A 57,495-nucleotide genomic window follows, 5' to 3' on the forward strand; every position below is an offset into this window, starting at 1 on the left:
AACGGCCGCCCGGGCTACGCGGGTCCGGCGCATCTTGTCCCGAAAGAAGGAGGAAACGATCCCTATGAAACGAATGCTCAGCATACTTCTGGCCGGCGCCCTGCTGACCGGCCTTCTGGCGGGCTGCGGCGGAACCAGCGCCCCCAGCGCCGCCCCTTCGGCCGACCCCACCGCCACCCCCAGCGCGGAGGCGGGGACCTACGCCACCGCCACCACCGCCGACGTGCAGGCCGCGCTGGAGGATGAGAACAGCGTGGTGGTGGACGCCCGCATCAACAGCGCCTACATCGGCTGGACCCTGGAGGGCGTGGCCCGCGGCGGCCACATCCCCGGCGCCACCGACTTCTCCGCCCGCTGGCTCACCAGCACCTACAGCGACACCGAGAACCTGGAGGGCGAGACCCGGGAGCAGGTCCTTGCCCAGTACCTGGTGGACAAGGGCATCGACAGCTCCAAGAAGGTGATCGTCTATGACGCCAACGGCACCGACGCCCAGGCGGTGGCCGACTACTTCGCCAGCCAGGGCGTGACCGACCTTTCCCTGTACGACGTGAACGAGTGGGCCAACGACGAGAGCCTGGAGATGGAGTCCTATCCCAACTACTCCCTGCTGGTCCCCGCCGAGAACGTGAAGGCCCTCATCGACGGCGAGACCCCCGAGACCTTCGAGTCCGGCGTGGAGTACAAGTTCTTTGACGTGGCCTGGGGCGAGGTGGACCAGTCCGGCTATCTGGACGGCCATGTGCCCGGCGCGGTCCATGTGAACACCGACTGGTTCGAGCCGGAGGAGACCCTGTGGATGCTGGCCGACGACGACGCCCTCCTGGCCCTGATGCTCAAGCTGGGCATCACCGCGGAGGACCACATCGTGGTCACCGGTCCCGAGCCCATGGCCGCCTGCCGCTTCGCCGTGATCCTGAAGTACATGGGCGTGGAGGACGTGCGGGTCATGACCGGCGGCCTGGTGGAATGGTCCGACCTGGGCTATGAGCTGGCCACCGACAACGTGGAGGCCGTGCCCGTGGACAGCTTCGGCGTGGACACCCCCGCCAACCCCGACTGGATCGACACCATCGAGGAGGTCCAGGAGATGCTGGGCCAGCCTGGCTTCACCCTGGTGGACAACCGCACCTGGCAGGAGTTCATCGGTGAGACCACCGGCTACTCCTACCACGACAAGGCCGGCCGCATCCCCGGCGCCCTCTTCGGCTATGCCGGCAAGGTCAGCTCCAGCTCGGTGAGCTACTACCGCAACATCGACAAGACCATGCGCAACGCCGATGAGATCCTCGCCATGTGGGAGAGCTGCCTCATCGACCCGGAGAACAACCACCTCTCCTTCATGTGCGGCTCCGGCTGGCGCGCCGCCGAGATCCTGTGGTACGCCCGGGTGATGGGCTATGAGAACACCTCCCTGTACAGCGACGGCTGGATCGGCTGGTCCAACGCGGGTCTGCCCACCGAGACCGGCGACCCCACCGCCCACTAAGCCATGAAACGACGGGTCTTTTATGGAATCTGGGCCGTAGTCACCCTCCTCCAGGCCGCTCTGGTGGCCGGAGGGTGGGTGTTGGCGCGGCTGGCCTATTGGAAGGCCGGGGTCAACCACCATGTGGCCTTCCGCAAGCGGCAGTACAACCAGCTCCTCTTCAGCGGCACGCCGCTGCTCCTGCTCCAGATCGCCGCGGCGGTGCTGGCGGTGATCCTGCTGGTGCTGCTGGTGCGGGCCATCCGCCGGCGGGGCGGCTTCCGCGCCGTGCTGGCGCTGGAGTCCCTGGCCGCGGCGGGCATGGTGCTGGCCTATCTGACCGCGCCCGCACTGAAGGCGGTGCGCATCTACCCCTATGCCGTGCTCATCGCCTCCCTGATCCTGCTGCTGGCCCTGCTGGCGCAGTTTCTGGGCAGCCGGGTCCGATAACGAACAACAAGGGCGTACCGCCATGGCGGTACGCCCTTGTTCTGTTTCCGGAAACGTTTACTGGATGCCCAGCATGTCGCACAGGGACAGCACATAGATCTGGCCGGCGTTGACCACGTCCTGGATATCCACATTTTCGTTGTAGGAGTGGATACCGGCGGTGTTGGCCGGGCCGTACTGGATGGTGGGGATGCCCACGCGGCGGTAGTCCCGGGCGTCGGAGGAGGCCCACTGATAGGCGGGGATGACCTCCATCTTCCAGATGGCCTCCGCGTTGCGCTTGACGGTCTGGACGATGACCTCGTCCTCCTCGGTGTAGTTGCCCTCGCTCTTCCACTGCAGCTCGTAGCTCACGCCCTCCACGCCGCTGTCGTGGACGATGGAGGCCAGCATGTCCTCGATCTCCTTGTGGTCCACGCCGATGGGCAGGCGGACGTCCACGATGGCCTCGCAGTAGTCGGGCACCATGTTGGGCCGGGTGCCGCCCTGGATGAGGCCCACGTTGGCGGACACATGGCGGATGACCTCGCCCACGCCGGGCTCGTCCAGCAGGGTCTGGGCCCGCATGATGGAGTTCTGCAGGGCACGCTGCTGGCTGGGCTTGTAGTGGCCCTCGATGGTGGTCAGGCGGGGCAGCTCCTCCAGCACCTTGGCCAGGCGCAGGATGGCGTTCTCGCCCTTGAAGCCGCCCAGGCTGCCGTGAGCGGACTTGCCGGTGGCCTTGAGGATGACGGTGAGGCCGCCCTTCTGGCCGATCTCGATGTCGTTGGCGGAGGTGGGCTCGGCGATGAGGCAGGCGTTGGCTCCGTCGGCGTAGCCGTGGTCGCACAGCCAGGCGGAGCCGAACTCGCCGCCGCTCTCCTCGTCGGAGACCAGGTGGAGGCGGATGTTGCCCTTGAGCGGGGCGCCGGACTCCTTGAGGAGCTTCATGGCGAACAGCAGGCCCGCCACGCCGGCCTTCATGTCGGAGGTCCCGCGGCCCAGGATCTGCGTGTCGGTGACGGTGCCGGCGAAGGGATCAAAGTCCCACTGGCTGCGGTCGCCGGCGGGGACCACGTCCAGATGGCCGTTGAGGATGACGCTGAAGCCGTCGTCGGTGCCCATCTTGGCCACGATGCAGGGGAAGTCGGGGTTTTCGCCCACCTCTTCATAGTCGATCCCGGCCTGGCGCAGATAGTTCTCCACGAAATCCACGACCTCCCGCTGGGTACCGGTGGGGTTCTCGCTGGGGATGCGGATCAGGTCGGAGACCAGCTGGACCAGCTCCCCGCTCCGCTCCACGGCGAGGCGGTGCAGCATTTCACGCGAAACTTGTTCCATGGATAAAGACCTCTTTTCAAACGATCAATGGTAGAGGAAACAGGCCACCTGATGGCCGTCTCCGGTGTCTTTCAGTTCGGGGATCTCCTTGGTGCAGCGCTCGGTGCAGTGGGGGCAGCGCCCGGCCAGGGGGCAGCCCACCTGGTCGCCGATGGGGCTGGGGATCTCGCCCTTGAGGACGATGCGCTCCTTCTTCTCGAAGGGAGACTCCGGCGGGATGGCGGAGAGCAGCGCCTGGGTGTAGGGGTGCAGGGGGTTGGTGTAGATCTGGGAGGCCTCGCACAGCTCCACCACACGGCCCAGATACATGATGGCGATGCGGTCGCTGACGTGCTTGATGACGCCCAGATCGTGGGAGATGAAGATGTAGGTCAGGTTGTGCTCCCGCTGCAGGCGGTTGAAGAGGTTGAGCACCTGGGCCTGGATGGACACGTCCAGCGCGGAGACCGGCTCGTCACAGATGATGATCTTCGGGTTCAGGGACAGGGCCCGGGCCACGTTGATGCGCTGGCGCTGGCCGCCGGAGAACTCGTGGGGATAGCGGTTCATGTGCTGGATGTCCAGACCCACCTCCCGCATGAGCTGGAGGACCCGGTCCTGGCGCTCCTTTTTGTCGGTGATGATCTGGTGGATCTTCAGCGGCTCGGCGATGATGGTCTCGCAGGTGTTGCGGGGGTCCAGGGAGGAGTAGGGGTCCTGGAACACCATCTGGATGTCCCGCTTCATGGCCTGGCGCTCCGGCCCGGCCAGGGTGAAGAGGTCCTTGCCCTGGTACTCCACGCTGCCGGAGGTGGCCTTGTGGAGCTGGATGATGGTGCGGCCCAGGGTGGACTTGCCGCAGCCGGACTCGCCGATGATGCCCAGGGTCTCGCCCTCATACACGTCCAGGGACACATCGCTCAGGGCGTGGAGGATCTGGGGCTTGGCGCCCAGCTTTTTGCTCTTGATCTTGAATTCCTTGGTCAGGTGACGGATCTTCATGATGGGCTCACGGGTCTCATTCTGCGTCATGTGTCACCTCTCCTCTCACCAGACGTTCCTCGCCGTTCTGACGGTGGCAGGCCACGAAATGGCCGGGCTCCACCTCCACCAGCGGGGGCACCGATTCACAGCATTTATCGGTCACATAGGGGCAGCGGTTATAGAAATTACAGCACTTGCCGGTGAGGCGCAGATCGGGAGGCGTACCGGGGATGGTGCGCAGCTCGCCCTTGGTCTCGTCGGACAGGCGGGGGATGGAGTCCAGCAGGCCCCAGGTGTAGGGGTGCAGGGGGTTGGAGTAGAGGGTCTTGGTGTCGGCGCTCTCCACGGTGTTGCCGGCGTACATGACCATCACCTTGTCGCACATCTCCCACACCACGCCCAGGTTGTGGGTGATGAGGAGGATGGAGGTGTTCATCTCCTTCTGAAGGTCCTTCAGAAGGTCCAGCACCTGGGCCTGGACGGTCACGTCCAGCGCGGTGGTGGGCTCGTCGGCGATGATGAACTTGGGCTTACAGCACACCGCCATGGCGATGATGACGCGCTGGCACATGCCGCCGGAGAGCTCGTAGGGATAGGCCTCCATGCGCTTCTCCGGCTCCGGGATGCCCACGCGCTTGAGGGCGTGGATGGCCATTTCCCGGGCCTCTTTCTTGCTCACCTTCTGGTGGGCGCAGATCATCTCCACCATCTGCTTGCCGATCTTGAAGACCGGGTCCAGGGACGTCATGGGGTCCTGGAAGATGGTGGCGATCTCCTTGCCGCGGAACTCCAGCAACTCCTTGTGGCTCATGGTCAGGATGTTGCGGCCCTCAAAGAGGATCTCGCCGTCCACGATGCGCCCGGTGCGGGGGGGCAGCAGGCGGATGAGGGAGTTGGAGGTGACGCTCTTACCCGAGCCCGACTCGCCCACGATGCCCAGGACCTCGCCGCGGTTGAGCTCAAAGCTGACGCCGTCCACCGCCTTGGACACGCCGCTGGCGGTATAGAAATAGGTCTTGAGTCCGCTGACTCTCAGCAAAGTTTCACTCATAGCTACCTCCTTATCCCTCGTACCGGGCCTTCATCTCCGCGAAAGCAGCGCGGATCTGGTCCAGCAGCGACGGATCGGTGAGAATGTCCACCGCCGTCATGGCCATGGCGCAGGAGCCGACGGAGATGGTCTTGTGCCCGGCCGGGCCGCCCACCGCCGCCTCGAACTCCGGGGTGTGGCCCCGGGTCTCGGGTACCACCAGCACATAGGACTGCAGGCCCGGCACCTCGTGGGTGACATTGCCCATGTCGGTGCAGCCGATGCCCAGCGCCCGCTCCCGGGGCTTGACGGTCTCGCCCAGGGCGGTAAAGTTCTTCTCCAGCAGCTCCTCCAGCACGGGGTTGTTGCGGATGTCCTCGTAGGGCAGGCCCACGGGCTCGTAGGAGAAGCGGGTGTTGGTGATGTCGGCCAGGTGCTGGCAGATCTTCAAAAAGCGGTCCAGCAGCTCCAGCTTGTTCTTCATGGAGAAGGAGCGGATGGTGAATTCCGCCGAGCAGTGGTCGGGAATGTAGATGGGCTCCTCGCCGCCGTCCCGGATGACGCCCAGGATCTTGCCCCGGTCGGCGATCTCCAGACGCAGGGCGTTGATGGTGTTGAACAGCTCCAGCACCGGGGTCAGGGCGCTGACGCCCTCCTCCGGCCAGGTGGCCGCGTGGGACTTTTTGCCGTAGAAGTGGACCAGCACATCGGTCTTGGAGTAGGAGATGTCCTGCACCACCGTGTCGTTGGCCGAGTGGAGGAGCATGGCCACGTCCAGATCGGCAAAGGCGCCGTTCTGGAGCATGATGATCTTGCCGCCGCCGCCCTCTTCCGCCGGGCAGCCGAACACCGTCACGGTGCCGCCCAGCTCGTCGATGACGCTGCGCAGGGCCTCGCCGGCGCCCACGGCCATGGCGCACATCAGGTTGTGGCCGCAGGCGTGGCCCATGCCGGGCACGGCGTCGAACTCGCCGAAGATGCCGATGTTGGGGCCGGGCTTGCCGCTCTGGTACACGCCCTTGACGCTGGTCTCGATGCCGCCCACGCCGGTCTCCACCTGGAAGCCGAAGCGGCGCAGCTGCTCGCTCATGGCGGCGCAGGCGTGGCGCTCCTCAAAATTGTACTCCGGGTGGGCCCAGATGGTGTCCGAGAGGGCGATCAGCTCGGGGAGGATCTCCTCCACCCGCTGACGCACTTTTTCTTTGTAATCGTTCATGCTATGCCTCCCGTTACTTCTTCATCTTGGGATCCAGCACGTCCCGGACGCCGTCGCCCAGCAGGTTGAAGCCCAGCACGGTGATGAGGATGAAGATGCCGGAATAGGTGGCGATGTGGGGGCTGGTGTTCAGCCAGAATTTACCGGTCTGGAGGATGCTGCCCCAGGAGGCGGTGGGCTCGCTGATGCCCAGGCCCAGGAAGCTCAGGGCGGCCTCGGAGATGATGGCGCCGGCGATGCCCAGGGTGGCGTAGACGATCAGGGGAGAGATGGTATTGGGCAGGATGTGGGTGAAGAGCAGGCGGAGTCTGGACACGCCGATGACCTTGGCGGCGTTGCAGTACTCCTCATTCTTGACGATGTACACCTCGCCGCGGACCACGCGGGCGAAGCTGGGGATGTTGCCGATGCCCACGGCCAGGATCACGTTGAAGATGCCGGAGCCCAGCACCGTCATCAGCACCATGGCCAGCAGGATGTAGGGGAAGGACAGCATGCCGTCCATGATACGCATGATGATGCTGTCGATGATGCCGCCGAAGTAGCCGGCGATCAGGCCCAGCAGCACGCCGATGAGGCCGGCCACCACGGTGCCGCCGAAGGCCACCAGCAGGGAGACCCGGGAGCCGTAGATGATGCGGGACAGCAGGTCGCGGCCCACGTTGTCGCAGCCCAGGATGTGGCCGTTCTCGCCCGGCAGGGCAAAGGCCTCGATGGGGTTGAGGGCGGTGGGGTCATAGGGGGCCAGCAGCGGCGCGAACACCGCGATGAAGATCATGATGCTGACGATGACCAGACCCACCATGGCGGTCTTGTTGCGCTTGAGCTTGCTCCAGGCGCTGTTGGCCCGGCGCTCCCGCCGCAGCAGCTCCTCGTTGGAAGCGGTGCCGAGCACATCGGTGATGGTCTCGGCGTTTTTCTTCTTTTTCATCAGGCGCCGCCTCCTTCATAGCTGACTCTGGGATTGATGAGCATGTAGGCCAGATCCACCAGCAGGTTGATCACCACGAAGATCACCGCAAAGAAGAGCACCATGCCCTGGATGAGCATGTAATCCCGGTTGTTGATGGCGTTGACGATCATGGTGCCCAGGCCCGGCCAGGAGAAGATGCTCTCGGTGAGGATGGCGCCGGTGAAGCAGCTGGCCAGCTGCAGGCCGAGGACCGTGATGATGGGGGGCAGGGCGTTCTTCAGGGCGTGCTTGAAGATGACGCTGCGCTCGCTGATGCCGCGGGCCCGCAGGGCCTTGATGGAGTCGCTGCCGATAACCTCCAGCATGCTGGAGCGGGTGATCCGGGCGAAGGTGGCCATGGGGATGGTACACAGACACAGGCAGGGCAGGATCATGTGGGAGATCACGTCCCACAGGCCGTTTGCGATGTCTCCGCGTCCCATGACGGGTAGGATGCCCAGGTTCACCGAGAAGAAGCTGACCAGCATCATGCCCAGCCAGAAGATTGGCATGGACACGCCGACGAGGGCCAGCACCATGAACACATAGTCAAAGGCTGAGTATTGGTGCAGGGCAGAGAACATGCCGATGCCCACACCCACGATCAGCGCGATGATCAGGGAGGTGAGGGTGATCTGCAGGGTGCTGGGGATGCGCTGCAGGATCAGGTCCACCACCGGCTGGTTGTACATGTAGGATGTGCCGAAATCGCCGTGGAGCACATCGCCCATATAGTCGATGTACTGCTTCCACTTAGGCTGGTCCAGGCCCAGCTTGACCTCCATCGCCGCGATATCCTCGGCCGTGGCCTGGGGACCCAGCAGGGTCTGGGCCGGGTTGCCCGGGATGGCGCGGGTCAGGATGAACGTGAAGGTGACCACAATGAACAGCGTGGGGATACACTGCACAATGCGTTTCAGGATCGTTTTTAACACTCACATCACCGCCATATCAATACATGTCTTAGTTTTCTTACTTCTTGTGGATACAGCCGAACGCCGCGGTCCCGCCGTGCGGCCGTCCGGCTCTCCGGGAGTCGGGGGCTTCAGCCGCAGGGAAATCGCCCATTGTACCATATGGCGAACAGAGATCAGCACGGATGTATGGCTTTGCCGGGGGCGCGGCCGCGCCCAGAACGGCAACCGAATGGGGCGCGCGTGTGCGCGCCCCATAGGTGACAGTGGTTGTCAGACGGTCGGTCAGTCGGCAACGGAGGTGTTGCGGATGACCTTCTCGCCGTCAGAGACGATGAAGCGCAGGGTACCGTCGGCACGGGCGGTGAAGTCCTGCACGCGGCTGTTGATGCCGTAGCAGTTGTAAGGCACGGCGTAGTAGATGCCGGTGTAGTCCTCCATGGCGTGGCGCATGACCTCGCTGTAGTAGCCGGCGCGCTCCTCCTGGTCGTTGGTCTCCACGGCCTTCTGCAGCAGCTCGTCCACCTCTTCATTGACGTACAGAGCGCCGTTGCCGTTGGAGCTGGTCTGGCTGGAGGAGAAGAGGTTGTTCAGGAAGAAGTAGGGGTCGGGATACCAAGACCAGCTCATGGCGTAGGTGTCGGCGTTGCCGGAGGCGGCCATGTCGGAGAAGGTGCCCCACTCGTTGGAGTGGATGTTCAGCTTCACGCCGATCTGGGACCAGTAGCCCTGGAGCAGGGTGCACAGGGTCACGCGCTCCTGGGTGTTGGAGACATAGATGTCCATCTCAAAGCCGTTGGGGTAGCTGGACTGGGACAGCTTCTCCTTGGCGGCCTCCACGTCGTAGGGCAGAGCCAGGGACTCGAGGGACTCGTCATAGCCCCAGGAGCCGTAGGGCAGGGGCAGCACGGCGGCCTTGACCTCGTCGTACTGGTACAGGGCGCTGCGCACGGCGTCCAGATCCACGGACTGGATCAGAGCCTGACGGACCAGGGGATCGGCGGTGGGGCCGTTCTGCATGTTGAAGCGGACGTAGTTGATCTGCAGGGCCTCGACCTTCTGCAGGCTGATGTCGCCGCCGGCCTTGTCCACGGTGTTGATGGACTCGCCGGACAGCTGGGTGGCCAGGTCGATCTCACCGGCCAGCAGAGCGTTGGCAGTCTGGGTGGGATCGGAGATGAACTTGAAGACCAGCTTCTGCACGTTGGGCACGCCCATCCAGTAGTTCTCGTTGGCCACCAGGACGGCCTGCTCGTCCAGCTGGAAGTCCTCCATGACGAAGGCGCCGGTGCCGGTCAGGTTGTAGCCGAAGTTATCACCCCAGCCCTCCACCTCTTCCTGGGCGACGATGGAGTTACCGGCGTCGGTCAGGGCGGTGAGGAAGGCGGCGTTGGCGCTCTTCAGGGTACAGGTGACCTCCCAGTCGCCGGTGACCTCGGCCTTGTCCAGCATGGACAGGCGGGCCATGTCGGAGTACTGGGCAGAGCGGTTCAGAGACCAGGCCACGTCCTCGGCGGTCATCTCACGGCCCTTGCAGTACTCGCCGTTCTGGAACTTCACGCCCTGGCGGATCTGGAAGACATAGGTCAGGCCGTCCTCGGAGACCTCCCAGCTGGTGGCCAGGGAGGGCACGTAGGTGTCCAGAGCGTCGTTGTACTCGATCAGGCGGTCGCAGACCTGGCCGATGATCTGGCCCTCATAGGTGCCGGTGTAGTGGATGGGGTCCAGCTTGCTGGGAGAGGAGGCGAGGGAGACGGTCAGGGTTCCGCTCTCGGGGGTGACGCTGCCGGTGGTGGCGCCCTGCTGGGGGTCGCCGCTGGTGGTGGCCTTACCGCCGCCGCAGCCGGCCAGCAGGCTCAGGGACAGTGCCCCGGCCAGAGCCAATGCAAGGATCTTTTTCATCTTCATTCCACTCCTGTTCTTAAATAGTCTTTGCTGTTTATGACCGATGGTGAGCCTCCAGCCAGCGGGCGGCGGCGTTTGCGTAGAGAGCCGCCATACCGGGAAGCGCGCGCTCATTGAACGTCACCCGCGGGTCGTGGACACCATAAGCATACCCTTCTTCTGCGCTGCCGGTACCGTACCAGTACAGTGCGCAGGGAACATGGGGAGAGAAAACGGAGAAATCTTCCGAACCGGTCATGCGCTCGATCTCACGCACCACGCCGGGGCCCAGCAGAGCCTCGGTGTAGCCGTTGAGCTCGTCGGTCAGAGCCGGATCGTTGATCATGGGGGGGATGCCCGGGCCGGAGAAGGCCACATCGCAGGAGGCCCGGAAGGTCTGGCACACGCCCTGGCAGATCTCGGTAAAGCGCTGCCGGGCGAACTCCTTGACGCCCAGGTCCATGGTGCGGATGGTTCCCCGGAGCACCGCCGATTCGGGCATTACGTTGGCCGCGCTCCCCGCCTGCACGGCGCAGACGGTGAGGACGATCATCTCGTTGGGGTTGACCTCCCGGCTGTTGATGGTCTGGAGGGCCACAATGATGTGGGCCGCCACGTTCACCGGGTCGATGTTCCGGTGGGGGGCGGCGCCGTGGCCGCCCTTGCCGTGGACGGTCACGGTAAAGACATCGCTGGAGCCGCAGGCGTGGCCGGGGGTGTAGTTCACGGTGCCCAGAGGGGCCTGGACCACGTGGAGGGCCATGGCGGCGTCCACATGGGGGTTCTCCAGGATACCGGCGTCGTAGACGTCCTGAGCGCCGTCCATGGTCTCCTCCGCGGGCTGGAACAGGAGCTTCACGGTGCCGCGAAGCTCCCCCTCCCGCTCCTTGAGGAGTCTGGCCGCACCCAGCAGCGCGGTGGTGTGGAAGTCATGCCCACAGGCGTGCATGCATCCGTTGTCTGAGGCAAAGGGCAGTCCCGTCTCCTCCCGCATGGGCAGGGCGTCCATGTCGCCCCGCAGCAGAAAGACCGGTCCGCCCTGTCCCACGGTGCAGGTGATGCCGCCCCGTCCCACCGGCTGGGGGTCCAGGCCGAATTCCTGCAGTTTTTGTGTCACAAAGGCCCGGGTCATGGGCAGGTCGAAGCTCAGCTCCGGATGGCGATGCAGCTGGCGCCGCCACGCGGTCAGGTCCTCGGCCATGGCCTGGGCACGGGTATAAAATTCCTGTTCCATGTTCATCCGATCCGGGATGGCGTGCCGTCCCTAAATATTTATTAGATGCGAAATTTAAAAGCTGGATAAAAATTCTCGGACGTTTCATACTTTAATGTGTGTATGATACTACATATAGGGGTGGTTTTCAAGTCTGAATCAAAACTTGCAAAAAATTTCTTCTATAATGCCCAGAGAATTTTTTGGAAAATTTGATTTTGTTTCATGAATTGGGTTTAATTAACAAAAAGTAAGGAAGAAACGAAATAATGCGCGTACGCGCAAAGGTGAATTTAAATGCAAGAATGCAGACAAGAGTCGCTTATTTTACCTTTTTTCCGAAGAGGTAATAGCGGTTGTGGACGGTGCGGCCGTCAAACTCCATCCAGGAGCGGAATTCGCCCTCGGGATAGCACTCCATGGGGCGAAACTTGCAATCCTCCGCCAGAATGGACAGGGTGGTGTGGAGGCAGTAGCCGTTCTCCACCACTTTGCCCCGGCGTCCCTCCTCCAGGAACTTGTCGGGGAGCTGGGAGGGGTCCAGGACGGTGATGTGCTCACCGTCCTCCTCAATGGCCACCACGGCCACATAGTGGCCGCCGTGGGAGAAGAGGCCCACATACCCGTCCTCCGGCCGGTCGCCGGTGACGTTGGCGATGGCCATGCCGCCCCGCAGCAGGTGCTGGCGCAGGCGCTCCGGGTCGTCGGTCATCTCCAGGTCCAGGTCGAAGCGCTCGGCCACATAGGGTGCGAAGAGGTCCATGTCGGTGCCGGGGCTATGGTTGGCGTTCACCGACATGGAGAGCTCCAGGCTGTCGATGAGGGGGAACTCCACCCCGGTCAGGTTGGTCACCACCATGGATGCCGAGCACAGGCCGCACCCGGCGGAGCGGACGGTGGTGTCGTTCCGGGTCAGGGCGGGGATGGCGGTCATGGTGGGGTAGGGGACGTGGGGATAGCGGGTCTGATTGACATAATAGTACATATGCACACCTCAATCCGTCACACTGTGAATGGAGTAGGAGCCCTGGCCCTCGTCCTGGACCAGGGAGCGGAAGAACACCGTCATGGCGCGGACCAGGTACTCGGTGTCCCGGGTGCCCGCCGTCTCATAGGGGGAGTGCATGGCCAGCTGGGGCAGGCCGATGTCCACCATGTTGAGGGAGACCTGGGCGTTGGAGAGGTTGCCCAGGGTGCTGCCGCCCAGGATGTCCGAGTGGTTGTGGAACACCTGGGTAGGGGCGTCGGCCCGGCGGCAGATCTCCCGGAAGAGGGCGGCGGAGACCGAGTCGGTGCAGTACTTCTGATTGGCGCTGAACTTGATGACGATGCCCTGGTTCATGTGGGGATGGTTGGTGAGGTCCGCCTTGTCCAGATGGTTGGGGTGGGCGGCGTGGGCGTTGTCCGCCGAGACCATGAAGCCGTTGGCCAGCATGCGCAGGTAGTCCTGGCGGCTGCGGCCCAGGCACTCGTTGATGCGGGTGAGGGTGTCCAGCAGCACGGTGGAGGCGGCGCCCTGCTTGGTGGAGCTGCCCACTTCCTCGTTGTCGAACACCGCGTACACCGACAGGGCGTTGGGGTGCCCGCCGGCCAGGAAGCCCTTCAGGTTGGCAAAGGTACACTGGAGGTCGTCCAGCTTGGGGGAGGAGAGGTACTCGCCGTTGAGGCCCCACACGGTGCCCTCGCTGCGGCAGTAGAGGAACAGGTCATGGCCCAGAATGTCCTCCTCCGCCACGCCGGCGGCCTGGGCCACCAGGGGCATCAGCCCGCCCTTGGCGGTCTCGTCGCCCAGCAGGGGGAGCATGTCCTTCTGGATGCTGTACTGGTAGCCGTCGTTGACGCTCCGGTTCATGTGGATGGCCAGGTTGGGGATCATCAGCAGATCCCGGTCCAGGTCCACCAGACGGGACTCCATCCGGCCGTCCTGGCGCACCACCACCTTGCCGGCCACCGACAGGGGCCGGTCGAACCAGGGGGCGCAGAGCATGCCGCCGTACTTCTCCACGTTCAGCTCGGTGTAGGCGCCGTCCCGCACCACGTCCATGTTCTCCTTCAGTTTGAAGGTGGGGGAGTCGCTGTGGGAGGCGGCGATCTGCACCCCCTTCAGCTCGCCCTCCGGCACCCGGAAGGCCAGGATGCTGGACAGGTTCCGGCGGATGAAGTACCGTCCGCCCTTCTCCAGCTTCCACTCGGCGCCCTCGCTCAGCTCGGTGAAGCCGTGCGCGGTCAGCTCGGCGGCCAGGTTGGCCACCGCGTGGTAGCAGCTGGGGCTGCGTCGGATAAAGGACAAGAGTTCCTGATTGATCTCGCTCATCAGATCTGCCTCCTTACAATCAAATAGAGAAACAGGCGGCGGGAAGGCCCCGCCGCCTGGGATAACCGCTTTACACCAGCAGCTCGCTGAGGACCCGGATGACCAGGGTGCGCGGGAGGATCACCGGCAGCCCGGTCTCCTGCCGGATGGCCTCTTTCATGGCCACGGTATAGCCCATGCAGTCGGTGCAGAGGAAGGCCAGATCCTGGCCGCGGAACTGGGCCGCGGCGGCGCGGACGCCGTCAAAGCCCAGGTAGGGCGAGGCGTGGACCACGGTGATGTCGATGCCGTGTCCGCCCCAGAAGCGGTAGGCCTGTTCGATCTGGTCCTCCATGGGGACCAGAAGGCCCACCCGCCGTCCGTCGGCCAGGCGGCGGACCACCGCGTGGAGCATGGACTGGGGCTCCAGCAGGATAGTCCGGTGCTCAAAACGGGGGAAGGCGCCGGTGCACAGCAGCAGCACCGCGTCGGCCCCCTCCTCCTCGGCCTGGTGGATCTTAGCCTGGACCAGGGGCAGCACGTAGCCCTCGGTCATACGGGCCTGACGGCCGTCCCGCATCCGGGAGACCAGCACCTGCTCCCCCGGCCGGGGGTGGAAGGCGGCCATGACCTGTTCATAGCTCCGCTCATCCAGCGCGCCGTACTCCCGCAGCTCCACATGCTCCGGCAGGAGGGGGAGGATATCCCCCGTGACGTCGGTGCGGGGAGCCTGGCCGATGGTCACTGCCGCCAGGATTTTCCGCCGCTCCACGGCTCAGTTCTGGCCGAAGGTCTGGAAGCGGTTCATGGGGCCGTAGAGCTCCAGCAGGTGGGCGAACTCCTTCTCATTGTAGAAGGACACCTTGCCCTCGCCGTAGCCCTTGGCGATCTCCACCGCGAAGCGGGCGGCGGTCTCCACATCCTCGGGGTGGCTGGCGCCGGTGGCGCAGCCGGCCACGGCCTGCTCGGTGGTGATGGCCACGCCCACCACGGGGGCGTTGGTGGCGGTGGCGGGCTGGAGGATGCTGTTCAGGTGGTGCAGGTCATTGCCGTAAGGGGTGATGTCCTGCTGGGCGCAGGGGAAGATGGCGGGCAGCTTGCCAGTGACCCGGGTCATGACGTCCATAATGTCGTTGCTGACCTCCAGGATGTAGCCCTCCTTGATGGTGTTGGAGATGGCGATGCCGTTGAGGTTGATGACCCGGTTGCCCTTGGTGGTGTCGATGGACAGGATGGCGTCCATGCGCTCATCCACTTCCTTGCGGTTGCACAGCTGCATGTCGATGGGGGAGTCCATGAAGGGCACGGGGAAGTGGTCCTGGGTGGGGGCGTGGGGGCAGATGTGGGTGGCCACCAGCACGTCGCCGGCCAGGACATCGCCGTTCTTGTGCATCTGGGCCAGCTTCAGACCGGCGGACAGAGCGGCCAGCGCGCCGTCGCCGTCGGAGACGAAGCCGATGACCTCGGGACGGGCGCCCAGCCCGCCCAGGCGGCCGATGATGCCCAGAGTGGGGGCGGTGCCGCCGCTGGACTTGCCGTTGCTGCCCTTGATCAGGATCTTGATGGAGTCGGTGGAGCCTTTCTCGCCGGTGACGGTCTCCACGGTGACCTCATCGGCACCGTTGGCCAGCATCAGTTCCTTGATGGTCTCACCGTTGGCCTTGGGGGTATCCAGAAGTTCAAACAGATCCAGCACTTGCTTCAGCAACATAATTGATCGTTCCTCCTCATCAGTTGCGGTCGGACCGCTGCGTTCCTTACAGTTTAGACCAATCGTCCAATTCCGTCAATAGGGACAAAAAACATGTTAAAATACACAAAATATTGGTAATATCAGGTATCGGAAGGGGCGCGGCCCAGGCGGCTGAGCGCGGCGTTGGTGAATTCCGGGCGGCAGGTGACCTCCTTACCGAACCAGGCGGGGGGCTGGAACGCGGCGGCCTCCTCCTCGCTGGGGAACTCCACCTCGGCCAGGACCAGGGGGGCGAAGGGGGGTGCGAACACGTCCAGCTCGATGGTGTACGGGCCCAGCGGGATGCAGTAGCGGTCCTTGGAGATGACCGCGCCGTCGGCCTTGGCGAGCAGGTGGCGGTAGGCCTCCTCCTCCAGGGGGAATTCATGCTCCTCCCGGGCCAGCAGGCCCTCACTTTTATAGGTAAAAAAGTACCGCTCTCCGCTGCGCCTCACCCGCAGCACCGGCCGGGTGCAGAGATAGGCCTGCTCGATGCGCCGCACCGGCCAGGCCTCCAGGTCCGCGGGGAGCTGCTTCACCAGAAATTTTCGCTCGATCTCCATGGCTGCCGCCTCCTTTTTGTCTTTGCCCTATGGTATCACATCCGTCCGCCGCTGTCAGCACGCTCCACAAAATGAAAGTGAAACAGCCAGTCCATGCATCCTGGGCGGGCGGGAGCGGCCGCGCTCTGCCGTTGCTAAAAAAATAATTTCAAATTTATTTCAGGTACAATCAAGTATAGAAAAAATCAATTTTGTGTGCTAAAGCGGAAAATTGAGCATAAAATACCTGGAAAGACTTGTGAGACGGAAAGCATGAAGGAGAAGAAACAGTTGCAAAATAAAAACGCGGGGCGTATAATCTGTGTTATAAACACATTTGTGTTTGACTGAGAGACAGATTGGATTTTTTTGACTATGAGGAGGAAACAGGTATGAAATGGAACAAGATGCTGGCTCTTGCACTTTCCGGCGCCCTTTCCCTGAGCCTGTTGACCGCCTGCGGCGGCGGCACCAGCTCGGACCCGGGCAGCGGAAGCAGCAGCGGCGACAAGGTCATCAAGATCGGCGTGTTTGAGCCCTCCACCGGCGACTCCGCCTCCGGCGGCAAGAAGGAAATGCTGGGCATGCAGTACGCCAACTATGAGACTCCCACCGTGGAGGTGGGCGGCGAGACCTACACCGTGGAGCTGGTCACCGCCGACAACGCCTCCTCCACCGATAAGGCCCTGACCGCGGCCTCCAGCCTGGTGTCCGCCGGCGTGAGCCTGGTGCTGGGCTCCTACGGCTCCGGCGTGTCCATCGCCGCCGGCCCCACCTTCCAGCAGGCCGGCATCCCCGCCATCGGCGTCACCTGCACCAACCCCAACGTGACCATTGATAACGACTACTACTTCCGCATCTGCTTCCTGGATCCCTTCCAGGGCACCGTCCTGGCCAACTTCGCCGCCGAGAAGTTCGGCGCCAAGAAGGCTTACCTCCTGGGCGAGCTGGGCAACGAGTATGACCAGGGCCTCATCACCTTCTTTGAGCAGGCCTTCACCGCCGCCGGCGGCACCGTCATCAAGGACTCCTATCCCACCAACAACTCCGACTTCACCACCTATCTGACCAAGGCCAAGAACGAGAACGTGGACGTCATCTTCACCCCCGTCTCCATCGCCTACGCCACTCAGATCATCTCCCAGGCCTCCACGCTGGGTCTGGAGATCCCCATCCTGGGCTCTGACACCCTGGACGACAACAAGGTCCTGGAGGCCGCCAGCGGCACCAATGTCCCCCTGTATGTCTCCACCTTCTACCAGGAGGGCGGCGCCCCTGAGTTCGATACCGGCATCAAGGAGTACATCAACAACAACGCCGACGCCAAGACCGCCAACGGCGGCGACGACACCATCGCCGCTGTGACCGCCATGGGTTACGACGCCTACTATGTGGCCCTGGAGGCCATCAAGGCCGCCGGTTCCACCGATCCCGGCGCCATCCAGCAGGCCCTGTGGAATGTGACCTATGAGGGTGTGTCCGGCGCCATCGCCTTCGACGACGAGAACGGCGACGCCATCCGCGACACCGCCTACATCAAGGTGTCCGACAACAACGGCGCCTGGAACCTGGAGACCGTCCAGACCGTCCAGTAATCCGCAGATAAGGAATGAGGTTTGGCGGGGGGTTGTATCCTCCCGCCAAACTTCTGCCAGTCGTGTAAGGAGGAGGTTCTCCTATGGACCCTGTTAAATTTTTGCCCTTCCTGCTCTCGGGCATCTCGGTGGGCGGTCAGTATGCCCTCATCGCCGTGGGCTACACCATGGTGTACGGCATTCTGCGCCTCATCAACTTCGCCCACGGCGACGTGTTTATGGTGGCCGGCCTGATGATGATCTACATCAGCGCCTCCCTGCCCCTCTATGTGGCCATCCCCCTGGTGCTGGTCCTCACGGTGGGCCTGGGCTTCCTCATCGAGCGGGTGGCCTACAAGCCCCTGCGCACCGCACCCCGTATGAGCGTCATGATCTCCGCCATCGGCGTGAGCTACCTGCTGCAGAACACCGCCACCTATGTCACTGGCGGTCAGCCCATGAACTACCCCACCCTGCCCTTCATCTCCCAGTCGGTCTCCGTGGCCGGGTCCCAGGTGACCTGGGTGACCATCCTCACCCCCTTCCTGGTGCTGGCGCTGGTGGTGCTGCTGGTCATGCTCATCAACAAGACCAAGGTGGGCATGGCCATGCGGGCCGTGGCCAAGGATTTTGAGACCAGCCAGCTCATGGGTATCAAGATCAACTCGGTCATCTCCATGACCTTCATCATCGGCTCCGCCCTGGCGGCGGTGGGCTCCATGCTCTACTTCACCAACTATCCCTATATCACCCCCACCGCCGGCGCCATGCCCGGCCTGAAGGCCTTCGTGGCCGCCGTGTTCGGCGGCATCGGCTCCATCCCCGGCGCGGTGATCGGCGCGTTCATCATCGGCATCTGCGAGAACATCATCAAGGGACTGCCCTTCGCGGGGGCCACCACCTTCGTGGACGCCTTCAGCTTCGCCCTGCTCATCATCATCCTGGTGGTCAAGCCCACCGGCCTGTTTGGTGAGAAGGCCACCGACAAAGTATAAGGGGGGCTGTCACAATGCTATCGCAGAAGAAAAACAAAAAAGGGCTTTTCATTGCCCTGGCCGCCTGCGTCGCCGTGCTGGCCCTGGTGGTCGTTCTGGAGAACACCCTCACCCCTACCGGGATGCTCTTCACCGTGCTGCGCAAGAGCGCGGTATACGCCCTGGTGGTGGTGTCCATGAACCTGCTCAACGGCTTCACCGGCCTCTTCTCTCTGGGCCAGGCCGGCTTCATGCTGCTGGGCGCCTACACCTACGCCATCCTCACCGTGCCGGTGGATAAGAAGGCCACCGTCTACTACCTCTACGGCGGTACGGCGGTGAAATTCTCCCTCACCGATGTCTTTCAGGGCATCTTCGGCAGCACCGGCGTGGGCGGCGGCATCGCCCTGATCCTCACCGTGCTGGTGGCCCTCATCCTGGCCGGGTGCGTGGCCGCCCTGTTCGCCTGGCTCATCGGCCTGCCCGTGCTGCGCCTGAAGAGCGACTACCTGGCCATCGCCACCCTGGGCTTTGCCGAGATCATCCGGGCCATCTTCCAGTGGGACGCCCTGGGCCCCATCACCAACGGCGCCAACATGATCAAGAGCTTCCCCGGCTACTCCGACTTCAACATCGACCTGGGCGGCGGAAACACCTTCTACCTGTCCACCTTCGTGCCCTTCCTCCTCTCCATGGTGTGCATCGGCATCATCGTGCTGCTCATCAACTCCTCCTACGGCCGGGCCTTCAAGTCCATCCGGGAGGATGAGATCGCCGCCGAGGCCATGGGCGTCAACCTCTCCAAGCACAAGATGCTCTCCTTCTGCATCTCCTCCTTCTTTGCCGGCGTGGGCGGCGCCATGTTCGCCATGCTCACCAACATGGCCCAGGCCCGCGTGTACACTTCGGTGATGACCTACGAGCTGCTCCTCATCGTGGTGCTGGGCGGCATCGGCTCCATCTCCGGCTCCTGTATCGCCACCTTCCTCTATGTGGCGGCCAGCGAGTGGTGGCTGCGCGGTCTGGATGCGGGCGAATTCCTGGGTATCAAGTCCCCCCTGTTCCGCACCGGCTTCCGCATGGTGGTCTTTTCGGTCATCATCATGGTGGTAGTCCTCTTCTTCCGTCAGGGCCTGATGGGCGATAAGGAGCTGCCCGACCTCTTCAAGCGCCGCAAGAAACAGGAGGTGGCGAAATGAGCGAGAACATTCTGCGTCTGGAAAACGTCACCATGCAGTTCGGCGGCGTGGTGGCGGTGAACGACCTCTCCCTGGAGGTCAACAAGGGGGAGATCGTGGCCCTCATCGGCCCCAACGGCGCCGGTAAGACCACCGCCTTCAACTGCATCACCGGGGTGTACCAGCCCACCAACGGCCGCGTCTCCTTCCTGGAGCAGACCATGGTGGAGAACTACCCCCAGGGCAAGATGAAAAAGCTCTACGCCGGGGAGAACAAGGGCAAGTACACCCACGCCATTGCCCCCACCCCCGACAAGATCACCCAGCTGGGCATCGCCCGCACCTTCCAGAACATCCGCCTCTTCTCCAAGCTGACCGTGCTGGAAAACGTCCTCATCGCCAAGCACATGCGGGCCAAGCAGAACGTCTTTTCCGCCACCTTCCGCTTCAACAAGAAGGAGGAGGAGCGGATGCAGCGGGAGGCCATGGAGCTCCTGGAGGAGCAGCACCTGGCCCACCTGAAGGACGAGGTGGCGGGGAGCCTGCCCTACGGCCTGCAGCGCCACCTGGAGATCGCCCGGGCCCTGGCCACCGAGCCCAAGCTCCTCCTGCTGGACGAGCCGGCCGCCGGCATGAACCCCCAGGAGACTCAGGAGCTCACCGACTTCATCAAGCAGATCCGCACCGAGTACGACCTGACGGTGCTGATGATCGAGCACCACATGGATCTGGTCATGCAGATTTCCGACCGCATCTACGTCCTGGACTTCGGCAAGTTGATCGCCCAGGGCACCCCGGACGAGGTGCAGAACAATCCGCGGGTCATTGAGGCCTATTTGGGGGTGGCAGACGATGCTGAAGATTGATGAATTGAAGGTAAGCTACGGCGGCATCGAGGCCGTCAAGGGCATCAGCCTGGAGGTGCCGGAGCGGAAGATCGTCACCCTCATCGGCGCCAACGGCGCGGGCAAGTCCACCACCCTGCGCACCATCGCTGGTCTGGTCAAGCCCGCCCACGGCCGCATCCACCTCCAGGGCGAGGACATCACCGGGTACACCCCCGACCGCATCGTGTCCAAGGGCATCACCCTGGTACCCGAGGGGCGGCATGTGTTCCCCGACCTGACCGTGCTGGAGAACCTGAAGATCGGCGCGTACCTGCGCAAGGACGATCTGGAGGAGGACATCCGCTGGGTGTACGACCTGTTCCCCCGTCTGAAGGAGCGCTCCTGGCAGGCGGCGGGCACCCTCTCCGGCGGCGAGCAGCAGATGCTGGCCGTGGGCCGGGCCCTCATGTCCCGCCCCAAGCTGATGATGATGGATGAGCCCTCCCTGGGCCTGGCCCCGCTGGTGGTGAAGGGGATCTTCGATATTATTAAGGAGATCAACCACCAGGGCGTCACCATCCTCCTCATCGAGCAGAACGCCAACATGGCCCTCCAGACGGCGGACCTCGCCTACGTCATGGAGACCGGCCGCATCACCCTGTCCGGCCCGGGCAGGGAGCTCATGAAGAACGACGCCATCAAGAAGGCCTATCTGGGCAAGTAAATGCAAAACCCCCGGAACGGTGCAAACGCACGGTTCCGGGGGTTTTTGTGCTTCCTGGCCAACGACAACTCGGACCCGCCAAAGAGGCGGGTCCGAGTTCTTTATCTGCGCTTTTTTCCATGGTCCAGGTGGTAGGCCATGCACTGGTAGGTCATGACCTGTACCATCCACAGCCCGCCCACCAGCAGGACCCACGCCGCGGGGACCATGCCGTTGGTGGCCAGGATAAAGAGCACCAGCATGACGATGGGGAAAAGAGCGCCCATCACCCGGAAGGAGAAGTAGCTGCACTGGCCGATCTGCTGCTGCTCGGCCTCATCGCAGCTGCGGTACCAGTCCTTCTGGAATTTGCTGTCGAACACATTGCCCTTCTTCTCCGGGTGGATGACCTTGGTGGCCTGCACCGTCAGGGCCTGCAGGGCGATGATCCACACCAGCTGCACCACCAGAAGGACGATCAGCAGCACGCTCTCCAGGGAGGCCGTGAGTTTCTGGCCGCTGATCCCCAGGGCGATGAACAGCCACACCATGGACGCCCCGGAGAAGATCAGGGACAGGCACAGCCGCCGGTCGGCCTCCCGGAAGGCGTCGTCCTCCTCCACGGCTCTGGGCAGCAGGGCCTTACCCCCCAGGTAACAGGCAGCGCCCGCCGCCAGCAGGACATATCCGGGGACGAACCACCACAGCCCCAGGGAGACCAGGGCCTCATTGAAATTGAGCGACGTATCCAGCAGGTGGTTCCCCGCCATGGCGGCCAGATAGCCCGCCACGCCGCCCAGCGCGGCACACACCAGGATGGTGACGGCAAAGCGGGCGTAGATCGTGCGATTGCTCCGTTCCTTCTTCATGACTTTTCCTCCTCCGTGAGATAAAAGACCTCGTCCACCGGTGTTTCAAATACCTTTGCGATGCGCAGGGCCAGCGTGATGGAGGGGTTGTAGTCCCCCCGCTCGATGAGGCTGATGGTCTGGCGGGAGGCCCCCACCAGTGTCCCCAGGGCCTGTTGGTTGAGCCCCTTTGCCGCCCGCAGCTCTTTCAGTCGGTTTCCAAGCGGCATGGCGATTCCCCTTTCATGACAAGTATCCAAGTCAATTTGACAACTATCTTTGTCATTCATAGGATAGTATTGACAAGGATCATTGTCAATAGGGGAATGAAAAAAGGCCCCGCCGCAGAAAATTTTTCTGCGGCGGGGCCTTCACTATTTGCTTATCCGATGCTGATGCCCATGCGGCGGGCCACCTCCAGCATGCCGTGTCCCTCCGGGACCAGGCGGCTCTTGCCCGCGATGTCCTTGAGCTTGTTTTCCCCCACGTGGTTGTGCTTCATGGCGATGGTGATGCCGTAGTTCTCGTCCTCCACCATCTTGGCCGCGTAGGCGCCGAACTGGGTGGCCAGCACCCGGTCGTAGGGGGAGGGGCTGCCGCCCCGCTGCATGTGGCCGGGCACGCACACCCGGGTCTCGAAGCCGGTGAGCTCCTCGATCTGCCGGGCGATGCGGTTGGTGGCGGTGGTGTACCCCTCCTCAGCCCGCTTGGCCATACGCTCCTTCTTCTTCATCCGGGCCTCCTTGGAGTCGTACACGCCCTCGGCCACCGCCAGGATGGAGAAGGTCTTGCCGTTGGCGGCCCGCTTCTCAATGGCGGCGCACACATTCTCGATGGTGTAGGGGAACTCCGGGATGAGGATGATGTCGGCGCCGCCGGCGATGCCGGCGTACAGGGTGAGCCAGCCGGCCTTGTTGCCCATCAGCTCCACCACCATGCAGCGGCTGTGGCTGCCGGCGGTGGTGTGGACCCGGTCGATGGCCTCGGTGGCGATGTCCACCGCCGAGTGGAAGCCGAAGGTCACGTCGGTGCCGTAGATGTCGTTGTCGATGGTCTTGGGCAGGCCGATGATGTTGAGGCCCTCCTCGGACAGGAGGTTGGCGGTCTTATGGGTGCCGTTGCCGCCCAGGCAGAGGAGACAGTCCAGCTTCATCTCCTCATAGTGCTTCTTCATGGCGGCGACCTTGTCCACCTGGTCGTCTCCCACCACCCGCATCAGCTTGAAGGGGGTGCGCCGGGTGCCCAGGATGGTGCCGCCCACCGTCAGGATGCCGGAGAACTCGCTGGGGTCCATGACCCGCCAGTCCCCGTGGATGAGGCCGTAGTAGCCGTTGGCGATGCCCACGATCTCCACGTCGCTGCCGAAGCGCTGGTAGAGCGCCTTGGCCACGCCCCGCAGGGTGGCGTTGAGGCCCGGGCAGTCGCCGCCGGAGGTGAGGATACCCACTCGTTTTTTCATCTTTGACCCTCCTCTTAGGTGTGACATTCTTCCCTCTCAGGATAAAAGCTCTCCCCCCGTCTGTCAAGGGGCGGCGGAAATCTTGCATCTTTGGTTGCATGATACCCGCCTGTATGATAAAATAAACTGATTCACACTGTGGAATCCGCCAAAATGGGGGACATTCCCCCTGGGATTTGAGGCCGCGCCGGGGAAAAACGGCGTTCCGGGACTTGTGTTCCGATGGAGGGAGGCCTTGAATCGGACACACAAGAGAAAGGAACGAACGCTATGATCGAAATCAACGGCGAGCAGGTCTCCGGCGAGGCCCGCTACGACCAGCTGGGCCTCTCGGATGCGCTGATGAAGGCCATCGAGAAGAAGGGCTATGTGGACGCCACCCCGGTCCAGGCCGGGTCCATTCCCTATTTTATGGAGTGGAAGGACGTCATCGCCAAGGCCCCCACCGGCACCGGCAAGACCTTCGCCTTCGGCATCCCCATGGTGGAGCACATCGACCCGGAGAGCAGCGACGTGCAGGGGCTCATCCTCGCCCCCACCCGGGAGCTGGCCATCCAGATCCAGGACGAGCTGCGGGACCTGTGCGCCTTTAAGGAGGGCGTGCGGGTGGTGTGCCTCTACGGCGGTCAGGACATCAACAAGCAGATCACCCAGCTGAAGAAGCACCCCCAGATCGTGGTGGCCACGCCCGGCCGCCTGATGGACCACATGAAGCGGCGCACCGTGCGCTTGGACAAGGTGGAGACGGTGGTGCTGGACGAGGCCGACCGCATGCTGGACATGGGCTTCATCCGGGACGTGACCCGCATCCTGGACCAGATCAAGCACCGGAAGAACCTGGGCATGTTCTCCGCCACCATCAGCCGGGAGGTGATGGACATCTCCTGGGTGTACCAGCGCGACCCCGTGGAGATCACCGTCCGCCCGGTGGAGGAGTCCAAGCCCGACATCCAGCAGTACCGCATCGACCTGGACGGCCGGGAGCAGAAGCTGGACACCATCGTGGCCCTCATCACCCACGGGGAGTATGAGCGGGCCATCGCCTTCTGCAACACCAAGAACATGACCGACCGCCTGGCCGGCCTTCTGAAGATGCGGGGCATCTCCTGCGAGGCCATCCACGGCGACATCCAGCAGCGGGTGCGCGAGCGTACCCTGGAGAAGTTCAAGAAGGGCGAGCTTCGGGTGCTGGTGGCCACCGATGTGGCCGCCCGCGGCCTGGACATCGACGACGTGGACGCCGTCTTTAACTACGACGTGCCCGACGAGCTGGAGAACTACACCCACCGCATCGGCCGCACCGGCCGGGCCAAGCGCCACGGCGTGGCCTACACCTTCGTGGCCAATATCACCGAGGGCATCCGCATGGACGAGATCACCCGCAACACCGGCGCGGAGCTCCAGCGGCTGAAGTACGACAAGGACGGCTGCCTCATGCTGGTGGAGGACAAACACTGATCCCGCGGTCCCGGGGCCGACCCCCCGGGACCTTTTTATCGGAGACATCTAAGAACTCCTTTACACCTTGGGAGCCGTTATGATAAAATAACGATGTATTCTGGAATAGGAAGTTTACTTTCCGCCAAACGGGATATAGTGGGGGGTTCACGATGCAATTAACGGAAGTAAAACGGATCCTGTCTGCCACGGTGCTCACCGGCGCCGAACGCCTGGAGGAAGAGGTCGTATCGGGCTGCGGCAGCGATTTTCTCAGCGACGTGCTGGCTTATGTACACGACCAGAACCTGCTGCTCACCGGGATGGTCAATCCCCAGGTGATCCGCACCGCCGAGATGACCGACATCAAGTGTGTGGTCTTTGTCCGGGGCAAGCACCCGGGCGATGAGATCGTGGAGATGGCGGCGGAGCGGGGCATCGTGGTGATGACCTCGCCGGAACGGATGTATACGGCCTGCGGGCTGTTGTATAGCAACGGACTTAGGGGGAATTGAGACATGGAACCTGTCAAACTGGTATATCCCGTGGAGGGCGGCGACTTCATCCAGGCCGGTGAGGCGTCGAGCAAGATGAAGATGACCCTGAAGAAGCTGGGTCTGCCCTCGGACGTGATCCGCAAGGCGTCCATCTGCATGTATGAGGGTGAGATCAACATGGTCATCCACGCCAACGGCGGTCAGGCCGAGGTGGAGATCACCATGGACCAGATCATCCTGCGCATGGTGGACCACGGCCCCGGCATCCCGGACATCCCCAAGGCCATGGAGGAGGGCTACTCCACCGCCGGGCCTGAGGTGCGCAGTCTGGGCTTCGGCGCCGGCATGGGCCTGCCCAACATGAAGCGCTATTCCGACGAGATGGACATCGACACCGAGCTGGGCAAGGGCACCACCGTGACGATGAAGCTGAAGATCAGCTAAGAACCTGATTGGGAGTTGATACCGCCATGGAGCACTCTGTTGTCCTGGATTATAAACGCTGCCGGGGCTGCACGACCTGCATCAAAAATTGTCCCACCGAGGCCATCCGAGTCCGCCGTGGCAAAGCTCTGATCCTGTCCGACCGCTGCATCGACTGCGGCCGGTGCATCCAGGTCTGTCCCCACCGCGCCATCAAGCCGGTCAGCGACAGCCTGGATCAGCTCAAGCAGTACCGCTACTGCGTGGCTGTGCCCGACCCCGCGCTCTATGGTCAGTTCCGCAATCTGGGGAACATCGACCTCATTCTGAGCGGACTTCTGAAGCTGGGGTTCCACAAGGTGTTTGAGGCCGCCAAAGCCGCCGAGATCCTGGCGGAGTATGTGAGCCAGCGGGAGCAGCACACCCCCCGCCGGGCCATGCCTCTCATCTCGCCCCAGTGCCCGGCCATGCTGCGGCTCATCCGGATCCGCTTCCCCCATCTCATCGAGCACCTGGACCCGCTGGTCATGCCCATGGAGCTGGCGGCCACCCTGGCCCGGAAAGAGGCCTGTGCCGAGACCTATCTGCCGCCGGAGGAGATCGGGGTCTTTGCCATCGTGCCCTGCCCGGCCAAGGTCACCGCGGCCCACTCCCCCGAGGGACTGGACGCGCCGGTGCTGGACGGCGCCTTCGCCATCCAGGACCTGTATCTGCGCCTGCTGCGGCCCATGGAGGAGGTCAAGGACCCCCTGCCCCTCATGTCCTCGGGCAAGCTGGGCATGGGAGTGGCCATCGCCGGGGGCGAGTCCCGCAGCCGCCACGCCCAGCGCTATGTGGCGGTGGACGGCATCGAGAACTGCATCCAGATGCTGGAGGAGATCGAGGACGAGCGGCAGCCGGAGGTGGACTTTATCGAGCTCTCCGCCTGTACCCAGGGCTGCGTGGGCGGCTGCCTCACGGTGGAGAACCCGTACATCGCCAAAATGCGCATCCAGCGCCTGATGGAGGAGCTGCCCGCCTTTACCTGGCCGGCGGAGCCGGAGGAGCTGGACCGGGAGATCACCACCTTCTCCCGCATGCCCCAGTACAGCCCCGCCTTCCGGCTGGACCCGGACCGGGCGGAGGCGATGGCCAAGCACCTGCGCATTGAGGCCTTTGAGGCCAAGCTGCCCGGGCTCCACTGCGGCTCCTGCGGCGCGCCCAACTGCCATGCCTTTGCTGAGGACGTGGTGCAGGGAAGGGCCAGCGCCGACGACTGTATTTTCAAAGTGCGGGAGCGGATGCGGGATGTGGCCGGGCCGGACGGCACCGACGCCTACCTGCCGCCTCCCTTCCGTCAGAAAAAACCCACGCAGACTTAAACGATCCGATGGGAGCGGTACAAGAGTACCGCTCCTTTTTGCGTTTGAGAGGAGGTTTTTCCATGTTCTGTGCCCACTGTGGAGCTCCCTGCGGAGAAAATGAGGTCTTTTGTGCCCACTGCGGCGCGGCCCTCCAGGTGGAGGGAGGGCGCGTGGCGGAGAAGTTGTCCACACCGACGGCTCCGGCGGTGGAAAAACCTGCGGATGATCCCGCCGCCCCTGGCCGGGCGTCCCGCCCGCGCCCCCGGCTGGGCCGCCGGGGACGGCTCCTGTTGGGCAGCGTCTGCGCGGCGCTGGTGGTGGCCCTGGCCGCGTTTGCCTGGATGGACCGCCCGGCGGGCGGGTTCCAGGTCCGCCCCGCCCCGCTCCTCAGCATCTGGTCCATGGCGAGCGACGGGAGCGACTGCTTCTACTACGACGGGGAGCTGGTGGCGGGTCCGGAGGACGGGATCAGCAGTCTCACCGCCTTCCTGGACGGCCAGTCCTGCCTGGCCATGGACCGCGAGGGCGTTCTGGCGGGGGTGGTCACCGCCGACGGGCTGGTGGAGCTGAACCGCCCCGAGGGGACCATGACCGCCAATGCCCCCTCGGCGGACGGCAGCGTCTTTTACTGCGCCCTGGCGGGCGGAAGTCTGTGGCGCTGTCCCCTCCCCAGCGGCGAGCCGGAGCAGTTGGTGGAGGGCTGCTCGGTGAACAGCTTGTGCTCCTCTCCGTCGGGGGACGCCGTGGTCTACTTTGATCTTCAAACCAATAGTTGGTACCTGCTCCGGGAAAAGGGGAGCCCGGAGCAGCTCCCCCTGCCGGAGGATGCCGCGGTACATGTCCTCTCGGACGGCGGGCGGTATGTCTATTACAGTGTGGAGAATTCGGCCGATACCAGCGGTTCTGTCGTCTGCTGCTGGGACGGCTCGGCCAGCTATTTGGTGGGGCATGCGGAGCGCTTCAGCGCCCTGAGCAACCGGACCGGGGGCCAGCTCCTCCTGCTGAGCAACACCATGACCTATCTGGTGGACGGCACCCGGAACTGGTCCTATCCCGGTTTTCTCTATCCCGCGTCCCTGTTCCATCTCCGGGGCACCACCGCCGGTTTTTACCAGTGGGACAGCGTCGCTGTGCTGGACTGTGAGGATCTGACCCAGGGCTACTTCATCGCCACCGAAAACGAGGCCCTGAACCGCCTGGAGGAGGGCGTACTCACGCCGGTGCTGGAGAATGTCGACCAGGCGCTGCTGGATGCCGCCGGGGAGTCCCTGTGGTATGTCCGGGAGGACCAGCTCTGGCAGTTCCGGAAGGAACGCTCCACCCTCCGGTGCGAGGACCCCGGGGAGAATGTCCAACTGGAGGGGGTCAGCCCGGACGGAAGCACCGCGGTCTGGAAGAGCGACACGGGGCTGTGGCGGCTGAAAGCGGGGGGCACCCCGGAATTGCTCAACGAGGATGGGATGTCGGCCTGGGCCTTCTGGAACGGGTTTTATTACGATGACGGCAGCCAGTTCTGGTACGCCACCTGGGACGGGGCCCCGGAGGCCGTGGAGGGGTTGAAGGACGTTCTGAGCGTCCAGTACATCAGCCGCTGTCCCATGCAGGTGGAGCTGGAGGACGGCAGCATCTGGCATGTCATCGACGGAAAAGAACCCATCCAGATCACCGACGCCCTGTACGAATAAGCGAGAGGAGGTCTTTCCATGTTCTGTGCCCGCTGCGGGACCCCATGCCGGGAGGATGAGGTCTTTTGCGCCCACTGCGGCGCGGCTCTCCTGGTGGAGGGCGGACGTGTGGCGGAGCCGGTGACCGCGCCGCCCGCACCGGCGGTGGCATCGCAGGCAGAGGGGACCTCCGCCGTCCCCGCCGGGCGGCACCGCCGGCTTTCACGCCGGGGGCGGTTCCTTCTGGGCGGCGTCTGCGGAGCGCTGGTGGTGGCCCTGGCCGCGTTTGCCTGGCTGAACCGCCCGACGGATGGATTCCGGGCCCGGCCCCCCGCCCTCCTCAGCGCCTGGGTTGGAGGGGAGCAGGGGAGCGAGTGCTTCTACTACGACGGGGAGCTGGTGGTGGGAGCGGAGGCGGGGCTGATCGGCCTCTCCACCTTCCTGGACGGCCGGTCCTGCCTGGCCATGGACACCGACGGCGCGCTCGCCGCGGTGGTCACCACCGAAGGGGTGGTGGAGCTGGACCTGCCCGAGGGGACCTTGACCACCGGTGACGCCGCCGCGGACGGCAGCGTCCTCTACCGCGCCCTGGGAGACGGGACGCTGTGGCGCTGTCCCCTCCCCAGCGGCGTGCCGGAGCTGGTGGCGGAGGGCTGCTCGGTGGAGCAGCTGCGGGTCTCCCCGTCGGGGGACACGGCGGCCTATTACGACGGCAACGCCCGGCTTTGGTATCTGGCGCGGGCGAACGGCGCGCCGGAGACCCTCCCCCTGCCCGACGGGGCCGTGATATATACCCTCTCGGATGATGGGCGCTATGTCTATTACGGGGTGGGCGCGGTGGACGATACCACCCCCAGCACGTCCTCCATCTACTGCTGGGACGGCGCGGCCAGCCATCTGGTGGGGTATACCGATGCCATCGGTCCCCTGACCAACCGGACCGGCGATCAGCTGCTCATGGTGGGCGATTCCACCACCTGTCTGGTGGAAGGCAGTAAGAGCTGGACCTACCCCAACGTGCTCTATCCCACCTTCCTGCTCCAGGGACAGGGGAACCAGTCCGGCTTTTACCGGTACTGGACCGGCGTGACCGTTCTGGACTGCGCCGACCTGACTGAGGGGTATTTTGTCGCCAGCGGCGGCGAGGCCCTGTACCGCCTGGAGAAGGGCGTTCTCACGCCAGTACAGGAGGATCTGCTGCTCGGGAATATGCTCACCGACGCCACCGGGCAGGTCCTGTGGTATGTCCAGGAGGGCGGGCTCTGGCAGTTCCGAAAGGGCCGGTCCACCCTCCGGTGGGACGACGCGGGAGAGATGATCAGCCCCCTGGGTGTGAGCCCCGACGGGGACATCGTGGTCTGCGAGAACGACGCCGGCCTCTGGCGGCTGAGGGCGGGCGGAGAGCCCGAGCTGCTGTCAGAGCACGCCAGCAGTGCCTATCCCTACTGGAAGGGATTTTATTACCGGGAGGACACAGCGCTCTGGTACGCCCCCTGGAACGGGGAGCCGGAGGAATTGGAGGAACTGGAGGGCGCCCGGAGCATCGGAATGTCCTCCGCGATGCAGGTGGAAATGGAAAACGGCAGCATCTGGCACGTCATCGAGGGGATGGAGCCCATCCAGGTCACGAACCCCTGAGCCAATGGAGGATGAGAGGAGGTCTTTTTATGTTCTGCGCACACTGCGGCACCCCGTGCCGGGAGGATGAGGTCTTTTGCGCCCACTGCGGCGCGGCCCTTCAGACGGGGGGCGGACGCAAAGAAGAGGAGGCGCCCGCGCCGCCCGCCCCGTCGGCGGAAAAACCGGCGGAGGAGCCCGCTGCTGCCCCCGCCGTACCGGAACGCCGGTTTTCCCTCCCCCGGCTGTCCCGCCGGGGATGGCTCCTGCTGGGCGGCGGCTGTGCGGCCGCGCTGGTGGTGGCCGTGGCCGTGCTGGCCGGGGCGGACCGCCCGGCGGAGGGATTCCAGGCCGGGCCCGCCCCCCTGGTCCGAATCGAGAGCCTGGATGAGACCGGGAGCGAGTATTTCTATTACAACGGGGAGCTGCTGGCGGGGCCGAAGGCGGGGCTGATCGGCTTTCCGAAATTCCTGAACGACGAATCCTGCCTGGCCATGGACACCGACGGCGATCTGACCGCGGTGGTCACCGCCGACGGCGTGGTGGAGCTGGACCTGCCCGAGGGGTCCATGACCGGCTATGCCGCCTCCGCCGACGGCAGCACCCTCTACTATGCCACGGCCAAGGACATGCTCTGGCGCATCTCCCTCCCCGACGGAACGGCGGAGCTGGCGGCGGAGGGCTACGCGGTGAACGAGCCGTGGGTCTCCCCATCGGGGGAAACGGCGGCCTATTTCGACCGCAACACCGACGGCTGGTACCTGGTGCGGAAGGGCGGAAAACCGGAGGAACTGCCTCTGCCGGAGGACGCCGTGGTATCGGTCCTCTCCGACGACGGGCGCTACGTCTATTACCTCGCCAACAGCAATGTCACGTACGGCACCTCCGCCGTCCTGGAGATGGGAGGATACCTCTACTGCTGGGACGGCTCGGCCAGCCATCTGGTGGGGTATACCGACTCCTTCTACGGCAGCGTCTGGACCAACCGGACCGGGGACCAGCTGTTCCTGGCGGGCACATCCGCCAGCTATGTGGTGGACGGCACGGAGAGCTGGTGCTTCCACGGGGTACTCTATCCCACCTTCCTGCTTCAGGGCCAGAATATGACCAGCGGTATATACACGGACCGCGGCGCCTACGTGCTGAACTGCGCCGACCTGACCCGGTGCTATTTTGCCTCGGAACGCCAGAATACTGTGTACCGCCTGGAGCGGGGGGCCTTTACGCCGGTGCTGGAGGAGGTCTTTCCAGAGCAGATGCGGACCGACGCCACCGGGGAGATCCTGTGGTATACCCAGGGCGGCGGGCTCTGGCAGTTCCGGGATGGCAAGCCCAGCCTCCAGTGCGATGACCCGGGGACCAACGTCTACCTCAAGGGTGTGAGCCCCGACGGAACCACCGTGGTCTATGAGAGCGGCGTGGGCCTCTGGCGGCTGAAGGCGGGCGGAGAGCCGGAGCTGCTGTCCGAGAACGTCAGTAACGTCTCCCCCTACTGGAAGGGATTTTATTACGGGGTACACACTGAGCTCTGGTACGCCCCCTGGGACGGGGAACCGGAGGAGCTGGAGGAGCTGAACGGGATTTCCACGTTCGATCCGTTCTCCACGATCCAGATGCCGGACGGCAGCACCTGGCACCTCATAGACGGGCTGGACCCCATCCGGGTGGAGGCGGGGAGTTGAAACCATTTCCAGCCCGGCGGCCCTTGACAAGCTCGGAGCCTTCATGATATAACTAGACCTATCATATGACTGACGGATAATGTGGAGCATACCACATGGAGTATGATACAGAAAAGCCGACCGTCTGGGCGAAGAAAGGCCCGGAATGTCGGCTTTTCTTTTGGAAAAAGGAGGTATGCCTCACATGACGACAGGGCGCATCCACTCCCTGGAGTCCATGGGACTGGTGGACGGGCCGGGCATCCGCACCGTGGTCTTTCTGCAGGGCTGCGCGCTGCGCTGCCGGTACTGCCACAACCCCGACACCTGGGACCCGGGCGCTCCGGCCCAGACCGTTACCCCGGCGGAGCTGGTGGACCGGCTGCTCCGCTACAAGCCCTACTACGGCGCGACCGGCGGGGTGACCTTCTCCGGCGGGGAGCCACTGCTCCAGCCGGAGTTCCTGGCCGAGTGCCTGAAGCGCTGCCGGGCGGCGGGCATCCACACCTGTCTGGACACCGCCGGGGCCGGTCTGGGGGAGTACGGGGCCATTCTGGCCCACACCGACCTCATCCTGCTGGACGTGAAGCACTACGACCCCGAGGGCTACCGGAACGTGATCGGGGCGGACATAGGGGCCTTTGACCGCTTCCTGGCCGCCGCCCAGGCGGCGGAGATCCCCCTGTGGGTGCGCCACGTGGTGGTCCCCGGCCTCACCGACGGGGAGGAGCACCTGGAAGGGTTGGAGCGGTACTTGCAGACCATCCGCCGCATCCAGCGGGTAGAGCTGCTGCCCTACCACACCCTGGGGGTCCACAAGTACGCGGCCCTGGGTATCCCCTACCCCCTGGAGGGCGTGGAGCCCATGGACCCCGCCAGCCTGAAGGGCTGGAACCTGAGACTGAACGAGACCTGCTGTGAAAGGAGATCAGGAGTATGAGTATTGACGTGAATTGCACCGCCTGGAGCGGGTTCCGCACCGGCGAGTGGCGCCATTTGGTGAATGTCCGCAATTTCATCCAGAAAAACTATACCCCCTATACGGGCGACGCCTCCTTCCTGGCCCCCATTTCCTCCAAAACCGCCGCGGTGTGGGAAAAAGCCCAGGCCCTCATCATCGAAGAGGTGAAGAAGGGCATCATCGACGTGGAGACCCACGCGGTGAGCGGCATCGACAACTTCGCCCCCGGCTACATCGATCAGGAGAATGAAGTGATCGTGGGCCTCCAGACCGACGCGCCCCTCAAGCGTATCGTCAATCCCTTCGGCGGCATCCGCAACGCCACCTCCGCCCTGGAGCAGTACGGCTACCAGCTGGACCCGGAGATCGAGCGGCACTTCCGCCTCTACCGCAAGACCCACAACGAGGGCGTGTTCGACGCCTACCCCAAGCGCACCCGTCTGGCCCGCCACGCCGGGCTCCTCACCGGCCTGCCCGACGCCTACGGCCGGGGCCGCATCGTGGGCGACTACCGCCGGGTGCCCCTGTACGGCACCGACTTCCTCATTGAGGAGAAGGAAAAAGACCTGGACATGATCGACGGCCCCATGACCGACGAGCGCATCCGCCTGCGGGAGGAGGTCCAGATGCAGATCCGGGCTTTGAAGGAGATGGCCTCCATGGCCGCCAAGTACGGCTGTGACATCACCCGTCCGGCGGAGAACGCCCACGAGGCGGTGCAGAATCTGTACATGGCCTATCTGGCGGGCATCAAGGAGAACAACGGCGCGGCCACCTCCCTGGGCCGTACCGCCACCTTCCTGGACATCTACCTCCAGCGGGACCTGGAGCGGGGCATCCTGGACGAGCAGGGAGCCCAGGAGCTCATCGACCAGTTCGTCATCAAGCTCCGTCTGGTGCGCCATCTGCGCACCCCCGAGTACAACGAGCTCTTCGGCGGCGACCCCACCTGGGTCACCGAGTCCATCGGCGGCATGGGGGTGGACGGCCGCACCCTGGTGACCAAAAACTCTTTCCGCTACCTCCACACCCTCACCAATCTGGGCACCGCCCCCGAGCCCAACCTCACCGTCCTCTGGAGCCAGCACCTCCCCCAGGGTTTCAAGGACTACTGCGCCAGGATGAGCATCGACACCGACTCCATCCAGTACGAGAGCGACGAGCTCATGCGCCCCATGTACGGCGACGACTACTGCATCGCCTGCTGTGTGTCCGCCATGGCGGTGGGCAAGCAGATGCAGTTCTTCGGGGCCCGGGCCAACCTGGCCAAGAGCCTGCTGTATGCCATCAACGGCGGCGTGGATGAGAAGAAGGGCGGCGTCATCGTCCCCAACATCGAGCTGGACCGGGATGAGGTGCTCAACTACTCCAAGGTGCTGGGCAACTACAAAAAGGTCCTCGCCTACGTGGCCGAGCTCTACGTGGACACCATCAACATCATCCACTACATGCATGACAAGTACGCCTATGAGAGCAGCCAGATGGCCCTCCACGACACCCTGGTGGAGCGGCTGGCCGCCTTCGGCGTGGCGGGTCTGTCCATCGCCGCCGACTCCCTCTCCGCCATCAAGTTCGCAAAAGTGAAGCCCATCCGCAACGAGGAGGGCATCGCCGTGGACTTTGAGGTGGAGGGCGACTTCCCCAAGTACGGCAACGACGACGACCGGGTGGACGACATCGCTGTGGAGCTGGTGTCCTATTTCTCGGCGGAGCTCAAGAAGCACCCCCTCTACCGCAACGCCATCCACACCCTCTCCGCCCTCACCATCACCTCTAACGTGATGTACGGCAAAAAGACCGGCGCTACCCCCGACGGTCGCAAGGCCGGGGAGCCCTTCGCCCCCGGCGCCAACCCCATGCACGGTCGGGACAAGAACGGCGCCCTGGCCTCCCTCAACTCGGTGGCCAAGATCCCCTACCGGGCGGTGTGTCAGGACGGCGTGTCCAACACCTTCTCCATCGTGCCCTCCGCGCTGGGCAAGACCGACGAGGAGCGGGTGGACAACCTGGTGCACATCCTGGACGGCTACTTCATCCAGGGAGCCCACCACCTGAACGTGAACGTCATGAACCGGCAGCTGCTGGTGGACGCCATGGAGCACCCCGAGCAGTACCCCACCCTGACCATCCGGGTATCCGGCTACGCGGTGAACTTCTCCCGCCTCAGCCGCGAGCAGCAGCTGGAGGTCATCAAGCGCACCTTCCACGAGAGCATTTAAAAAACAGAGGACGGCACGTGCCGTCCTCTGTTTTTTTAAACGCTCTCGCTCTCTTTGAGGGACTTGCGGATCTTGCTGAAGGTCACCGGGGTCATATTCAGCAGGGATGCGATGTATTTGTGGCTGATCCTGTGGATGAGACCGGGATAGGTCTCCAGGAACCACTGGTAGCGCTGGGCAGCGGAGTACTGACAGATGGCGATCTTCAGCGCGCGGTGCATACCGGCGGCCCGGAGGACCAGCTGCTGGTAGAGTTCCGCCACGGCCGGCTGCTCCCGGATGAGGCGGAAGGCCTCCTCCACCGGGATACAGGCCAGTGTACAATCCGTCAGGGCCTCCATGGTGACCGAGGCCGGCTGGGTAAGGTCGTTGTCCGGCATGGCGGCGTCGCCGCTGTGGTAGACGATGCAGTCGGTGATGTCCCGGCCGTTGATGTCCAGCAGGACCCCACGGAGTGTCCCGTGCATGAGGAAGAACACGTAAGTGGGCACCTCTCCCTGCTGGATCAGAATGTCCCCCTGGCGGCAGAGACGGATCTCCGACAGCCCCACCACCTGTTCCAGCAGGTCGGGATCGGTCACATGGAGGGTGTCCCGGTAAAAATCAGACAGAAACATCAGATGGCACCTCCCCTTGGTGTGATCTGGATATTTTTCCATTATACCGCTGTTCGAAGGATCTTGCATTATCCTAAGCTAACTGAAATGAATTTTTAGGGATTTTCGGTTGCTGGATCAAAGACCCCCACGCCGGAGGAACCTTCCGCCGGCGTGGGGGCCTCGGCCGGGACCGCATCAGGAGAGCACAGCCGCCAGGGCGGCTTTGATTTTATCCAGGTCGATGGGCTTGGCGATGTGGCCGTTCATCCCCGCCTCCCGGGCGGCGATGACGTCGTCAGCGAAGGCGTTGGCCGTCATGGCCAGAATGGGGATGGTGGCTCCGTCGGGCCGCTCCAGGCCCCGGATGGTCCGGGCGGCGGTATAGCCGTCCATCACCGGCATCTGGATGTCCATGAGGATGGCGTCAAAGGTGCCGGGCGGGTTGGACTGGAAGGCGTCCACCGCCTCCTGCCCGTTGGCGGCGGCGGTAATGGAGGCCCCCTCCAGCTGCAGCAGCTCGGTGGCAATCTCCAGGTTCAGGAGATTGTCCTCCGCCAGCAGGAAGTGCCGCCCGTGCAGGTCGCAGGACGCAGTGGCGGCGGATGTGCTCTCCCGGTCCTCGGTGAGCTGGCAGGGCAGGACCACTGTGAAGCGGGAGCCCTGGCCCTGGACGCTCTCCACGTCGATCTGGCCGCCCATGAGCTGCACCAGGTTCTTGGTGATGGCCATACCCAGGCCCACGCCGCTGACCTGATTGGTCATGGAGGTGTCCTCCCGCTCGAAGGGGAGGAAGAGCTTGTTCAAAAACTCCGGCGACATGCCGATGCCGGTGTCGGTGACGGTGTAGCGGTAGATGCGCCAGCCGCTGCGGTCGCCGGGCTGCTCCTCCACCAAGAGGGTGATGGACCCGCCGGCGGGGGTGTACTTGAGGGCGTTGGAGAGCAGATTGTTCAGGATCTGCTCCAGCCGCCGGGCGTCGGTGAGGACCACTGGGTGCTCGAAGGCCAGGGGGACCAGGGTGAACTGCTTGCCCTGCATCTGGGCCTGCATCCGGAAGAGGTCGGCCACGCCGGTGACGTGGCGCGCCAGATCGGTGGGGGCGTTCTCCAGGCCCACCTTGCCCTGCTCGATCTTGGCGGTGTCCAGCACCTCGTTGATGAGGTGGAGCAGCTGCTGGGAGGCCATGGTCACCTTGTCCAGGCTCTCCAGGGCCTTTTCCCGGTCGTCCAGGCTGCGCCGGGCCATGTCGGTAAAGCCCAGCACCGCGTTCATGGGGGTGCGCATGTCGTGGCTCATGCGGGAGAGGAAGTCGTTTTTGGCCTGGGCGGCGCTGCGGGCGCTCTCCAGAGATTCCCGCAGCAGGCGGTTGTGCTCCAGCTCGGCGGTCTTGGCCTCGTGGATCATGCGGAAAGCCAGGATGACCTCCTCCTGCTGGCCGGTGCCCTTGACGGCGAAGGCCTCGGCGCTGACCCAGCGGGGGTCCCGCTCGCTGTCCCGCAGGTATTCCAGATAGCAGCGCTCCACCTGGCCCTGGGACAGGGCGTGGAACTGCTCCAGCGAGAACTGGGCCAGGAAGGCCTCCCGGGTCTCCTCGTCGTCGATGTGCTCGAACACCGCCTGCAAAAAGCCCTCGTAGGAGCGGATGTTCTCCCACCGGCGGCGGGGGATGAGGTCCTGCTTGATGATCTCGCATACGCCGCTGTGGGCGCTGATGAGGACCACCGAGTAATAGGTCTGGCCCAGGGCCTCAAAGCAGTTGACGGTGCGCTGGCTGCGGCGGAAACGGAGGTAGTTCTGTACCGACAGATACAGGATCGCCAGCAGGAAAATGCCCTGCAGCACCAGCTGGATGTAGAAGAGGGTGGTGGCGTTGTGGCGGATGGCGGTTTCAGAGATGGTGACGATGCACATCCACCCGTTGGCGTCCACGGTGTAATAGTGGAGGTAGGTGTCCTCCGCCCCGCGCCAGCGGAGCTGGCCCCGGGTGCCGGTGAACTGGGACATGAGCTCCAGATAGTCCTCGGTGGTGAAATCGTCCAGCTCACAGGGGGCGTGCTCCTGGCCGATCTGCTGGTGGAGGATCACATGGCCCTGCTGGTCCACCACGGTGGCGGTGCCGGGGAAGATGTCACTCCCCTCCTGCCAGGTGATCTCCAGGTTGCCCACCTGGATGTCCATGGCCAGCACGCTCTCCCCGTCGTCCAGAAGCTTGGAGAGACTGATCATGAGCACGCCGTCCCGGGCGTCGCTGTACACCTCCGAGCAGGCGATCTCGCCGCCGGCCTCCACGGCCTGGGTGTACCAGATGCGGCTGCGGGGGTCGTAGTCGGGCTCCGGCACCCAGTCGCTGCTGAAGATGGCCTCGCCCTGGATGTAGCCGTAGAGCCCGCTCTCGTCGTAGGTGAGCATCTGGGGATACTCGGCGGAATAAGTCGTCAGCCACTCCCGCACGTCCTCCAGGGAGCGGCCGGAGTCCAGCAGGGTCTGGACGTTGTAGGAGGCGCTGAGAAGGACCTGCCGGTACTCGTCCACAAAGGACTCCTCCTGGAGCCGGAGATAGTCGGCGGTGATGCGGCCCATCTGGTTGGCGCTGTTGTAGCCGCTCTGCCCGGTCTGCACTACCCCGGCGAAGGACACCAGGCTCAGGGCCAGAAAGAGGACGATGCTCTGAATGAGGAAACGCTGTTCCAGGCTCCTGGGGTGTTTAGCCATACCGCGTCCCCTCCTTGTTCCCACACAGCCGCCGGGGCGAAGTGGTGGGAATGATGTCGTATTCCAGCACGGAACATCAGCTCCTGTATTTCCAAAAATAGGTCAGCTAATATTCCTATTATACCCGTTTTCCAGCGGAAGGGCAACTGTACGGCGGGGCGGAGGACACAAAAGGCCAAAGATCTCCGACCGGTGTATTCAGGTGAGGTGGAGCTGGAAGACACAGTCCACCAGCGATGCGCCGGTGTAGAAGCGGTCGGGCTCGAAGAGGGAGAAGCTGGCGAGATAGGTGCCCGGCTCCACCCCCTCCAGCTGGGCGGTGTCCAGAAGCTGGAGCACCGTCCCGGTGCCGCTGTCCACATAGCAGGAGGCGTATTCCAGCCAGGCGCCGTCCACATAGATGCCGCACCAGAGGACCAGCGGGGTGTCCATCTGGGGGGTGTCCAGCTCCAGCTCATAGCTGCCCACGTCGCCCAGGGAGAGCGTTCTGGGCCCGCTGCGGATGGAGAGCGCGAAGTCCGAATTGTTCACATGGGATACGCGCACCCGGCAGGAGGCGGACACGCCGTTGCTGGCGGAGGCGGTGATGAGGCAGTCCCCCTCGCCCAATGCGTGGACAGTGCCGTTTTTCACCGTGGCCACCTCCGGATTGCTGGTACTCCATGTGATACGGGTATCCGCCGCGTCATAGGGATAGGCCACGGCGGTGAGGGTGGTCTGTTGGTCCACCCGCAGCAGCAGGGAGGAGGCACTGAGGGCCACCTTTTCCACCTCGGTCTCGCCGGCAGGGGTGGCCTCCACCGTCACGGCCAGGGGCTCTGGGAGGGCGATGCCGCTCACTGACGCCCGGGAACAGACCAAGTAGGCGCTGCCCGCTCCCGCGGCGGTGAGGCTGCCGTCAGGCTCCACGGTGACCACCGACTCGTCGGTGGAGTAGATCCGGCTCTCCGCCGTGGCATCCACCTCATAGGAGCCGTCCTGGGTGACGTAGTGGGCCAGCAGTTGGATGGAGGTCTGCTTTCCCTCGGTGAGCTCCACCCGAGTGTGGGACCAGCGGAAGGAGGTCAGCCGGGGCGTCTCCTCCGGTTCGGGGTCGGGCGTGGGCTCTGGGGAGGGCGTGGGAGACGGGGTGGGCGTCGGTGTGGGGGTGGGCTCCGGCTGGGCTTCCCGCAGGTCCAGCACGCCCGCGCCGGTGCCTGCCTGGCTGAGCGGTGTGGCGTAAGCTTTCAGTTCTTCCTCCAGCGCGGCGGGCATATACGCATTGGCCGTCAGCAGCACCGCTCCCGCCGCCGCCACCAGCGGGGCGGAAAAGCTGGTGCCCGAGTCGGTATACATTCCGCCGGAGGGGGCCTGTCCGGTGATCCCCACTCCGGGAGCGCAGAGGTCCACACTGTCTCCGGCGTTGGAGAAGTCCGCCAGACGGTCATTCTGGTCGGTGGCGGCCACTACGATGGCGTCCTCACACCGCGCCGGGGAGAAGAGGGCGGTGTCGGTCCTGCTGTTTCCGGCGGCGGCCACCACCGCCATGCCCCCGGCCGTGACCTCCTCCACCACCGCGTCAAAGAGGTCGTTTGCTCCCAGGGTGAAGCTCAGGTTGGCCAGGTCGGCCCCCGCCTCCGCGGCGTAGAGCAGTCCGGCGGAGAGGACGGAGAGCTGGGCGTGGCCCAGGGTACCGTCGGCGGAAAAGAGGCGCACCGGAAGAAGGGTTACGCACTCCGGGGTGTAGGCGGCGATGAGCGAAGCGACAAAGGTGCCATGACCGCTGGGGTCAGCACTCACTCCTTCCCGGCCGGTCTGGAAGTCAAAGCCGTCCAGCACCCGGCCGGGGAAGAGGTTCGGATTGATGCCGGTGTCCAGCACCGCCACCGTGACCGGGCGGCTCCCCGCCTGCGTCTTTCCAAAGTCCGAAAGGCCAGTGCGCTGATTCTCCCAACTGCCGGAAATGCCGCCGGAGAGGACTGCCTCGGTCTGGGCGTCCGGGGTGACCAAAAGGTCCTGTCCCTCCAGGACCTCCTGGGCCCGGGCAGTGGAGGCCTCATCGGCAAAGGACAGCACCCACAGCCCGCCGCCCAGGTCCAGGGCCTGCTCCGCGTCCACCGCGTCCAGGTCGTCCCGCTCCGCGCCCATCACCAGCAGGCGTCTGCTCGCATAGGTGGAGACGACGGTAGCGGTCTCCGTGTCAGGGTCCCAGTCCACCTGGCAGTCCAGGGCCTCCGTGATGCCCCGCACCGGGAGGTAGGTGCGCTCCTCGTGGAAGCAGGGGGCCACGTCCAGCTCTACGGCCTCGCCGTCCACCAGCAGGGTGTTGTCGCCCGCCTCCAGTTGGACGGTGCGGCCCTGGGAATAGATGGTGACAGTGTTGCCGCCCTCGTACGTGATCTCGCCGCCCATGCTCTCCACCAGCGCCCGGGCGGGCAGGAGCGTCCGCTCCGCTACCACCAGCGGGGCGGTGTCCCGGCCCGGGTCGATATCCACACTCTCGCGCTTCCCGGCGTTGTCGGTGACGGTCATAGTCGTCTCACCCACAGTGAAGGAGAGGGCGGCGGTGTCGGACTGGTTTTCCGCCACCAGGGCGGCCAGGTCCTCATAGACTTCCGTGTCCACCTCCGCGGCCCGGGCGGAGGGCGCGGGCAGGAGGGCAGTCAGCACACACAGCGCCAGGACGGCGGAGCACAGGCGTTTCATCTTCGTTCCACCTTTCTCAGAGTACGGGGGGCGCGGAGAGAATCTCCGCGCCCCGAGGGTGTTACTTCACGTCCAGCAGGAGGAGGGGGGGCAGCTCCAGCTCCACATTGGGTATTTTTTCCAGCCAAAGGTAGCAGGTACCGCTGCCCACGGCGGTGAGCTTGCCGTTTTTAATAGTGGCCACGCTCTCGTCGCTGGAGAAGGGCACACATTCGCTGGTCAGGTCCACCAGCGCGCCGGAGGTGGTCTCGCCGTAAATGGCGATCTGGACGCTGCGGCCCTTGGAGAGGCTCAGGGAGTCGATGGCCGAGTCCACGCTGGTGTTGTCCTGCTTGATGGCCCAGAAGAGCCGCTGATAGGTCTCAGGCTGAGGCTCCGGCTGGGCGGCAGAGACCACCACAGGGATGGGGGTAGGCACAGAGATGTTTGCGCTGGTGCCAGCGAAAGCAAAGACCAGCAGAGTGCTGCCCTCCTTGCGGCCGTAAACCAGGTTGCCGTCCACCTCCGCAATGGAGGGATCGGCCAGGTAGAGCTTGGAGCTGCGGGTGACATCCTGCTCGCTGCCGTCGTCATAGACCGCATAGAGAGCGATGGACGCACCCTGGCCCACCTCCATCTCCAGGCGGCTGGCGCTCCAGCGGTAGGCCACGATTTTCTTGGAAGGTTCGGGCTGTTCCGGGGTCTCCTTGGCGGTCACCGTGACCGGCACAGGAGCGGGGATGGAGATGCCAGCCGCGGATGCCATGGAGAGGTAGGTGCTTCCGGCCTGCTTGGCAGTGACGGTACCGTCGGAGGCTACCGTGGCCACACTGATATCGGTACAATACAGGCCGCTCTTGCTGGTGACGTCGGCGGTGGAGCCGTCGCTGTACTGGGCGGTGACGGTGATCCGGGCGGTCTCGCCTTCGGCCAGGGACAGCTTATCCACCGAGTAGGTGTAGGCCACCACTTTCTTCTCCGGTTCAGGGGTGACAGGGGTGGAGCCGCCGGGGAGCTCCGCTTTGCTGAGGTCTAGGATGCCGTTGCGGGCGGACTGTTTCAGGGCGTCCTCCACCTGAGCAGGGGAAATTTCATGATCAAAAAGGTAAAAAACGGCAGATGCGGCACTGACATGGGGCGCGGACATCGACGTGCCGTTCAGGGACTTGAGAGAACCACCGGGCACATAGGCCTTGATGTTCACACCGGGAGCTTTGATATCCACCGAATTACCATAATTAGAAAAATACGCCTGTTTATCGGAGCTGTCTACCGCGCCAACGCAGATGACGCCACGCTCCGTCCCGAGATGACTGGGGCAGTAGTACTTGGCGTCCGAGGATTCGTTGCCCGCGCTGACCACCACTGTGGTGCCCTTGGCAACGGCGCGCTCAATGGCCTGGTCCAGCACGGTGGAGCTGGTCTTGGGGCCGCCCAGGGACAGGTTGATGACGTCCGCGCCCTGCTCCGCGGCGTAGCTCACACCGGCGACCACCTGAGAGGTGGAGCCGCCGCCGTTCTCATCCAGAACGCGCACGGCCAGAATGTCCACATCCAGATCGCCGACACAGTCCACAATCGTACTGGCAATATGGGTGCCGTGGTAGTGCTCATCGTCGGGGTCGGAATCGCCGTCGACGAAATCCCGGCCATTGACCACCCGGCCTTTCAGCGCCGAAATGCTGTCGTCCACACCGGTGTCCACCACCGCAACGAGGGCATCGCCGGTAAGCTGTCCGGCGTTGTTATCAATGAATTCGTTAAACGCCGATTTGTCCACACCCCAGGAGTTGTGGCCGCCGCTGGCGGAGACGCTGGAGCCGGTCAGGTCCTCCACGGGGGGGATGTACAAGTCGCCGGAAGCCGTGTAGCCCCTGGCCTGGAGGGCCTCACAGGCCTCCTTCGCCTCCGTGGGGCTGCCGTACTGGAGCACCCACAGGGAGCCGCCGTTGTGCAGCACCGTCTCCGCGCCCAGAGTGTCGGGCTGGGTGTCGGACCACACCAGCACCCGGGCGGTCTGCCAGGGAGCGGTGATGAGGATGCTCTGGCTCTCCTGCACCCACTGGACATCCATCCCCAAAGTCTCGCTCACGAGCCGGATGGGCACATAGGTGCGGTTGTTGTAGGCGGTGGTGGGGGTATCGCTGGCGATGGACACGCCGTCCAGGCGGATAGCCTTCTCGCCCACCACGCAGGAGATCTCCTCCCCCTGGGGGGTGGTGATCAGAACCGTCTGGGTGCCAGAGTCAAAGTCCACCCTGGCTCCCGCCTGTTCGGCTACGTAGCGGATGGGCAAGAGGACGCGACTGGTGGATACTTCCACCATGGGCGCCACATCCATGGCAATGGTACGGCCGTCCACCTCGAGATTCCTCGAGCCCAAAGTCAGCTTCATCGACCCAAAGAAGTAGGGCTCGTGGGTGTCCTCCACCAGCCGGGCCAGGTCGGCGGCGAAGGAGGCAGAGCTGCCGGCGGCGCCAGCGGCGGGGAGGGTCCCCACCAGCAGGGTCAGGACCAGCAGCACAGGGGCAAAGCGGTGCATCAATTTGCGGAACTTCATGTTCAATCCTCCTATCTATTCACAAAAGCACATAGGTCCGGGGAAATCAGGGGCCAGGGGGCGGGGACGGGTCCTCACCCCCTTCCCGGCGCGGCCGGAGCCGCCGTCGGGCCCCTTTTATTCGGAACCCGGAACGCTGGGGCGGGATACGGCCTGGACGGACCCGCCGCACCTCTTCCGGGCGGTCCGGCATGGAAAATCGGTGATTTCTCATGTGGATCATCCTTTCTTTTGGATGGTTTTATTGTATAAAATCGAGGGGGAAGTGTCGCCCTCACTTGTGCTTCACTTTCTGCATTCAGCTTACCGGAACGGCCTTTGAAAAGCTAGGAAAGCGGATGGTAAGAATCCGGTAAGCGATGGAAAGCAGATGCCTCCGGTTGGAAATTGTGTTATAATCGGGGAAAAGGGGGTGGCGACATGCTGGACAACACCTTCCTCCACCATTACCTGCAAGGCCTGTCGGGAAACAGTACCCAGGCCATCGCGGAGGAGCTGTACCTGTTCGACCGCAACGCCGTCCAGCGCTGGAGCAGCGGCAACAAAGGGCGGGCCTGGTGGCCGCGGCTGGCCGATTGGCGCGGCAATGCGGAGCACCTGGGGAACCAACAGCTCCCCGATGGCTTCGACCTTTCCCAGCGGCTCCATGAGGTGGTCCGGGCGTATGTCCGGCAGTTCCGGAGCGACAGCGAGGAGGAGGCTTATCACTGCCTGCTGGACGCCTGCCGGGACTGGCTCATCGACCCGGCGGAGTGTACCCGGCTGGAGGAGATAAAGGACCTGGACCAGGCCTTAGAGTATGTCATCCAGCGGGCCATCCAGGCCGCCGACCGGCATGAGCCCACGCAGCGGTCTTACCGGGAGCGGTTCACCTTCCCGAAGGATCTGAGCGAGGAGGACATCCGTGCCGCCGCGGCCTACTACGACCAGCGGGCGGAATTTCAACGCCTGGTCCAGGCCCAGGACTGGGAAGGGGCCTACACCGCCGGAGAGGACTTCTGGCGCTTTTTAAGGGGAAATGCCGACCGTCTTTCCCTGAGCCTGCCTGATGTGGGCTATGCCCCTGACCGCAAGAACCACCGGGCTCTCTCGCCCGCCCTGTGCGCGATACCGAAGGATGGGCTGCCACTCTTCTGCGCCCGGCACCGGCTGGAACAGGGGGAGCTGCTCCTCCGCTGGTCCCGGGAGAAGGATTCCAACACTGCGCAGCAGCTGCGGCGCCTGGAGGCCCTGGAGGTCCTGGCGGAGGCGGAAACGCTGGCCCAGCAGGCAGCGGGTATGGAGAACATCCTGCTAGAGAGCACCTGCAAAGGGACGCCGCCCCTCTCCCCTGTTCTCCAGGCCCAGGCGCAGCTGGACCGGGCGGAGCTCTTTTTGGATCTGGACTGCCCGGACTGGCCGGCGGAGGACCGGAACCGCTGTGCACTGGACCCGGCGGAGGCCGCGATAAAGGCGGCAGAACCGCTCCTCTCCGGTGGGCACACCCCCGCACTGGAGGAGCGCCGGACGCGGATTCAGGAAATTCTGAATACCCGCCGGGCCCCCGCGGTTTCCTGTCCGGCAGAAGTCCCTCCGGCAGAGGCCACGCCTATTTACAGTCCCGCCTTTGACAGCGCTGCCGCAGCCGAGCGGGACAACCAGGAGGACCTGGAGCTTCTCCTCTTCCAGCTCTCCGCCAGCAGCCGCACGGTGCTCTTCACCCTCCCCCAGGTGATGGACAACCGCTATCTGCTCTCTCTGCTCCACCACAGCGGCTTTCGCAGCCTCTGCCAGAGCGGCGTGGCAGCCCTCTCCGCCTTCACCCCCCAGGGCCAGGACCCGATTCTGGACCCAGCGGAGTATCTGCTCCAGAGTCTCCAGAATGAGAAGTTCTGCTTTTCCGCCTCCCCGTGGCTGGCGCAGGAGGCGGTACGGCAGGCGGTGGGCTGGGGGATCGCGGAGCATCGCCCCTTCCGCTCGGTGGCGCCGGAGCTCCCGGACGCGTCCCGGGCGGAGCTGGAGGAGCTGTACGGGGCCTACCGCCTGGCCTCGGAGGTCTTTCGGCCCTCCCTCATCCGTACCTTCCACCAGGACACCACCGTCTCCCGGCGCACTGCTCCTCCGGCGGTGACCCTGCCCCAGGAGATCCAAAGCCGCATTAACGCGCTGTGGGAGGATGAGGAACACCTCTCCCTCCCGGGGCGGGCGGCGCTGCTGACCCAGGCCCAGGCGCTTCAGAAGGCGGCGGAGGCGGAAGGGCTTCGATTCCGCAGCGACTACCGTGCCGCACTGGACCGGTGGCGGAATGAAGCGGCGTATGCTGAGCGGGAGCTGGACTTTTTCCGTGCCCTGGTGGACGGGTGCTACTCGGCCAATCTGGGCCGTCGGGCCTGTCCGGCCCTCTACGACCAGCCGGTGGACCCTCTGCTGTGCCTCCACGCCGTGGACGGACCGGCGGAGCGCCGGGGGGACTCCAGCGGCGCGGTGCGCTATGCCTTCCGGCTCTACCGGGACCGGCGGTCCGGAACGCGCACCCTGCTGGACTGGCAGAACATCACGGAAGTGGCCCTGACGGCCCGAAGGCTGGAGTTGGAGCGGCAGTCGCCCGCCCAGAAGGAGACCCGGCTGGGGCTGGGCTTCCTGGACACCGAGGGCGGCGCCCTGTGCAGTGACTTCCAGGGCAAGACCACCTCCGGCCACACCACCCGGCTCACTCAGGACGCCGGGACGCAGGAGATGCAGTCGGAGCTGTATCTGGCCGGGAAAAACGAATCGATACGGAGGTAAGGACACATGCCGGGAAGATCGCGGCAGGCTAATCTGTTTTTCATCCTCAATAATGCCATACGGGGGGCTATCGCCGAGAGCCTGGGGCGCCCCTGCACCTGGGGGACCTACTGTCTGGAACTGTACGGCTGGCTGGAGGATTTTGCAAATCGGGTGGAGCGGCTCCGCTCTGCCGATGAGAAGGCCTGCAATCAGTATCTCAACGACCTGTCCTACAATGCCCTGGTGAAGCTCAGCAAGAAAGACGACGGCGTGAGCCTGCTGGACACCTCGAGCCCCTATCTGCTGGAATTCCGGGGCGGCAAGAAGGTGCTCTACCGCCCGCTGAACCAGCCCTCCGTCCGCCGGAAGGCGGCGGAGCATCTGAAGCGCTGGTATGGGGACCGCTTCTCCGCCCTGGCTCCGGAGAACTGCCTCGACCTGGTGCGCCCCGGCGTTGAGGCCCTGCGCTCCGGCGGGATGGAGCTGCCCGACGCCTGCGGCGTCTTTGAGCGCTGGCAGGGGGAGGCGGAGCGGGGGGAGCGGGACCCCTACGACCTGTGGGCCGCCCTGCTCATCTACGCCCAGACCGAGCTTCTGCCGGTGGAGGGCGGACCCGCCCTTCGGACCGGGGGGACGGCCAATGTCCACATGGCCTCCAAGGGGGAGATCGAGAGCCGCTTCTCGCTGGAAGAGCGGTACCTGAACGCCAAGCGGCTGGTGGTCATCAATTACGCCGGCACATCCTTTCTGGCCGGGCGGATGGTGACCACCGAGACCCACAGCGACTGGGACATCTTTTTCCTCAATCTCTCACGGGGCGGCACGGAGGTGCGCATCGTCCTCACCGATCCGGACTCCCACGCGGCCGAGGACGCTGCACGCTATAAAATGCGCCCCCGCACCCTGATGGAGGACTGCCCGCTGGACCGGATTATTGGGCGGAACATCCACACGCTGCGGGATCTGGTCTGGCGGTATCCGGAGTGCGATCTGCGCTGTTTCCTCACCGAGGTGGCCCTCCCCTGCGCCTATCTGAAGGCGGAATTTGACGACCCGGACCGGGACAATCTCAAGGTGGATCTCTATCTCCCCTCTTTCACCGAATACGGCCCGGCGGTGGAGGTGCGCCCCGGCCGGCGGGAACAGACCGTGCTGGACGAGAGCCAGTGCGACAACCGCCTGCGGCAGAGTTTTCTCATCTTCCGGAAAGAGCAGCCGGAGCTCTATCAGAGCTTTTCAGACAACATGGAGCAGATCCTGGCCCACAGCCGGGAGCTGGAACTTTAGGAGGTGCCTATGGAACGCAGCGAACACGAACTCTGTCTCTTCCGCCGGGAGGACGTGGAGCAGGCCACGGAGGTCCACTTCCGGCAGTATTTCTGTGGAAATCTCCGCCTGCCTCAGGAGCTGGACTTTATCCGCACCGCCGACCTGGAGATCGGCATCAGCCGGTACGACCACTTTGCCGCCGACCAGCCCCACGCCCACGCCCGCACGCCGGACATGGTGTATGTCCTGGAGGGGGAATATCACATCCGCCTGCCGGAGGAGGGAAAAGACCTGATCCTGCGGGCGGGGGATTTCCTCAGCATCCCCCCGAAAACCCCCTACGCCTCCAAGGCCCGGGCGGGCACCCGGGTGCTCTTTGTGAAACAGACCCCGGAAAACGACAAGCTCCCCTATCCGCCGGACGACGCACTCCGCCGCTGGCTGGAGGAAGAGCCGGTGTGAGCGGGAAGCCATGAACCGTACAGCAAACGGCACGTGCCGAATCAAACGTTTGATTCGGCACGTGCCGTTGTCTTTGCCTGCGGACAGATTCAGCAGCCCAGCTGCCGGAGAAATTCCGCCATCGCGGTCATGGCCTCTCCCGCGCTCTTGAGGGGGAACATCTGGAACACATGCCACATGTCCGGCCAGCTCTGGAGGACACAGGGGACCTCCGCCGAGATCAGCGCCTGCTGGAGCCCCTTGGAATCGGAGTAGAGGATCTCCCGCTCGCCCACCTGGATCAGGGTGGGCGGCAGGCCGGACAGGTCTGCAAACAGGGGGGAGAACTGGGGGAGGCTGTAATCGGTCTCCGGGGCGTAGGCGCGGCGCACCGACTGGATGTAGTGGTTGGTCAGCATGGGGTCCAGTTCCTCCCGCTGGGTGTAGGACTCGCCGCTGGCCGTCATATCCGTCCAGGGGGAGAAGAGGACCAGCCGTCCGGGGAGGAGCCGCCCCTCCGCCTTCAGGGCGAGGGTCAGCTCCAGCGCCAGATTTCCGCCCGCGGAGTGCCCGGCCAGGATCACGTTCTTGGCGCCCCAGCCCTGGTGCATGAGGGATTCCCACGCCTTTAGCGCGTCCTCCAGCGCGGCCGGATAGGGGAACTCCGGGGCCAGCCGGTACTGGAAGGCCAGGACCTCGCAGCCCGTCGCGCTGGCCATTTTCGCGGCCAGCACTCTGGCGTAGCCCGGGTTTCCGCTGGTGTATCCGCCGCCGTGGCAGTAGAGGATCACGTTGTTGTGACTGTGGCCCCGCTCCGGGCGGACCCAGGCCATGGGCATCCCGTCCAGGACGAAGGGCTCCCAGCTGAAGCCGATGGGCGGGGACATGAGCCGCCCCAGGACCTCCTGGCCCTTGCGCTGGTAGGCCAGATCTTTGGCGTCCATGGAGTCCGGCGAGGTGGTGCTGCGGACGGTCTTGAGGGCCGCCATCATGGCGTCGGTGAGCTTCTGGTTGAGGCGTTCTGCGGTCTCCTGGGGGCGATTGAGGGTCGTGTTCATAGGATAATCCACCTTTCCTGTGGTCTGTATTCAGAATAACACGGCGGCGTCCGAGATACGGTTGTACCGCCAACGGGGCCGTGATTGTTTAGGGATTGAGCCGCCAGATCACCAGATTGAGGTAGCCCGCATAGCTGACCCAGAGAAAATAGGGCACCTGCAGCCAGGCGGCGGCGGGGCTGGCCGAGTCGAACACCATCATCATGAGGAAAATGGACACCCACAGAAGGCACAGGCAGATCAGCGCGCCCAGATAGGCTCCGGCCCCGAAGAACAGCAGGCTCCAGGCCGCGTTCAGCGCCAGCTGGACACACCAGAGCACGAAGGCAGTCCTGTGCTCCGTGCCCACCCGCCGCAGTACCAGGGCGAGGCCGATGCCCATCAGCAGGTACAGCACCGTCCACACCACTGGAAACAGGGCCCCCGGCGGGGTCAGAGGCGATTTTTCCAGCAGCGGATAGACCGTCTCCAGGCCGGTGCGGGCGAAATAGCCGGACAGAGTTCCCACACTCAGCGCCAGAAGGGGGAAGAACAGGAAGCCTCGTTTTTTCATCATCGTCTCCTTCGTCAAGACGCCCGGGAATGGGCTCCGCGCCGGACCGACCAGTGCCGGAACAACAGGGTGACAGCGGCGGCCAGGAAATAGATGCCCCACACCGTCGTCAGGGCAAACCAGCTGACGATGGGGTTGAAGAACATCAGCAGGCTCAACAGATAGTTCAGGACCCCGCTCACCAGCATCCAGACGCTGCGGAGCTCTTTTGCGGCCAAAAAGAAGGCAGCGGCCTGGGAGATCCCGTAGAGCAACAGCGCGGCCGTCAGGAAGAAGGCGAAACTCACGCCGGCGGCCAGGGGAAAGGCCAGCGCGGTGAGGCCGAGGACGGCCAGGAGCAGCGCGGAGAGCAGCTCCATGCTGCGGCTCCTTCCGGGTTCCAGGTTCTGCGCGTCCAAGGGCTGGTACTCGGCGTCCAGCACCGTGTCCATTCTGTGATTGTTCCGGTCCATAGGCGACCCCTCTCCAAATCAAACTGGCTCGGATGCGGCGCGGCGGATTCCGCCCGGCATCTGAACTGTATCCAGCATACCAGAGGGACTGGGTTGGAACGGTTGTTTGAACAACCAAATCAAAAAATGCTCCGGAGACCGATTGCGTCTCCGGAGCATTTTTATTGATTGGGGTCCCGCTCTTCTTCGGTGATGGGCATTTCGATGAGAAGCTCAAATTTGCTCTTCTCGAATTTCAAAAGCCCCTCGTCCCGCATTTTGCACAGCTCGTTGGACATGGCGCTGCGGTCCACAAAGAGGAAGTCGGCCATATCCTGCCGGTTCAGCGGGATGGAGAAGGTGCGTCTGCCCGCCTTGTGGAACTCCCCGGACAGGTAGTCCTGCAGGCGCTCCCGGGTGGAGCGGCGGATGCTGTCCTCCAGCTTGCGGGTCAGACGGTGGGCCTGCTGGGCCACCGCCAGGGTGAGGTTCTGCAAAAACCGGATCTGGACCGGGGCGGTCAGCACGTGCTGGCGCAGCAGCTGGCTGACATTGAGAAAGAGGATCTCGGTCTCGGTGGTGGCCTCCGCTGAGATGTGCAGCCGGTAATCTCCGATGGCGTTCAGCAGGCCGATGGCCTCGCCCGTGCCCAGATTTTCCATCAGATTGCTGTTTCCGTTGGCGTCAATGTGGAACAAGTGGAGATTTCCCGACAGGATCACCCCCACCTGGGTCATGGGATCTCCGTCCCGCATCACCAGCGTGCGCTTGGGATAGACCCTGCGGTGGGAGGCGATGGTCCCCAGCGCCTCCAGGATCTCGCGGTCCTCCATGTTGCGAAACAGCAGCCCTTTTTTCAAAACGGCAAGCATCGTTTCCTGGTCCATCATATCCGCTTCGCCCCTTTTCAACCAAGATGTAGATAAGATAACGATAGCCAAAACCGGGGAGCTTGTCAATTGTGTGACATGGCATTTTCGTTGTACAGACAACCGATTTTCCACCGTCCAGGGCCCATAATCCACTCAGCGGACCAGTCAGACCGTTCGCCATTTGAAAAGGAGAATTTGTCTATGAAGGTATGGAAAAAAGGCATTTTTCTGGTGTTGACGCTGGGAATGACGGGAGGGATGTTCCTGACCGGAACCGCCCAGGCGCTGGACGTCCCCGTCGACAGCAGCACCTTCCCCGACCCGGCGTTTCTGAGCTATGTCCAGAAGCGGGATACGGACGGGGACGGGCTCCTGTCCCAGTCCGAGCGGGACGCGGTTACCCAAATGGACCTGCGCAAGCTGGGCATTCAGGATCTGAGCGGCCTGGAGTGGTTTTCGGCCCTGGAATCGCTGAATTGCAGCGAGAATGATCTGGTCAGCCTGGAGCTGGCGGATTTTCCGGCGCTGACCTCCCTGACCTGCAACGAAAATACCAGACTGACCGAACTGACGCTGAGCGGCGTGCCCGCGCTGGAGCAGCTCCACTGCTTCGACAGCGGCCTCTCCCAGCTGGATCTGCACGGCGTACCCAATCTGACCTACTTCGTCTGGGGCGGAAGCCCGTTGGAGGAGCTGGATCTCAGTGGGAACCCCAATCTGCACACCCTCCATGTCCTGGGGGGCAACCTGACCCATGCGGACCTGTCCCACAACGAAAAGCTGGACACCCTCTTGTGGAACCACACCTGGATCGAGACGCTGGACCTGTCCCACCAGACCGAGCTGACCTATCTGAACTGCACCGACAACCACCTCACCGCCCTGGATCTCAGCGGCAATGAGAAGCTGGAGACGGTGTACGCCGGGAACAACCGCCTGCTGGCCATCCGGCTGCCCCAGGACAGCGTGTCCTTCTGCGACCTGAGCGGCCAGCGCCCGGTCCCCGTCTCGCTGACCCAGGGAGAAAATACAGTTTCGCTCACCGACCTGGTCCCCTGGATGGACCCGGGCCAGGTCAGTGCGGTCAGCGGCGGGACCCTGGAGGGGGACCGCATCCGGCTGGATGCCCCCAACCAGAGCATTACCTACCGCTATACCGACGGAGCGGCCACCCTGGACGCCGCTCTGGAGGTCACGGGGGAGAATGGATGGCTGGTGCCTCTGCACCTGGAAAACTGGACCTATGGTGAGAACCCGGCCACGCCCCAGGCGCAGCCGACTTTTGGAACGGCGGTCTTTTCCTATGGCGCCTCGCCCCAGGGGCCTTTTCAGCCGGAGCCGCCCACCACGGCGGGCACCTGGTACGTCCGGGCTACCGTGGAGGGGACTGACCAGTATGAGGGCCTGGAGGCGGTGGCCCCCTTCCGCATCGAGCCGGCCGTGCCCGAGTATCAGCCCCCGGAGGTGAAATACGCCACCTATGGAGATTTCCTGGCGGAGATTGCCCTGGAACCCCAGTTTTCCTGGGAGGACGGGGAACTTCGGGTGGGTAATGTGGGGACACAGACCCATCTGGCCCGCTACACGCCGCTGGACCTGATCGACTATCAGGTGGTGGAGCACATCCCGGTCCAGATCGAGGTCGCCCCCTATGACGGCACCCGGCTGCCCATTCCCCCCATCGGCAGCCGCGAGGAGGCGGAAAACCTGGTCATCCGGCACGGGGACTGGGTGCTGCAAAAAGGGGTAGACTATGAGACCACGCTGGAGGACCAGGGCGAAAATGTACAGGTCACCATCCGCTTTCAGGGCAATTATACGGGAACGGTCCTGCGGACCTTTGACCGGGAGACCGGGACCGGCGGCGGAAGTACGGCAAACACGTTCTGGATCTCCGCCCAGGCGACGGCGGGCGGGAGCATGACCCCCAGCGGGAAACTCCGGGTCATGGAGGGGGACACCCCCAGCTTCACCATCACGCCCCGGGAGGGCTACCGGCTCCAGGATGTTCTGGTGGACGGCCGGTCTGTGGGAGCGGTGACCACCTATCGCTTTGCGCCCGTGACCGCATCCCACACCATCTCCGCCCGGTTTGTCCCCCTGAATAGCGGGCCGTCCCCGGAGGAGACCGGCGTGGCGGACCTGCTGGAAACTCAGTCCCATCACGCCTATGTGTTCGGCTATCCCGATGGCCGCTTTGGCCCTGACGACCCCATGACCCGGGCGCAGGCGGCCCAGATCTTTTACTCTCTCTTGAAGGATAAAGACGTCCCCATCGCGGCGGGCTTTTCCGATGTGACCGCCGACGCCTGGTATGCCCGGGCCGTCAACACCCTGGCGTCGCTGGGGAAGGTGGCCGGCGTGGGGGAGGGAAAATTCCTGCCCGACCGGCCTATCACCCGGGCGGAATTTGTGACCATGGCCATGGGCTTTGCCCGCCCCGCGTCCGGTGCGGCCTGCGCCTTCCCTGATGTGGGACCGGAGGACTGGTTTTACGATGCGGTCATGGGTGCGGCGGAGTACGGCTGGATCTCCGGCTGTCCCGACGGGAGCTTTGCCCCCCAGCGCCTGGTGACCCGGGGAGAGGCCGTTTCCATCCTCAACCGGATGCTGGACCGCCGGGCCGACCGGGCCTTCCTGGACGAGCACGCCGACGTGCGGAGGTTCCCGGATGTGCCGGCATCCCACTGGGCCTTTGACGCGATCTGCGAAGGGGCCAATTCCCACGACTATCAGCGGACCGACGGAGGGGAGGTATGGGAAGGTCTGCTGTAAAGAAAGAAATACCACCCCGTTGTACAGACAACCTACTATTTGTGCCCCGTGGGCTATGATAGGTACAGAAGGAACAAACCACCAGCCAAAACGCTGGAATATCGATTAGGAGAACGGATTATGTACTATACCAATGGAAATTACGAAGCATTTGCCCGCCCCCGCAAGCCCAAGGACGTGGACTTCAAGTCCGCCTGGCTGGTGGGCTCCGGCCTGGCCAGTCTGTCCGCCGCCGCCTTTCTGATCCGGGACGGCCAGATGCCCGGCGACCACATCCACATCCTGGAGGAGGCCGCCCTCCCGGGCGGCGCCTGCGACGGCCTGCGGATGGAGGAGCTGGGCTTCGTCATCCGGGGCGGCCGGGAGATGGAGAGCCACTACGAGTGCCTGTGGGACCTGTACCGCTCCATTCCCTCCCTGGAGGTGGAGGGAGCCAGCGTGCTGGACGAGTTCTACTGGCTGAACAAGGACGACCCCAATTTCTCCAGGAACCGCGCCACCCTCCAGCAGGGGGAAAGCGCCAACACGGGGAACCGGTTCGAGCTCAGTGACGAGGCGGCCTTGCAGCTCATGCGCCTCTTCTTCACCCCGGACGAGGACCTCTACGACAAGACCATTGACGACGTGCTGGACGAGTCTTTTTACCGGTCCAACTTCTGGCTCTACTGGCAGACCATGTTCGCCTTCGAGAAGTGGCACTCCGCGCTGGAAATGAAGCTGTATCTGCAGCGCTTCCTCCACCACATCGGCGGGCTGCCCGACCTGTCGGCCCTGAAGTTCACCAAGTACAACCAGTACGAATCCCTCATCCTTCCCCTGGTGGCCTACCTGAAGGAGCACGGCGTCCGGTTCGAGTACGGGGTGAAGGTGACCAACGTCCTCTTCCACTTCCTGCCCGACAAGAAACTGGCCCACCAGCTGGTCCTGCTCCGCAATGGGAAGGAGGAGGTACTGGAGCTGACGGAACACGACCTGGTGTTCGTCACCAACGGCTCCTGCACCGAGGGCTCCGCCCTGGGGGACAACGAGCACCCGCCCCGCCTGACGGTGGAGGATGGCGAGGGCTCCAGCTGGACCCTGTGGAAGCACATCGCGGTCCAGAATCCCCTCTTTGGCCGCCCGGAGAAATTCTGCTCCGACATCGAGGCCACCAAGTGGGAGTCGGCCACCGTCACCCTGCTGGATGACCGCATCGCCCCCTACATCCAGGACATCTGCCAGCGGGACCCCTATGCCGGCAAGGTAGTCACCGGCGGCATCGTCACCGTCAAGGACTCCGCCTGGCTGATGAGCTGGACCTTCAACCGCCAGCCCCATTTCAAAGAGCAGCCCAAGGGGCAGCTGGTGGGGTGGATCTACGGCCTCTATCCCGACGAGCCCGGCGATTTTGTGGGCAAGCCCATGGCGGAGTGTACCGGCGCCGAGATCTGCATGGAGTGGCTGTACCACCTGGGCGTGCCGGAAAACCTCATTGAGGAGCTGGCCCGGGAGAGCGCCAGTACCGTTCCCTGCATGATGCCCTACGTCACCGCCTTCTTCATGCCCCGCGCGGCCGGTGACCGCCCCAACGTGGTGCCCGAGGGCTGCGTCAACTTCGCCTTCCTGGGCCAGTTCGCCCAGACCGAGCGGGACACCATTTTCACCACCGAATACTCCGTCCGCACGGCCATGGAGGCCGTCTACACTCTGCTGGATGTGGAGCGGGGCGTGCCGGAGGTCTACGCTTCCGTCTACGACATCCGCAGCCTCCTCAACGCCGCCCACTACCTGCTGGACGGCCGGAAGCTGACCGAAATGAAGCTCCCGCTGCCCCTCAAGGTGGCCATGCACGCCGGACTGGACAAGCTGGACGGCACCACGATCTAGGAACTGCTCCGCCGCTACGGCTTGATCTGAGCGGCCGCCCATCCTGACTGCACTTCGTTCTGATATCAAGGAGGTAACTACTATGACACTGCAATTCTTCTGGTCCCGGACAGCCTCTGTCTGGATCGCGCTGCTCTACATGGCCCTGGGGATCCCCCTGCTCCTCTTCCCGGGGCTCAGCGGCTCCGTCTTTGTGTGGGCCCTGGCCGGAGGGGCCGCCGTCTACGGCATCAGCCACCTGTGGCGGTATCTCCAGGCCCGTAAATCCGGACAGGCCTCCGGCGGAGATCTCTTCCTCACCGTCCTCCCGCTGGCCTTCTCCGTCTTTGCCATCGCCTGGCCCCAGGACATCCTCGCCTTCCTGCCGCTGGTGCTGGGTTCCCTCCTGCTGGTGGACGGCGTGGGGAAACTCCCCCTGGTCCTCGCCGCCACCCATTCCAGAAACTCCGTCTTTGTCCCCCTGCTCCTCTCCTCCCTGATCCCACTGGTCCTGGGACTCCTGCTGGTCATCAATCCCTTCCACGCCGCTCAGATCGTCATCATGGTCTTTGGCGCGGCCCTGCTGGCCGACGGGATCAGCGACCTGACCACGGCCCTCCTGTCCCGCAAGTCGGATGCCGGAGGAAAAGCCCCGGACTGACCGTCCGCTTCTGCCTGAAAACCAGGACGCCCCCGGGCGTCCTGGTTTTCTAATCACCGCTTTCCGGTCCGGTTGCGTGGACAACCGAGTATTCCGCCCCCCAATGGTACCATGGTCTTAACCAAAAGAGTGTCTCGGACCCACGGGTACCGGGACCGGAAAGTAGGAAAATGATGACCACCTTTCTCGTTTTGATGGCCTTTTTCACCGTCCTTGTATTTTCCCGCGTGGCCGCGAAAGGACCCTTTCGAGTGCCCCGCCTGGGCTGGCAGAACTGGTTTTTCCTGTTCCTGAGCAGCTCCTTCCTGGGGTGCCTGTTTGAAATGGTTTTCGTGTGGCTGGGCACCGGCGTCCTTATGAGCCGCAGCAGCCTGCTCTACGGCGCGGTCAGCATCGTCTGGGGCCTGGGCGCAGTGCTGATGCTCCTGGTCCTCTACCCGCTGCGGCGGTACGGGGGCTGGGCGGTGTTTGCAAGCGGCGCGGTGCTGGGCGGCAGCTTTGAGTACCTGGCCAGCCTGCTTCTGGAGCGGGTCTACCACCGCCTGTTCTGGGACTACTCCCACATCCCCTTCAACCTGGACGGCCGCACCAACCTGCTGTACGCCGCCTTCTGGGGGCTGGCCGGTGTGGCGTGGGGCTACTGGCTGGTGCCGCGGCTGCTGAAGCGGCTGGAGCACCTCCCGCCCAAGGGGGGACGGGTGGCCGCCACCGCGCTGGCGCTCCTCCTGACCATGGACATGGGGCTCTCGGCCGCCGCCTTCCTCCGGATGGAGGAGCGCAGCCACGGACTGGCGCCCAGCAACCGCCTGGAGCTGGCCCTGGATACCTGGTACGACGACGGCACCATGCAGCGGCGCTATCAGAACATGACGCAGCCGCTCTCCGCGCCGTGACTGGCGCAAACGAACGCACCCCCGGCGCGGGCGTGAGGGCCCCCCCGGGGGG

At 64.1% G+C, this 57,495-nt stretch carries 47 protein-coding genes and 1 riboswitch; of the genes, 23 read left to right on the top strand and 24 right to left on the bottom strand.

Annotated elements, in window-relative coordinates; genetic code table 11:
- The first annotated feature begins 64 nt into the window (after positions 1–64).
- A complete protein-coding gene (locus B5G43_RS12020) occupies positions 65–1,489 on the top strand; it encodes a rhodanese-like domain-containing protein (RefSeq protein WP_242960555.1) in 1,425 nt (474 codons plus the stop codon).
- 3 nt (positions 1,490–1,492) lie between these two features.
- The gene (locus B5G43_RS12025; protein WP_143382866.1) at positions 1,493–1,918 is read left to right on the top strand and encodes a hypothetical protein; all 426 of its coding nucleotides are present in this window, start codon (positions 1,493–1,495) and stop codon (positions 1,916–1,918) included.
- Positions 1,919–1,975: 57 nt separating this feature from the next.
- Here B5G43_RS12025 and B5G43_RS12030 read toward each other — a convergent pair whose 3' ends face one another.
- The 13 genes from B5G43_RS12030 to B5G43_RS12090 form a co-directional block, all read right to left on the bottom strand.
- Entirely contained in the window at positions 1,976–3,238 is a 1,263-nt protein-coding gene (locus B5G43_RS12030; RefSeq protein WP_087261715.1) for a M20 family metallopeptidase, read from the bottom strand.
- A 24-nt stretch (positions 3,239–3,262) separates the two neighbouring features.
- Positions 3,263–4,249, bottom strand: a complete 987-nt coding sequence (locus B5G43_RS12035) for an oligopeptide/dipeptide ABC transporter ATP-binding protein (RefSeq protein ID WP_087261717.1) — start codon at positions 4,247–4,249, stop codon at positions 3,263–3,265.
- Complete coding sequence (locus tag B5G43_RS12040) at positions 4,236–5,252, bottom strand: ABC transporter ATP-binding protein (RefSeq protein WP_087261719.1); 1,017 nt, start codon at positions 5,250–5,252, stop codon at positions 4,236–4,238. Before B5G43_RS12040 ends, B5G43_RS12035 begins: the two co-directional genes overlap by 14 nt.
- A gap of 10 nt (positions 5,253–5,262) precedes the next feature.
- Positions 5,263–6,447, bottom strand: a complete 1,185-nt coding sequence (locus B5G43_RS12045) for a M20 family metallopeptidase (RefSeq protein WP_087261721.1) — start codon at positions 6,445–6,447, stop codon at positions 5,263–5,265.
- Positions 6,448–6,460: 13 nt separating this feature from the next.
- Entirely contained in the window at positions 6,461–7,378 is a 918-nt protein-coding gene (locus B5G43_RS12050) for an ABC transporter permease (RefSeq protein ID WP_087261722.1), read from the bottom strand.
- Positions 7,378–8,334, bottom strand: a complete 957-nt coding sequence (locus tag B5G43_RS12055; protein WP_087261723.1) for an ABC transporter permease — start codon at positions 8,332–8,334, stop codon at positions 7,378–7,380. Before B5G43_RS12055 ends, B5G43_RS12050 begins: the two co-directional genes overlap by 1 nt.
- A gap of 264 nt (positions 8,335–8,598) precedes the next feature.
- A complete protein-coding gene (locus B5G43_RS12060; protein ID WP_242960556.1) occupies positions 8,599–10,215 on the bottom strand; it encodes an ABC transporter substrate-binding protein in 1,617 nt (538 codons plus the stop codon).
- Positions 10,216–10,252: 37 nt separating this feature from the next.
- Positions 10,253–11,431, bottom strand: a complete 1,179-nt coding sequence (locus B5G43_RS12065) for a M20 family metallopeptidase (RefSeq protein ID WP_087261727.1) — start codon at positions 11,429–11,431, stop codon at positions 10,253–10,255.
- A gap of 301 nt (positions 11,432–11,732) precedes the next feature.
- Positions 11,733–12,395, bottom strand: coding sequence for a hypothetical protein (locus tag B5G43_RS12070; RefSeq protein WP_087261728.1), 663 nt, complete (start codon positions 12,393–12,395; stop codon positions 11,733–11,735).
- A gap of 9 nt (positions 12,396–12,404) precedes the next feature.
- A complete protein-coding gene (locus B5G43_RS12075; protein ID WP_087261730.1) occupies positions 12,405–13,724 on the bottom strand; it encodes a M18 family aminopeptidase in 1,320 nt (439 codons plus the stop codon).
- Between the two features lie 70 nt (positions 13,725–13,794).
- A complete protein-coding gene (locus B5G43_RS12080) occupies positions 13,795–14,475 on the bottom strand; it encodes an AroM family protein (protein WP_087261732.1) in 681 nt (226 codons plus the stop codon).
- A 3-nt stretch (positions 14,476–14,478) separates the two neighbouring features.
- Entirely contained in the window at positions 14,479–15,414 is a 936-nt protein-coding gene (locus B5G43_RS12085) for a DUF1177 domain-containing protein (RefSeq protein ID WP_087261734.1), read from the bottom strand.
- 122 nt (positions 15,415–15,536) lie between these two features.
- On the bottom strand, positions 15,537–15,998 hold the full coding sequence (locus B5G43_RS12090) for a CYTH domain-containing protein (protein ID WP_087261736.1): 462 nt from the start codon (positions 15,996–15,998) through the stop codon (positions 15,537–15,539).
- 371 nt (positions 15,999–16,369) lie between these two features.
- Here B5G43_RS12090 and B5G43_RS12095 point away from each other — a divergent pair, with 371 nt between their 5' ends.
- From B5G43_RS12095 to B5G43_RS12115, 5 genes are all read left to right on the top strand, one after another.
- Positions 16,370–17,572, top strand: a complete 1,203-nt coding sequence (locus tag B5G43_RS12095) for an ABC transporter substrate-binding protein (protein ID WP_087261738.1) — start codon at positions 16,370–16,372, stop codon at positions 17,570–17,572.
- A gap of 83 nt (positions 17,573–17,655) precedes the next feature.
- Positions 17,656–18,546, top strand: a complete 891-nt coding sequence (locus B5G43_RS12100) for a branched-chain amino acid ABC transporter permease (protein ID WP_087261740.1) — start codon at positions 17,656–17,658, stop codon at positions 18,544–18,546.
- Positions 18,547–18,560: 14 nt separating this feature from the next.
- Complete coding sequence (locus B5G43_RS12105; protein WP_087261742.1) at positions 18,561–19,724, top strand: branched-chain amino acid ABC transporter permease; 1,164 nt, start codon at positions 18,561–18,563, stop codon at positions 19,722–19,724.
- On the top strand, positions 19,721–20,569 hold the full coding sequence (locus B5G43_RS12110; RefSeq protein WP_087261744.1) for an ABC transporter ATP-binding protein: 849 nt from the start codon (positions 19,721–19,723) through the stop codon (positions 20,567–20,569). The genes B5G43_RS12105 and B5G43_RS12110 overlap by 4 nt, the downstream gene beginning before the upstream one ends.
- On the top strand, positions 20,556–21,254 hold the full coding sequence (locus B5G43_RS12115; RefSeq protein ID WP_087261746.1) for an ABC transporter ATP-binding protein: 699 nt from the start codon (positions 20,556–20,558) through the stop codon (positions 21,252–21,254). Before B5G43_RS12110 ends, B5G43_RS12115 begins: the two co-directional genes overlap by 14 nt.
- A gap of 101 nt (positions 21,255–21,355) precedes the next feature.
- Here the strand turns inward: B5G43_RS12115 and B5G43_RS12120 are convergent, their stop codons facing one another.
- From B5G43_RS12120 to B5G43_RS12130, 3 genes are all read right to left on the bottom strand, one after another.
- A complete protein-coding gene (locus B5G43_RS12120; protein WP_087261748.1) occupies positions 21,356–22,102 on the bottom strand; it encodes a DUF3169 family protein in 747 nt (248 codons plus the stop codon).
- Positions 22,099–22,311: a helix-turn-helix transcriptional regulator gene (locus B5G43_RS12125; protein WP_087261750.1), complete on the bottom strand. Its 213-nt coding sequence runs from the start codon at positions 22,309–22,311 to the stop codon at positions 22,099–22,101. Before B5G43_RS12125 ends, B5G43_RS12120 begins: the two co-directional genes overlap by 4 nt.
- A gap of 152 nt (positions 22,312–22,463) precedes the next feature.
- Positions 22,464–23,540 carry an ATP-dependent 6-phosphofructokinase gene (locus B5G43_RS12130; protein ID WP_087261752.1) on the bottom strand — a complete coding sequence of 359 codons (1,077 nt, stop codon included), beginning with the start codon at positions 23,538–23,540 and terminating at the stop codon, positions 22,464–22,466.
- Positions 23,541–23,813: 273 nt separating this feature from the next.
- Here B5G43_RS12130 and B5G43_RS12135 point away from each other — a divergent pair, with 273 nt between their 5' ends.
- The 9 genes from B5G43_RS12135 to pflB all read left to right on the top strand — a co-directional run bounded on the left by B5G43_RS12135 (position 23,814) and on the right by pflB (position 35,362).
- Positions 23,814–24,998 (top strand): DEAD/DEAH box helicase, encoded by a 1,185-nt coding sequence (locus tag B5G43_RS12135; protein WP_087261802.1) that lies wholly within the window; start codon positions 23,814–23,816, stop codon positions 24,996–24,998.
- A gap of 152 nt (positions 24,999–25,150) precedes the next feature.
- Positions 25,151–25,492, top strand: coding sequence for a DRTGG domain-containing protein (locus B5G43_RS12140; protein ID WP_087261754.1), 342 nt, complete (start codon positions 25,151–25,153; stop codon positions 25,490–25,492).
- Positions 25,493–25,495: 3 nt separating this feature from the next.
- Positions 25,496–25,918 carry an ATP-binding protein gene (locus tag B5G43_RS12145; protein ID WP_087261756.1) on the top strand — a complete coding sequence of 141 codons (423 nt, stop codon included), beginning with the start codon at positions 25,496–25,498 and terminating at the stop codon, positions 25,916–25,918.
- Between the two features lie 26 nt (positions 25,919–25,944).
- Complete coding sequence (locus B5G43_RS12150; protein WP_087261758.1) at positions 25,945–27,258, top strand: [Fe-Fe] hydrogenase large subunit C-terminal domain-containing protein; 1,314 nt, start codon at positions 25,945–25,947, stop codon at positions 27,256–27,258.
- Between the two features lie 62 nt (positions 27,259–27,320).
- Positions 27,321–28,925, top strand: a complete 1,605-nt coding sequence (locus B5G43_RS12155) for a zinc ribbon domain-containing protein (protein WP_087261760.1) — start codon at positions 27,321–27,323, stop codon at positions 28,923–28,925.
- A gap of 18 nt (positions 28,926–28,943) precedes the next feature.
- Positions 28,944–30,542, top strand: a complete 1,599-nt coding sequence (locus B5G43_RS12160; protein ID WP_087261762.1) for a zinc ribbon domain-containing protein — start codon at positions 28,944–28,946, stop codon at positions 30,540–30,542.
- Positions 30,543–30,571: 29 nt separating this feature from the next.
- Positions 30,572–32,203 carry a zinc ribbon domain-containing protein gene (locus B5G43_RS12165; protein WP_087261763.1) on the top strand — a complete coding sequence of 544 codons (1,632 nt, stop codon included), beginning with the start codon at positions 30,572–30,574 and terminating at the stop codon, positions 32,201–32,203.
- Positions 32,204–32,258: 55 nt separating this feature from the next.
- Positions 32,259–32,340: riboswitch (ZMP/ZTP riboswitch) on the top strand.
- 47 nt (positions 32,341–32,387) lie between these two features.
- Positions 32,388–33,122: a pyruvate formate-lyase-activating protein gene (pflA, locus tag B5G43_RS12170; RefSeq protein ID WP_087261766.1), complete on the top strand. Its 735-nt coding sequence runs from the start codon at positions 32,388–32,390 to the stop codon at positions 33,120–33,122.
- Complete coding sequence (pflB, locus tag B5G43_RS12175; protein ID WP_087261768.1) at positions 33,119–35,362, top strand: formate C-acetyltransferase; 2,244 nt, start codon at positions 33,119–33,121, stop codon at positions 35,360–35,362. The genes pflA and pflB overlap by 4 nt, the downstream gene beginning before the upstream one ends.
- A gap of 35 nt (positions 35,363–35,397) precedes the next feature.
- On the opposite strand, the gene B5G43_RS12180 is transcribed toward pflB, so the two are convergent.
- The 4 genes from B5G43_RS12180 to B5G43_RS12195 form a co-directional block, all read right to left on the bottom strand.
- Complete coding sequence (locus B5G43_RS12180) at positions 35,398–35,979, bottom strand: Crp/Fnr family transcriptional regulator (RefSeq protein ID WP_158097425.1); 582 nt, start codon at positions 35,977–35,979, stop codon at positions 35,398–35,400.
- Between the two features lie 177 nt (positions 35,980–36,156).
- Positions 36,157–38,673: an ATP-binding protein gene (locus tag B5G43_RS12185; RefSeq protein WP_087261772.1), complete on the bottom strand. Its 2,517-nt coding sequence runs from the start codon at positions 38,671–38,673 to the stop codon at positions 36,157–36,159.
- A gap of 198 nt (positions 38,674–38,871) precedes the next feature.
- Positions 38,872–41,358, bottom strand: a complete 2,487-nt coding sequence (locus tag B5G43_RS12190; RefSeq protein WP_087261774.1) for a S8 family serine peptidase — start codon at positions 41,356–41,358, stop codon at positions 38,872–38,874.
- Between the two features lie 61 nt (positions 41,359–41,419).
- Positions 41,420–43,897 (bottom strand): S8 family serine peptidase, encoded by a 2,478-nt coding sequence (locus B5G43_RS12195; protein ID WP_087261776.1) that lies wholly within the window; start codon positions 43,895–43,897, stop codon positions 41,420–41,422.
- 420 nt (positions 43,898–44,317) lie between these two features.
- Here B5G43_RS12195 and B5G43_RS12200 point away from each other — a divergent pair, with 420 nt between their 5' ends.
- The 3 genes from B5G43_RS12200 to B5G43_RS12210 are packed head-to-tail and all read left to right on the top strand — an operon-like array spanning position 44,318 to position 48,376.
- Positions 44,318–46,663: a hypothetical protein gene (locus B5G43_RS12200; RefSeq protein WP_087261778.1), complete on the top strand. Its 2,346-nt coding sequence runs from the start codon at positions 44,318–44,320 to the stop codon at positions 46,661–46,663.
- A gap of 6 nt (positions 46,664–46,669) precedes the next feature.
- Positions 46,670–47,932 (top strand): hypothetical protein, encoded by a 1,263-nt coding sequence (locus tag B5G43_RS12205; RefSeq protein ID WP_087261781.1) that lies wholly within the window; start codon positions 46,670–46,672, stop codon positions 47,930–47,932.
- A 9-nt stretch (positions 47,933–47,941) separates the two neighbouring features.
- A complete protein-coding gene (locus tag B5G43_RS12210; protein WP_087261784.1) occupies positions 47,942–48,376 on the top strand; it encodes a cupin domain-containing protein in 435 nt (144 codons plus the stop codon).
- 89 nt (positions 48,377–48,465) lie between these two features.
- Here B5G43_RS12210 and B5G43_RS12215 read toward each other — a convergent pair whose 3' ends face one another.
- The 4 genes from B5G43_RS12215 to B5G43_RS12230 form a co-directional block, all read right to left on the bottom strand.
- Complete coding sequence (locus B5G43_RS12215) at positions 48,466–49,413, bottom strand: alpha/beta hydrolase (protein ID WP_087261786.1); 948 nt, start codon at positions 49,411–49,413, stop codon at positions 48,466–48,468.
- An 88-nt stretch (positions 49,414–49,501) separates the two neighbouring features.
- On the bottom strand, positions 49,502–49,969 hold the full coding sequence (locus tag B5G43_RS12220; protein WP_242960560.1) for a TspO/MBR family protein: 468 nt from the start codon (positions 49,967–49,969) through the stop codon (positions 49,502–49,504).
- 11 nt (positions 49,970–49,980) lie between these two features.
- A complete protein-coding gene (locus B5G43_RS12225) occupies positions 49,981–50,418 on the bottom strand; it encodes a DUF308 domain-containing protein (RefSeq protein ID WP_087261790.1) in 438 nt (145 codons plus the stop codon).
- A gap of 161 nt (positions 50,419–50,579) precedes the next feature.
- Entirely contained in the window at positions 50,580–51,287 is a 708-nt protein-coding gene (locus B5G43_RS12230) for a Crp/Fnr family transcriptional regulator (RefSeq protein ID WP_087261792.1), read from the bottom strand.
- A 183-nt stretch (positions 51,288–51,470) separates the two neighbouring features.
- Here B5G43_RS12230 and B5G43_RS12235 point away from each other — a divergent pair, with 183 nt between their 5' ends.
- From B5G43_RS12235 to B5G43_RS12250, 4 genes are all read left to right on the top strand, one after another.
- A complete protein-coding gene (locus B5G43_RS12235; RefSeq protein ID WP_158097426.1) occupies positions 51,471–54,044 on the top strand; it encodes an S-layer homology domain-containing protein in 2,574 nt (857 codons plus the stop codon).
- Positions 54,045–54,164: 120 nt separating this feature from the next.
- Entirely contained in the window at positions 54,165–55,910 is a 1,746-nt protein-coding gene (locus B5G43_RS12240; RefSeq protein WP_087261796.1) for an oleate hydratase, read from the top strand.
- Between the two features lie 82 nt (positions 55,911–55,992).
- Positions 55,993–56,550, top strand: coding sequence for a DUF308 domain-containing protein (locus B5G43_RS12245; RefSeq protein ID WP_087261798.1), 558 nt, complete (start codon positions 55,993–55,995; stop codon positions 56,548–56,550).
- 170 nt (positions 56,551–56,720) lie between these two features.
- On the top strand, positions 56,721–57,443 hold the full coding sequence (locus B5G43_RS12250) for a putative ABC transporter permease (RefSeq protein ID WP_087261800.1): 723 nt from the start codon (positions 56,721–56,723) through the stop codon (positions 57,441–57,443).
- The last annotated feature ends 52 nt before the right edge of the window (positions 57,444–57,495 follow it).

It is taken from the genome of Flavonifractor sp. An92, from assembly GCF_002159175.1.
Lineage (GTDB): Bacteria > Bacillota > Clostridia > Oscillospirales > Oscillospiraceae > Pseudoflavonifractor_A.

What these genes read in the sequence shown, in the direction of transcription:
- B5G43_RS12020 (WP_242960555.1), top strand. Translation starts at nt 65, where the DNA reads ATGAAACGAATGCTCAGCATACTTCTGGCCGGCGCCCTGCTGACCGGC.
- B5G43_RS12025 (WP_143382866.1), top strand. Translation starts at nt 1,493, where the DNA reads ATGAAACGACGGGTCTTTTATGGAATCTGGGCCGTAGTCACCCTCCTC.
- B5G43_RS12030 (WP_087261715.1), bottom strand. Translation starts at nt 3,238, where the DNA reads ATGGAACAAGTTTCGCGTGAAATGCTGCACCGCCTCGCCGTGGAGCGG.
- B5G43_RS12035 (WP_087261717.1), bottom strand. Translation starts at nt 4,249, where the DNA reads ATGACGCAGAATGAGACCCGTGAGCCCATCATGAAGATCCGTCACCTG.
- B5G43_RS12040 (WP_087261719.1), bottom strand. Translation starts at nt 5,252, where the DNA reads ATGAGTGAAACTTTGCTGAGAGTCAGCGGACTCAAGACCTATTTCTAT.
- B5G43_RS12045 (WP_087261721.1), bottom strand. Translation starts at nt 6,447, where the DNA reads ATGAACGATTACAAAGAAAAAGTGCGTCAGCGGGTGGAGGAGATCCTC.
- B5G43_RS12050 (WP_087261722.1), bottom strand. Translation starts at nt 7,378, where the DNA reads ATGAAAAAGAAGAAAAACGCCGAGACCATCACCGATGTGCTCGGCACC.
- B5G43_RS12060 (WP_242960556.1), bottom strand. Translation starts at nt 10,215, where the DNA reads ATGAAAAAGATCCTTGCATTGGCTCTGGCCGGGGCACTGTCCCTGAGC.
- B5G43_RS12065 (WP_087261727.1), bottom strand. Translation starts at nt 11,431, where the DNA reads ATGGAACAGGAATTTTATACCCGTGCCCAGGCCATGGCCGAGGACCTG.
- B5G43_RS12070 (WP_087261728.1), bottom strand. Translation starts at nt 12,395, where the DNA reads ATGTACTATTATGTCAATCAGACCCGCTATCCCCACGTCCCCTACCCC.
- B5G43_RS12075 (WP_087261730.1), bottom strand. Translation starts at nt 13,724, where the DNA reads ATGAGCGAGATCAATCAGGAACTCTTGTCCTTTATCCGACGCAGCCCC.
- B5G43_RS12085 (WP_087261734.1), bottom strand. Translation starts at nt 15,414, where the DNA reads ATGTTGCTGAAGCAAGTGCTGGATCTGTTTGAACTTCTGGATACCCCC.
- B5G43_RS12090 (WP_087261736.1), bottom strand. Translation starts at nt 15,998, where the DNA reads ATGGAGATCGAGCGAAAATTTCTGGTGAAGCAGCTCCCCGCGGACCTG.
- B5G43_RS12095 (WP_087261738.1), top strand. Translation starts at nt 16,370, where the DNA reads ATGAAATGGAACAAGATGCTGGCTCTTGCACTTTCCGGCGCCCTTTCC.
- B5G43_RS12100 (WP_087261740.1), top strand. Translation starts at nt 17,656, where the DNA reads ATGGACCCTGTTAAATTTTTGCCCTTCCTGCTCTCGGGCATCTCGGTG.
- B5G43_RS12105 (WP_087261742.1), top strand. Translation starts at nt 18,561, where the DNA reads ATGCTATCGCAGAAGAAAAACAAAAAAGGGCTTTTCATTGCCCTGGCC.
- B5G43_RS12110 (WP_087261744.1), top strand. Translation starts at nt 19,721, where the DNA reads ATGAGCGAGAACATTCTGCGTCTGGAAAACGTCACCATGCAGTTCGGC.
- B5G43_RS12115 (WP_087261746.1), top strand. Translation starts at nt 20,556, where the DNA reads ATGCTGAAGATTGATGAATTGAAGGTAAGCTACGGCGGCATCGAGGCC.
- B5G43_RS12120 (WP_087261748.1), bottom strand. Translation starts at nt 22,102, where the DNA reads ATGAAGAAGGAACGGAGCAATCGCACGATCTACGCCCGCTTTGCCGTC.
- B5G43_RS12125 (WP_087261750.1), bottom strand. Translation starts at nt 22,311, where the DNA reads ATGCCGCTTGGAAACCGACTGAAAGAGCTGCGGGCGGCAAAGGGGCTC.
- B5G43_RS12130 (WP_087261752.1), bottom strand. Translation starts at nt 23,540, where the DNA reads ATGAAAAAACGAGTGGGTATCCTCACCTCCGGCGGCGACTGCCCGGGC.
- B5G43_RS12140 (WP_087261754.1), top strand. Translation starts at nt 25,151, where the DNA reads ATGCAATTAACGGAAGTAAAACGGATCCTGTCTGCCACGGTGCTCACC.
- B5G43_RS12145 (WP_087261756.1), top strand. Translation starts at nt 25,496, where the DNA reads ATGGAACCTGTCAAACTGGTATATCCCGTGGAGGGCGGCGACTTCATC.
- B5G43_RS12150 (WP_087261758.1), top strand. Translation starts at nt 25,945, where the DNA reads ATGGAGCACTCTGTTGTCCTGGATTATAAACGCTGCCGGGGCTGCACG.
- B5G43_RS12155 (WP_087261760.1), top strand. Translation starts at nt 27,321, where the DNA reads ATGTTCTGTGCCCACTGTGGAGCTCCCTGCGGAGAAAATGAGGTCTTT.
- B5G43_RS12160 (WP_087261762.1), top strand. Translation starts at nt 28,944, where the DNA reads ATGTTCTGTGCCCGCTGCGGGACCCCATGCCGGGAGGATGAGGTCTTT.
- B5G43_RS12165 (WP_087261763.1), top strand. Translation starts at nt 30,572, where the DNA reads ATGTTCTGCGCACACTGCGGCACCCCGTGCCGGGAGGATGAGGTCTTT.
- pflA (WP_087261766.1), top strand. Translation starts at nt 32,388, where the DNA reads ATGACGACAGGGCGCATCCACTCCCTGGAGTCCATGGGACTGGTGGAC.
- pflB (WP_087261768.1), top strand. Translation starts at nt 33,119, where the DNA reads ATGAGTATTGACGTGAATTGCACCGCCTGGAGCGGGTTCCGCACCGGC.
- B5G43_RS12180 (WP_158097425.1), bottom strand. Translation starts at nt 35,979, where the DNA reads ATGTTTCTGTCTGATTTTTACCGGGACACCCTCCATGTGACCGATCCC.
- B5G43_RS12185 (WP_087261772.1), bottom strand. Translation starts at nt 38,673, where the DNA reads ATGGCTAAACACCCCAGGAGCCTGGAACAGCGTTTCCTCATTCAGAGC.
- B5G43_RS12190 (WP_087261774.1), bottom strand. Translation starts at nt 41,358, where the DNA reads ATGAAACGCCTGTGCTCCGCCGTCCTGGCGCTGTGTGTGCTGACTGCC.
- B5G43_RS12195 (WP_087261776.1), bottom strand. Translation starts at nt 43,897, where the DNA reads ATGAAGTTCCGCAAATTGATGCACCGCTTTGCCCCTGTGCTGCTGGTC.
- B5G43_RS12200 (WP_087261778.1), top strand. Translation starts at nt 44,318, where the DNA reads ATGCTGGACAACACCTTCCTCCACCATTACCTGCAAGGCCTGTCGGGA.
- B5G43_RS12205 (WP_087261781.1), top strand. Translation starts at nt 46,670, where the DNA reads ATGCCGGGAAGATCGCGGCAGGCTAATCTGTTTTTCATCCTCAATAAT.
- B5G43_RS12210 (WP_087261784.1), top strand. Translation starts at nt 47,942, where the DNA reads ATGGAACGCAGCGAACACGAACTCTGTCTCTTCCGCCGGGAGGACGTG.
- B5G43_RS12215 (WP_087261786.1), bottom strand. Translation starts at nt 49,413, where the DNA reads ATGAACACGACCCTCAATCGCCCCCAGGAGACCGCAGAACGCCTCAAC.
- B5G43_RS12220 (WP_242960560.1), bottom strand. Translation starts at nt 49,969, where the DNA reads ATGATGAAAAAACGAGGCTTCCTGTTCTTCCCCCTTCTGGCGCTGAGT.
- B5G43_RS12225 (WP_087261790.1), bottom strand. Translation starts at nt 50,418, where the DNA reads ATGGACCGGAACAATCACAGAATGGACACGGTGCTGGACGCCGAGTAC.
- B5G43_RS12230 (WP_087261792.1), bottom strand. Translation starts at nt 51,287, where the DNA reads ATGATGGACCAGGAAACGATGCTTGCCGTTTTGAAAAAAGGGCTGCTG.
- B5G43_RS12235 (WP_158097426.1), top strand. Translation starts at nt 51,471, where the DNA reads ATGAAGGTATGGAAAAAAGGCATTTTTCTGGTGTTGACGCTGGGAATG.
- B5G43_RS12240 (WP_087261796.1), top strand. Translation starts at nt 54,165, where the DNA reads ATGTACTATACCAATGGAAATTACGAAGCATTTGCCCGCCCCCGCAAG.
- B5G43_RS12245 (WP_087261798.1), top strand. Translation starts at nt 55,993, where the DNA reads ATGACACTGCAATTCTTCTGGTCCCGGACAGCCTCTGTCTGGATCGCG.
- B5G43_RS12250 (WP_087261800.1), top strand. Translation starts at nt 56,721, where the DNA reads ATGATGACCACCTTTCTCGTTTTGATGGCCTTTTTCACCGTCCTTGTA.